The sequence below is a fragment of the Stenotrophomonas sp. ATs4 genome (assembly GCF_051861585.1).
GTDB lineage: Bacteria > Pseudomonadota > Gammaproteobacteria > Xanthomonadales > Xanthomonadaceae > Stenotrophomonas > Stenotrophomonas maltophilia_AS.
Genome location: NZ_JBLYPK010000007.1, coordinates 173,015 through 227,020 on the forward strand (window position 1 = coordinate 173,015; position 54,006 = coordinate 227,020).

Below are 54,006 nucleotides of genomic sequence, written 5' to 3' on the forward strand. Positions count from 1 at the left end.
ACCAGCACCAGGTGCTGCCACAACTGCGCGACGGCATCCATTTCCTACCCAAGCCCTACAACATGAGCGAGCTGCTCGATGCCATCCGCCTGTGTTTCCGCCATGCGGATGTGGGCGTGTTGACCGCGCCGGATGCACAGGCAGCGTGAGGCATTGATCCACGCATGACGTGAATCTACGTCAACACCCCCGCTGGATCCGCGCCGTGCGTGGATGGAACCGGGCATCAACCGCCGGTATACGGCCCTTCGCCCGGCATCACCTCCAGCAGTGCACGAGTGATCACCCGCGGGTAGACCGTCAGATGGTCCTCACCATCGATCACCACGTTGTCCACCTGCAGCTTGCGGCCACTGCGCTGCAGCTGCGCAGTGAAGTCTGCAGTCTGCCGCAGCATGTCGTTGCCGGTTGAATAGCGCGGCCCCGGCTTGACGGTTTCGTAGCTGCCCACCGACAACAGCACGCGGGTCGACTGTGCCGGAATGACGGCACTGTCCTGCAGGCGCGGCAGCAGAAGCTGATCGAACCACAGCGACGGACTGGACAGGATGTAGGTGCGGAACATGTCCGGGCGCGTGGTCAGCACATAGGCGCCGAACAGAGCACCATAGGAATGACCAGCGAACATGCGCCGGGTGGGATCGGTGCGATAACGCGCATCGACCAGCGGCAGCACTTGCGCCGCCAGGAAATCGCGATAGTGCGCGGCACCGCCGTAGGTGACGTCATCGCTGCAATAGCCATCAACCGTGCGCGCGGGGTTGCTGGGCGTGTAATCGCGCGAGCGGCTCTGCTTCGAGGTCAGGCCTTCCTGCGGCGGCAACCCGACCAGGATGAAATCCTCGATGTTGACGCCCTGCTGCCCCACCAGGTTGCGCACGCTGCGCACCAGCGGAAAGCTGTACAGCGCATCGGTCACGTACAGCACCGGATAGTGCTTTCCGGGGTGCGCAGCGTAGCCGGCCGGTAGCGCCACCCAGATCGGGTAATCGCGCCCCACAGGGTCATGTACGCGCAGCGCTTCGGTGTCCGGCAGCACCACGCCCGGCGCGGCGGTTGCTGCGCTTTCCTTCGCGTCACTCTGCGTTGCCGGTGGCGTCACCGACATCGCACATCCCGCCAGGGTCAGACAGGCCGCTACACTCCATCCACGCACACGCTGCATCCGCGCTCTCCCGTTGCGGGCGACGCACCCAGGTGGCGCCGCTACCGCATCCTCACATGTCGTGCCGCGCGGCGCCACGCCGGGTCAAGGCGAGGCCGGGGGTGGTGCCGGGAACAGCGTGCGCAGCGCCTGCAGCGCGGCCGGGTGGTAGATCGTGGCGTGGGTTTCCTCGGGCAGCGGCAGGTACTTCACCAGCGGCGACGGCGAGGTCTGCTGCAGCAGTGCGGCCAGTCGTGCAGTGGATGCGGCCAGTTCCGGCTGCCCGCTGCTGGCCAGGAACACGTGCGGCTGTGCGCGCGTCACCGCCGACAGCTGTTTGGCTGCGCCGGCCAGCATCGTGCCTCGGTTCCACCACAGGCTGGGGTCCAGCGCGATGTAGCTGTTGAACAGTGTCGGCTCCTGCAGCAACGTCTCGACCACGAACAAGCCTGCCAGCGATTCACCGATCAGCGCGCGCTCGTCGGTAGTCGGGTAGCGCAGGCGCACCTGCGGCATCAGTTCATCGCGCAGGAAGCTGCGGTAGGCCGCCGAGCCACCGATGCGCGGCGCGATCTTCTGGTCCTGTGGGTCGTTGCTGGGGCCGGTCATGTCACGACGACGCTCGGTGTTCTCGATGCCGACAAGCAGGAACGGACGCATGCTGCCGTTGCCGCTCAGCACCTGTACCAGTCCCGCCACATGCAGGAAGTCTTCGCCGATGCCGCCATCAGGCATGTACAGCACCGGCAACGGCGCCTTCGGGTCCAGGCCCCACGGCTGCGGGCGGTAGACATTGATGCGGCGGGTCTCGCCCAGTGCCTTCGACTCGATGGTGAAGGTTTCGCCGATGACCAGTGGGGTGGCGGCAGCAGCCTGTGTGGGCGGTGCGGGTTCGGCGGCCATCAGCGGAGTGGCGGAGACAGCGGACAACAACAGCGACAGCACGATCAGACGCATGGGAAAACCCACCCTGAGAAAGCGCTGAGCATAGACCGCCGGAGGCATTGTCGTTCGCGGCGCTTTGCCGATCTACCGGAACTGGAGCACCATGGAGTCGGTGATGGTCATGGAACGGGCACCTTGGCTCACAGGCTGGTCACCGCCACGCTCATATCCCCAAGGAGGAGGTTCCCATGTTGAGTGTATTGATCGCCACCACCCTTGCTGCTGGTTCACCGCAGGCAAGCAGCGCTCCCCCAGCATCCGCAGCGTATGCAGACTGCCTGCTCGCCCACCTCCAACCGGGATTGTCCGACCGCGCGATCCCGCTGCTGCAGCAGGCCTGCGTCGCGAAGTATCCGGAGAGCTACGTCGCATATTCAGAACTGGAACGCCGGATCAGCGCGCAACGCCGGGCCGATTTCGATGCGGCTCAAGCGGAGGCGGCGCGTTCCGCGAATGCGGCAGCGACGGCTGCGCAGGAAGCTGCCGACGCGGCGGCCGCAAAAGCCAAGGGAATGCGGGCGAAGTAGAGGCCCCGAACCAGGGCAACAAAAAAGGCACCGCATTGCGGTGCCTTTCTGAATGACCTGGGTCATTGGATGCAATGGTGGGCCGTGAAGGATTCGAACCTTCGACCAAAAGATTAAAAGTCCTGCGCGACGCGTTCCAGTACGTTCCAGCCTGACCCATTCGTTAAGCTAAGTGTCTGATTTTACATTCCTTAGCGTTTCAACCAGTCCCAGCTGGCACCCTGCATGCCCACTCAATGTAGGCACCAAGTAGGCACCAGATGGCGAAGGGAAATGGACAACTCACGGCTCGCGGCCTCGCCGCACTCGCGCCCGGGGAATGGGCCAACGACGCAGCCACACATGGTGCTGGAGTCCTGCAAGCTCGCAAGCTCGCATCGGGTGCTGTCGGGTTCTACTACCGCTACACCGGTCCCAATCGAAAGCAGGACCGCCTCAGCCTCGGTAGCACCCTGAGCCTCGCAGAAGCACGTGCTGCTGCAGCTGCCTTGGCACGGCGCTACCAGGCCGGCGATCGCGACCTCCGCGCCGCACTGCAGGCGGAAGAGGCGGCCGCTGCGCGAGCACAGGCCCGAGCCGAAGCCGAGGCCAACGCGCTGAGCACTGCGACGCTAGGCGCCCTAATGACTGCCTACGCTGGGAGCCTCAAGGCGGCAGGAAAGATCAGCGCCGGAAATGTGGAAAAGGCGGTGGCCCTGCACGTAGAGAAGGCCTGGCCCGAACTCTGGCGCCGGCCGGCGGCCGAGGTTGAACTGGACGATCTGATCCCGGTGTTGGCGCGCCTGGTGGAAGCGAAGAAGCTGCGGGAGGCTGGAAAGATCCGGTCGTACCTCCGGGCCGCCTACTCTGCCGCCATTCGCGCCAAACAGGACGCTGCCGCGCCATCGGCCCTGCGAGTGCTCAACCTGTCCAGAAACCCCGCCCAAGACCTGTCCACCATGGACAGTGGCACACCCCGCGAGCACGCCCTTTCCATCTCCGAGCTGCGCGCCTATTGGCGCCGGATCTCGGCCATGCCTGACGCTCGCGGTGCCATGCTCCGGTTCCATCTACTGGTCGGCGCCCAGCGCATCTCGCAGATGGCCCGAATGGTGGCCACCGATTTCGACCAGGATCACCAATCCATTCGGATCTTGGATATCAAGGGCCGGCGGAAGCGCCCACGCGTCCATGTAGTGCCGCTGATCGCGCAGAGCGCAGCAGACCTAGCCAAGATGCACGGGGAGAAGCTCGGCGTGCACCTGTTCACTATTAGCGACGGCATCGAAGCAGTCACCTACGACGTGTTCCGTGGCGCGCTGGACCGGGTGGTGGATGAAATGGCTGCCGCCGACGAGCTTGAAGGACCGCGGTTCACTCCTGGCGACCTGCGCCGAACCGTCGAGACGCGCCTGGCTGCAGCCGGCTATTCGGAGGAAGTGCGGGGCCATGTGCAGTCACACGGCCTCAGCGGCGTGCAGAAGCGGCACTACAACAAGTACGAATACGATGCGGAGAAGCGCGGCGCGATCGCGTCGCTGTATGAGCTGCTGACCGGCCAAGGAGCCACCGTCACAGAGCTTCGCCCGAAGGCTGCCGTCTAAAACGGAAGGTCCTCTGGGAGATCCAGCGCTGCCAATCTGTTCGCAGCGCGCTGGTTCCCGCTGGCAGAGGCTCGGAGTCGGGCTGCACTGCGCTGGCGGCGGGCCCGAGCCTTCCAACTACCCGAGCGGTCGGATTCCAGTGCGCTGGCATGCTGCAGCTGAGCGGCGGCGGTCGTTTCGAGGCTGGCTTGCTTTCCGGGCGACTTATCCATGCAGCGAGCATGCCGCACAGGTGTCGCTGTAGCCGCGACGCGGAGCGCCTGAAGGGAGACGGCTTACATCTGCAGCCTTGGCAGTTGAGCTCGTCGCCGGGCCTGCTGAATCTCCCGAACGATGCTCTCTTGGTGCCTGGCGACCCATATCTCGGCGCCGGCTTTCCCCTGCTGCAGGCTACTGCACGTACGAACGGGGCGACGGCCCTCGGGGAAGTCGATGTGCAGGGCCAGAACCGCCTGCAGCGGGCCACGCGGGTTGTCCTGGTGGATGGCCACCACCCACTGTTCGCCGTAGGCAATCACAGTGCGTTCCTTCGCCTTGGGGCTGGGCTTGATCCAGCGGAATCCACGCGGGAGCCCCTCAATAGTTGGCAGCGGCGCAAGATCAGTGCCGCCACCAAGATCCGCGATTGCCTGTGTCTCTGGAACGCCCGGGTACAACTTGGCTGCCGCTCGGCTCTCAGCGTAGCGCCGGCCTTCCTCAGGCGTGCGCATACGCACTTCTTGCGTCTCCCACATCTTGCCCAAGTCCAGCCACACGACGACGCCGCCACCAGGCTCTGCCCGCACTGTGGCCACCTCCCTTGCGTTCCAGATCATCGCCCATCGATCGCCACGGTGGACCCAACCAGCCTGGTAAGGCTCGGGGCTGCTGGCGCCTTGGTATCCGTGTGAAGGAAGCATGTCCGGAGGATACGCCCGGCCGTCTCAGAAGCTGCGATTCTTAACGCATCGGTACCTGAACCGTTCTGCGTCGCGAAGGCAACGCCCGCAGCAGAATCGCCGCGGGCGCGCCTTTCCTCAGACTGCGTACCCCATATGGGCCAGGACCGTCTCCTTCCACTTCAACTGCTGCACGTCAGTTCCGCGCAGCTGCTTCTTGTGTACCTGCAGGAGAACGCCGAAGGCCTGCCCCATGGGCGTCAAGCACCACTGGCCATCGCGCTTGGCCTGGAGACCACAGCCCTCCAACAGCTTGTTGAACTTCTGCGCAGACAGGCCGTGGCGCCGGCCCAGTTCCGTAGGCGTGAAGCAACGAACGCCTTCGATGACTACTGCGACCGGGGCAGCCTTCCGCCAGCTTTCGGGAAACTCCGCATCAGGCAAGTTCGCCGCCTGGAGCAGCTTTCCGGTCGGGAACGTGAAGGGAACACCGCCAACGATCAGGCTTTTGCCGGAGATATGACGGGAAACACCTGGTACAACGCTTTTACACTTTTGCATGGTGATGGACTCGCATTGTGCAGTCCATGAACCACGGCAAGTTGACGTTCGCTAGCAAGACGCTATGATCGCCGACAGCCGTTAGGGAAACCTAACTGCCTTACATTCATCGCTGCAAACGGTGAATGTATGTGCCGTAGTACATGTACTGCGGTTCTTGACGTAGGTGGCCTGAGGATCTCTTGGTCGGGACCTCGGGCCATCTTTTTTTGCCGGATCAGTACCTTGTAAACCGCGCCAAGGCGTGCTGACGTCCGACAGCCCGCAAGATAGTGGGGGTAATGGGGTCCGTCAACGCCAAATGTAGTGAAATTCGGCAATCCCTTGTGCCACAAGGCTTCTGCCATCGGCGCCCGATACCCTTCCAATAGGACGCTTCAGACCTGCTGGAACGGGTTGCGCAGTCAAGCCCGAATCGTGTATTGGCGGTGGCACAAACGCACACCACAAACGGAACGATGACAGCTTCACATGACAGTGGCTCCGCGTCGTTGGAGAGCAACCACTAGAGCAAGTCAGGCAGCGATTCGGTGCTCGTAGAACGGGTGCCGCTTATCGTCAAAGATCCGGTATAGCTCGGCTAGGTCCGCTGGATCCGGATTGAGCCAGGCGTCCACGTGCTCAGGCTTGATGTTGACGATGGTCCGGTCGTGGCCAGCAGCGGCCACCTCGGGCTCCGGGTCGTCGGTGATGGCGGCGAACGACAGCAGATCCGGCTCCCGGCCGGCAGGATCCTTCCAGTGCGACCAGAGGCAGGCCACCAGCATCGGCTCGCCAGTGCGCGGCGTGAACTGCACCACCTGGTTCTTGCCGTCCGGCCCCTCCACGTTCTCGTAGAAGGTATCGACCACCAGTAGGCCATGGGTGTGGCCGAAGGCCGGCGCCCAGAACTTCTCCAGGCTGTCGCGGCGGGCGTTGTAGGTGCCCGGGAAGCGCTGATCGTAGTTGGCCGGCTTCCCGGCGAGCCGGCACTGGTAGCGCATGGGCCTGATCACCAGCTTGCCTCCCTCGGAGACGATCACCGGGGCATACACGCCGGGGAAGATCCGGCTATCCCGGTCCTTGGGGTCGGTACGCTTCAGGTCGGCCAGCTTGGCCAGGGCGCGATCGATCTTGTTGCCGGCGATCCGCACGTCCTCCCGGGCCTTCTTCGTCTCCTTCACCTGCAGCGCGCGCTCGGCGTCGGCCAGGCGCTTCCGATTGGCGAACAGCTCCTGTTCCAATACCGCGGCCTCGGCCCGGTTCCACTGCTCGACCTCGGCCCACACTGCCAGCTCCGCCGGACTCGCGCCCGCCCGGAAGGCGTCATCCATTGCCTTCGGGGTCTTCGGGCGCTTCTTCCCCGGATCGTGGGCGTAGAGCGCCGCAAACTCCTGCAGCGACAGAGTGGCGCCGGTCATTCGGACCAGCTTCTGGTAGGCGGCGGTGATCTGGGCGGAGTAGCACATGGCCGCTATCTGGCCGCAGCATCCGTCTCCGCGATGTGATGGCGAGCTGTGCTGTCAGTGCCCCGTTACGTCAATCACCGCGGTCATGCCCAGCTGGTTGAAAGTCTGGCTCTCCCCGGCCGGTATCAGCGCTGTGCTGCCGGCCGTGTAGAACCGTTGCGGCCCCCACCCGTTGCGGTTGGGTCCGCTGATGCGGTAACCCACCGGGACCTGCGTCTGCACCCACGCACGGCACGTCACGGCCGCGTAGCGCCGCCCTGCTGGCACGTCCACCCACTGCTGAGTTGTGCTCGATCCGTTCGCCGGGGGGAACACCTGGATGATTCGCATGGGCTTACCTGCGGTCGAGAACGACAGGCTGCCGTCATCCCGGAACAGCTCGAAACCGTAGTTGGCCCGCTGATAGACCCCCAAGTCATAGATCCAGAGCGTTCCGGCCACCCTGGTTGGCTGCGACCCGGCGTAGATGCGCACCAGCCAGTTTCCGCCACCTTCATTCACCAGCACAGGCACGATCGGCTTACCATCGTCTTCCGCGATTGCGGCAACGATTGGGGTGCTTGCCTGGAACCTCCGCTCGATCATCCGCGTGAACGCGGGTTGCCCCGCAATCTCGTAGACCACGACGCCGGGCTCGGCAAAGTCGATCCGGTGCCGAAGGTGAAAGTTTGGGTAGTCCGGCGAAATCTGCACGTGCGCACCATCGTCGGTCCACGCCTCCATTCCTGCTGGCATATCAGCTCCATCCTATGAACGCGGTGCAGGGCACCAGTTGGTAAGCCGGCGCGCCGCCGCCAGTCACGTCCGCATACCAGTAGACGCGACCATCCCGGTACACCAGCGACGGCTGCCGACCCACCCATCCCGGAGGCGGCACGATGCAGTAGAAGAAGTCACCGGTTGGTACATAGGGAATCGCCACAGAACCGCCGTGGTTCGAGTCCGTTCCAATGGACGTCACGAACCCGGCAAGTCGCGTGGTGATATCGATATCGATGCTTCCGTCATCGTTGAACGTTTGAAAGCCCGTGGGCACAGATCACCTCACACAATGGATGAGGGGCAGCCATCCACGGCTGCCCCATATCGATTACGGCCAAGTGCCCCAGCGCGCCTTGAACCGCCCCCACTCGTCATACGCGCGCCAGTGCCCGTCGCTGTACTCCGTTCGACGGCCACCGGAAGGCGACGAAACCCGGAGCACGTCGGCGAGAATGTTGAACTCCGAAGTTTTCCCGGTCACACCAAGGGACAGACCCGCCACGTAGCCGTCTGCGCGCACGTTGACGCCCCACTGCGCAGACGACTCCATACCCCCCGCCGTCCACGCGGGCGGCTGTGTTGCGCCGTCCGCCACCTGACTGAGCATGGGACGGAACATCCAGAAGTACGGTGGGTTGGCTGCTGCGTTACCCGACGATCGAACGTCAATCGCCACCCGCGCCGACACCGCACCTGCCGGTGCCTTGCCTATCGCAAAGGATCGGGGCAGAGACGACAGCCCCCCCGTGGACGCATTACCCCCGTTCTCCGGCTGATACAGGGCATACGACGAGGACATGTGCTGTCCTGCCGCGTTGTACCAAGCGATGGTAAGCCGGGAGTCTACGCGGTGCGTCTGCATCCACGCGGAGAAGCAGTAAGTCTTCCCCGCCTCGACGGGCGAAAATATCTCAGACCCGAAGGTGCGCACCTCGCCCACGGCAGTGTTTCCTGCCGCCTTAGATCCGATGCCCGTAACGCCTGGGGGTGCCCAATCGGCCCAGCCGCCCGTGGGATTGCCTAGCTCCGAGAACCACGCGCCTGCGTTGCTCCACCAACCCCAGCCAGTACGCTGCCACATGGGGAACGTGGTGTTAGCCAACAGGTTGCCGGACTCGCCCAGGGTCTTCACGTAGGCATCCATGGTCTGCACCACGGACGCCTCCGCCTTTCCGCCGAGCGACGTCTGGATCCCCGTAATCTGCTGCGCCTGCGCCGACTGCGTCTGCCCTTGCTGCGTCACCTTGGTACTGAGCTGGTTGAAGCCGCTGGCCGACACATCGCCCACCTGCGTCTTCAGGCTCACCAGGTCCTGTGCAGTCGCGTCCAGCTTGGTGCCCTGCTGGGTCACCGTCGTGGTGAGCCCGGCCGTTGCCGCGGCATTGGCGCTAATCGCCACCTCCTGGGTGATGTCGTAAAGCTCGATTCGGTCGATCAACACCGTGGCCTCACTGCCGGCCGCGCCACGGTTCGTCACCCAAATGTGGTGCAGCACATCCGTCCGCTCGTTGCCGACGGTGTGCTCCATCTCGTAACGCGTCCATACGTCGGTCAGGGTCGCAGTCGTCTGGTCGCTGTTGCCTTCGCCTGCCGCCGCGCCGTCACGCACCCTAAGGCGGGCCGTGATGGTCGCGGCTCCGGCAGTAGCGCGCGCCACGATCACCGAGCGGAATTTGCGGTTGACCCCCTTGGCGATGGTGGTCCAGCGGTTGTTGTTGGCGTACACGCCCGGCGAAGACGTGCCGCCGGCCTTGCTGATCACCTGAATCGCTGAACCCTTTTGACCACCACCATCCATCCAGGTCACGTCACCATTCTCTGCACTGGTGCCGTTCTTGATGAAAGGGGCCATGCCGCTGTCGAACGTGGCATTCGTGTTGATGTTTTCTCCACGGTTGGACCACGCGTTGATCGACACGCCCAGGTTGGTGATCTGGTCTGCCTGAGCGTTCGCCTTGCCTTCAGCAGACGTCATGCGGGTGGAAAGCCCGCTGATCGCCTGAACGTTGGCGTTGGTGCCGTTGATCGCCTCCTGACCGCTCGGGCGGTACTCCGTCGCCACCAAGCCGCGCTGGAATTGCACGTTGTCGATCTCGATCCAGAGCGGCCCTGCACCACTGGCCGTCTGCCGACCCACATATACACGAGCACGCTCGGCGACGTCATTGGAGCGCGCAGGCAGAATCAGGCGCTGCCACTGACCCGTGGCGATGACGTAAGGCAGGGTGATCGTACCTAGTCCAGTCGTGCCAGCCTCGTTGAACCACACAACGAAGAGCTGCAGTCGCGAGCCCGCTGTTGCCCGGACCCAGCTGGACAGCACATAGTCGGTCAACTTCTCGACCTTCGTGTACCCCGTGCCAGGACCCGCACGGTTCAGCCCGCACCAGTCATTGTTCCCCAGAGCCGTCCACTCAAGCCGGACGGCCTTACCGCCGCCGGTCAGCGGAGAATCAACCGATGAGAAAGCACCACCCACGTCGCTGCGGATGCGCTCCAAGTTCCAGCCGGTCGGGGCCGCGGTGACGACTGGGGCGTCTTCCATGCTGCTGTTCCACAGCAGGTTATCCCCACCGACGGACTGCATTTGGCCCTCCAGCGTGGTCACGCTCGAGCTGGTCGCTTCGACCTTCCCCTCCGCAACGGTCACCCGTCCGGCCAGGCCGCTGATAGCGGTGGTGTTAGCGGACGTTCCGCTCTCGACCGTGCCAACGCGATTAGTGAGCGAAGTGATCAAGTTGGACTGCGAATCAATCTTGCCTTCCGCACTGGTGACGCGGCTGCTCAGGCCCTGCTGCCCTTGCGCCAATGCAAGTACCTCGGTCACCTCCTCCAGTGCAACGTCATCGACCCACAACGTGCCGGCAGTGTTGTCGGCCAGGATACTCAGCTTCAGTCCGGTGATCGAAGTGTTCTCGGGGATCGAGTAGACGGCGCTCAGGTAAGTCCAAGCCGCTTTGTCAGACGTGAAGAACGTCGCGCCGCCGATCAGCTCCTCGTTCTGATTGGATAGCCGCATTTTGCTGTTGCCAGGGGTGCCGTTGAAGTCAGGACTGCTGCGATACCAACACCCATAGCGATAGACCTTTCCGGGTGTTATCGGCATCGCTGAGCGGCCGTTGGCATAGGCAGCCTTCTGGCGAACAGCGCCGGGGTCAAAGCGAATGCACTGACTTCCTCCGCGGCCCTCCGTCGCCGGCCACGTGGTCCCGGTAGCCCCGGGGTCATGCGTCCAACCCACGTCCTTGCCAGCTTGCCATGTGCCGTTAAGGACCAAGTTGGAGCCTTGTGCGACCATCGCCGGCAGCTGCGACTTCACCTGCAGAAGATCGCTTGCATTCGCTTCGTCGCCGCTGACCCTGGCCTGCTGCTCAGCCGTGACGCTGGCTTCTGTCGCCACCTTTCCCGTGCCAGCTGGCATGCGCACTTCCATGGCGCTGATGCGGCCAACCTGGGCGCCGTCCGCCGCAGCCCGGGCAGTGCGTTCGTCCGCGATGAAGCCCTGAGTAACCTGAGACAGGTCACTGCCGGTGTACTGCCCTCTGATCTGAACCGCCAATGTGTTGCGCTGGGAGGCCTCTGCCGAATCGGCTGCAATTCGTGCTTGAGTTTCCTCCTGCACAAACGCGATGCTCGCTCCGGGGTTGGGCCTGCCGATGGCTACCCAATCCATCAGGTAGTAGTTGGCGGCAGTCTGCGAGGCTCCAAGGTAGATCCGGATGGCGCTTACAACGCCTGGCCACCATGCCACGTCCTGAACATCCAAGGTGGCCACACCGTTGGCATCCCATTTTGGCTCTGGAATGCTCACGCTCTTTTGGGCGTTCCAAGCGGCATCGGATGCAGTTATCCACTGCATGCCGCCTTCCCACACCGGTGTGCCGACGCGCTTCACGCGCAGCTTCACGAAGCGATATGCGCCCCCATCCACGGCCAGTGCAAGCGGTGACTGCACCCAAGGAGACGCGGCCGCGTTGGCTGGCCGCAGCCAACCGTCGACCAAGGTCGGCGTGCCGTTTCCGGTCCACCCCTCCACCGTCTTGTCGAAGTACCAGATCACCGAACTGTCGAACTGAGTGCCGCTGCCAGCAGCCACCTCAGATAAGGCACGCGAAAGCGACTCCACCTCACTCTGCCGAGTGAGCTGTTCCTGAGTGATTGCGGCCTCGCGTGTCAGCTTCTCATTGAGCAAGCCTTCTACACGGGCAGCACTTTCGTCAGCGACTGCTTGAATCGCGGCAGCATCGGCCTGTGCGCGCGCCGTCGCTTCTGCGGCCAGATCGCGGGCAGCCTGCGACAAAGCCTCAGTACGCGCAGCCGCCTCGGCCAGATCGGCATCAATTCGGTCACTGATCTCCTTGGCAAGGTTCCGGCCGTGCTCGTCCAAGCCTTCCTCGACGCCACTGATCACTTCACCGAGGTTTGCCTGCAGGCTCTTGCGTACAACCCGCATGGTGTCGGACAAGGTGCCGCTGGTATTGCGCGACCGGCACGCAAACGTCCACAGACCCGCCTCAGGTACTACTGCCTCGAAAGGCGCAGTGTGGAAGCCTGTTTGGCCCACAGGCATCATCGCCTCCCAGCTCGGCTCCGCTACGTGCCCAGAAACGTAGCGGATCTCAACGCCTGCAAAGTCGGGCGATCGCATCGTGTCTTCCAGCCAGCCCCAGGTGTAGAGCCGCACCCCGCCGCTTCGCTGCTCAACATCGAACAGGTCCACCAGCACCGGTGCCATGCCAGCGGCAGAAGTGATGTAGACGCCCTGCACAGCTGTGCCTGGTAGCCCATCGGGTGAATGGGGCCGTACAACGACCGTGTAGCGCCCTGGGCTCGGAATGCGCCACGTGGCCGTCCGCGTAGTGGTTTGGGCAACGTCCTGCAGCTCTCCGCCCACGCCGGCGGCGCGTACGACTACATTCCCCACCGGGCCACTGATATCGAAGGTGGCCGTCAGCTCGGTGAACACTGTATCGCCCTGCACCACCTGGTGCTCGGTGATTCGTAGATTACTGGCCACCGGTCGAGTTTGCAGCGACGACCCATTCTCCGGCGGCACGTACTTGCCGGTCAGGACGTAGTTCCAGAACTCTGGGCCCTCCGGCACCACACGAATGGCGGCCCCCTTGAGCCCATCCTCTGGCTCAATGCTGGTCACGCGCACCCGGTAGCCAGGCGTCTGCTTGAAGTCATAGATCCACAGCGTGTCGTGTGCCGGGTTCTCTTCGCTGTCGCCAGGCAGCGCTGCGTCATCAGGCCATGCCTCAGCCAACGTCAGAACGTCACTTTCGCCCGTGAAGGCCTTGACCTTGAGCACCCGATACACCCGCTCTCCGGGGATCCGCAGGCCAATGAACGCGCTTGCGCCGGCGCGGTAAGGAACAGGCTCGTCAAGAGTGAGCTGCACGTCCGCGCCGACTCGCTGGGCTGCCACCACCCGGCCGCCAAATCCCCATTGAGTCATGTCGTGCTGGAGCGCGAGCACCGACAAGCGCTGGTAACTCAGGTGCTCGATATCGGTGCTGTAGCCGATGTCCTTGTACTGATACAGCGACTGCGCCAGGTGCCACCGAGCCAGCCGCGCAGCGTGTTGCTCCGAGGTCACACCTTCGCCGCTGACCTGCGCAGGGTTGAGCATCGTCTCAACTCCGGGAGCTGGCACACGCAGGGTCTTGGCCTGCCAGTCCGCCGGGTCGATATAGGTGTATTCGATCCCATCAGCGGAGCTGACCAGGCTGTAATCGACCTGAAACTGCCCCTTCTTGATCGTGGCCATGTTGACCACACCGGACAGCGGTTGATCCTGGGCCGCCCACACCACTCCGAGTCGGCCACCGGCCCAGCTGATCTCACCGAATCCAGCCCGCGCGATGGCCGACAGAACATCGCCGTGGCTGCGCACGTCCCTCACGTGGTTGTCGTAGGTGTAGCCATTGGCTGCACAGTGCAGGGAGAAGGCCTTCCATGCCTCCAGATCGATCTGGGCATCGGTCAATGTCATGCCGCCCAAGAGCCGCCCGGCGCGCCGAATTCCACGGGCGTAGGCCACGCAATGAGCACCGGGGTTGCTCGACTCCTTCACTACCCATTCGGAGCCGTTCCACTCCGGGATCGGATCAGCCGCGGCGACGCCGCGGATCTCGTCGGGAGCACCGTTGAGCTGCCCCGTTGCCTTAATGCGCAGGCCTGAACGAGCCACACCGGTGTAATCGGCGTTGTCCTGCTGGACGCTGGTCAACGTTGTCCACTGGAAGTCGTTCTTCTGGGTGTTCTTACCCGAATAGTTGCCCTCGCCCAGGCTCCTTACGCGGACGTCGTACTGCCCCAATGCCACGTCACGGCTGAGGGTCGCCCGTCGCACGTCGAATCGGTCGGAATGATACTTCTGGCTCGCAAGAGGCATCCAGCTCAGCGTGCCCACCGGGCGGTACTGCGCCTCGATCGTTTCACCGATGGAGTACGCTTTGCCGCTGGTGCCGGTACCGCCGAGGATGTACTCCAGATTGATCTGGATTCGCATCGTGTTGGCGCTGGTGGTTCGCTCCACCCAGCTCTTGTCCTTGGGCAGCTCCGCGCCATCAATGGTGTCGGCATTGCTGTATAGCGGAATGGCCTGGTCGGCCATTTGGCTGTAGCCGGCGTGATAGACCTGCACGCCCTCGTAGCTCGAAAGCGCTGTATCACCGTTGTAGAGCTGCTCGATGCGACCCACATTGATGCCGGCGCAAAGCAACATGCCCAGGTACTGATCGTTGCCTTCAAACCACGAGTAAGGCTTGCTGAGCAGGTCCGGCGTGATACGGACGCGGCCGAACAGCAGTGGCAATGGCTCATACGGCCGCATCTGATTCCGAGCGCTGCTGATCGAGTAGACCGACTCGGCCTGCCGGTTGTCCGGCTTGGACGCCTTCGGCGCCAGCACCTTGTTGATCAGCATGCTGCCGGCCATGAACATGCCCGCGCCAATTGCCGCTGCAGCGCCAGCTGAGACGCCAAAGGTGGTCGCGATCCAACCAGCACCGACACCCATCGTGAAGTAGGCAAGCACGGCCATCGCAACGAATCGCAGGGCCGACCGCCCTACTCCGCCCCTGACCTCAATCACCTGGCCGTGCTTCGGCCGCACGTGGTGCCACAGGTGTCGCTCAACGATCCGGCCACCAATTGCAACGTCCCAGCGCTGGCCATCCAGCTCCGGCACGTTACGCATCAACAGCGAGTACAGGCTTTCGCCGGCACGCAGCTCCCAGGTCACGTTGCGCTGGCCATCCACGAGCAACGGGTGAGGCGTGATGATCAGTCGTCCCGGCTCAACAGGCTGTTCTTGCATCAGGCCCATGCGTAGTAACCCTCGATTCGAAGCCCGAATGCGGGCAAGTCACGAACACGGTGCAGAACGCTGCATCCGCTTTTTTCGTTGCTGTGAAGAACCCAGCCCTCATGAGCCAGGTAAAAAAAAACCCCGGCATGGCCGGGGCGCTTGTGTGGGGTTTCGGTCATTAAGACCAGGTCGCCGTCATGCGGCGAATCCGTTGGCGTGCACATAGGCCTAGAAAGGCTTCCCAGGGCTGCCTGCCCTTCGACCCCTCTTGGCCTTCGCCCCGGCATCCGAACGTCGCGCGCGAACAGCTCGCGCTGAACCAGCGCAACGAGATCCGCGCAATCCATCTCGGCCTCGTCGTAGGGGATTCCTACGAAGCGCTCCGCATCCTGTAGCGCCCCCATCAGAACAGCCCCGGCGCGTTGAACGGCGTGTAGCGCAGGCGACTCGCCTGTTGCCGCATGATCGCGTCATATCCGCACTGCGCGGTGGCCGTTTGCCCATTGACTGACACTTGGGTCATCGGCAACTGATACCGCCGCTCGATCATGTTCGGATCTGCCCTATCGCTCACCATCAGGACAGCAGTCACCAGATCGTCTGGTTGCAGCTTCTCCAGATCCTCGGTGATACCCAGGCCGACGTTGTCCAAGGTCAGGACCGCCCTGGCAGTTTGTCCACTTACATCGTTTGGGAGCTTGAAGCCAAACGGAACACCGACATACTCGACACCGTTACTGGTCCAGTTTCGGGTGTCGTTGACGATCCGAAGCGTCTCGGTGAATGACGGCGCGGAAACTTCAAGGAACAGCAGAATGCCGTCGGGATCGGTGATCCTTTGCCTGCGCTCGGTGAATGAGCTCATCGCATGTACTCCACAACGGTGTCCATCTTGAAGTCTCCCGTGAGCTTCTCGTCTGGCACCAGGTCACCAAGAGCGCCATTCTCGAAGCGCGCTTTGATCGTCTGGCCTGAGTACGGGTGCACCATCTCGAACCAGCCGATGCGCTTGATCACATCGAAGTACCAGCTCTCGAACGTGGTCGCATCCCCGATGCTGGCGAAGTAAAGCGTCATGGATTGCTTTACGAGCACCTGGCTGTTGAGCAAGCGCTGCTTCGGCAGGCCGCGTTCCATTTCAGTTCGCTCGACCGAGGGGTCGAAGGAACGCACCTGCCCATCGAAGGTTACCCGGGCAACTGCCGGAAAAATCTCCATCAGATTGAATCCTTTAGACCAAAACGGTCCCGAATGGCCGAGTAGGTTGTTCCTGACCCGCCAGAGATGCGTCCACCGATGAACTTGTCGACCTGGCCCAACATGACGTCAATGTCGAAGCCGCCATCGCGATTGCGCGATGCGGACGCTGTAGTACCGGCAGGTGCGTTCATCACCCGCACGTTCAGTGCGGCGACGCCGCCTACTCCCGGCGTCGCGCCGGCCACCACCCCGCCCTCTGCGTAGCCGCGAAGGCCCCTGCGCATGCCCTCCACGATGCCAACACCGCCGGCCCTGGCGATATCGGCCTGAGACCAGACCACCTCGCCCTTGTGCACGATGCCAGCCGGTTCGTACTTACCGCCGGCACCGGTGTAGCCGCCATCGGCCTTGCCGCCGCGCAGCAGCTTTTGGAGCAGGTCACTATTGATCGCACCGGTACCGCTTGTGACCGCCGCGTTGCCGGCCGCATTGATGCCGCCGGTCAAAGCGCCGAGAGCACCATTGAGCCATGACCCGCCTATGCCCGCCATTGCCTGACGAATCTGGATTCGCGCCAGATCCGCCAGAATCGAGCGGGTCATGTCCGAAAAGCTGACCTTGCCTGTCTGCGTGAACTTTACCCAGACGTCTTCAAGGCCACTGAACACCGAGCCGACAACACCCCCCATCTGCTGGGCGGCGTTGCTGGCCTGCTGCCTGTAGTTCTCCCAGGCGGCTGCGGCCCCAAGAAGCCAATTGCTCTCGGCGGCCTGCAACTCTGTGTAGCCATCTCGGATGGCCTGAACCCTGTCCAGGGTCTTGGCGAGCAGGACCGCCTTCTCTTCGTCGTAGGTCGAGCTGTCGATTTGATCAGCATTGCGCTGCAGCGTGAGCTGCCGCAGCTTCTCGGCCTGGTCGTCGTACGCATCGTTGATCCGCTGCTGGATCTCGTACTGACGATCCCCCATCCCGACCTGGGCAGCGCGCGTTTCGAGGTGGCGCCGGAGTGCCTCATTACTGGCCTCGAGCGCGTCGGTGTAGGCGTCGATCGCGGCCTTGCGCGTTTTAGCCGACCGCTCTTCTTCGGTCGCCAGCACCTGCAGCCTTGCCGCCCCCTCTGTCCGCACCTTGGCCAACCGGGCTTCCAGCTCGCCCAGCTGGCGCTTTACCGTGATGCCCTCTTTGCCGGCCACGTTCTGCCTCTGGAGGAACGCAATTTGCGCTTCCAGAGAGCGGGCATCCGCATCGGTGCCAGCCTGTATCAGCTCCCGCATGCGGCTGTAGTAGGCCTCGGCAGTAATCTGCCGCGCGGCATACTGCGCGCGCAGCGTCTGTGTGCTGGCGGCGATGGTCGCCTGTTCCTGCACCAGATCGTCCTTATAGCCCTGCAGGCTTGCGCCGCGCGCAGCTGAGCCATTGCCCGCCTTGGGCTTCTCCTTGTACTTCTTCTCGATCGCCTCGACCGCCGCCGCGCGGCGCTGTTCGATCTTCTCGACCTCGGCAGTCAGCCCGACTGCCTGGGCCTTCTTCCGAGCAGTCTCGGCCTCGCCATTGATCCGATCGATCTCCGTACGCTTCTTCTGGATCTTGGATTCTTGCCTTTCGATGATGCCGTCCATCTCCACGACGAAATCCAGCGATGCTGCCTGCGCACCTTTCAGCTCCGCATCCTTCCGCTCCTTCGACAGGTCAGCGGCAATCTCCTTGATCTGCTTGGCTCGCGTCTCAATGCGCTGTCGATACTGGAATACCCATGCAGCGCTCATGCCATCGGCGACGCCCCTATTCATCGTAGTAGCGTCACGCTGATTGGCCAACAACAGCTGCTGCATCTGTGCGGCCAGGGGCCCCGCACCGGTGCTTGCTTGCATGGCCCTCCATGCCTTCGTCGCCTCCACCCACAGTTCCTTGAATCCGCGAATGACCGGGTTCTGGCTTGCCCTCACCCTCGCCAAAGCCATCTCGGTTTCACCAGCCGAAGCACGCGTGATTACGGTTACCGCATCTTGCGTCCGACCCTGCTCCTGCAATGCCTTGACGTGCTCATAGAGGTCGGTGGTCATAAAGTTGACCTGGTCATTGAGCTTCTGCGCGTTCTTGACCGGATCCTCGGCCAGCTTCGCGTAAAGGGCGACGGTCTCTTCCAGCGCCTGCCCGCTGATTTCCTTCATGGCCACGGCCGCATTGGCTACGGCTTGCAGGTTCTGCGCGGCGATCTTTCCATTCGATCCAACAGCCTGCGCCGCCTCCGCGCCGGCGCCGGCAGACACCTGCAGCGCATCGCTGGTCTTCTGCGCCATATTGACCAGCGTCAACGTCGTTGCTGCCGCTTCGTTGCGCGACAGCACCAGCGCCTTGGTATACGCCTGCGCCTGCTTTTCCGCGTCGTACCACGCGAACACCACCAGGCCCACGGCGGCGGCAGCCACGGTGAAAGGGTTCACCATCCCCAGCAGCGCCGACGACACGCCTTTCAGTGCTGGCTCGACGCCACCGAAGCTGTCCTTGATCTGGCCGCCCTGTTGCACCAGCACGGTGAAGAAGGGCATGCCACCCTGCAGGCTGGTGAAAATGTCGGTGAACTGCGCAGGCAACTGGCGCATTGCCTGCGCCGTCTGGCCAGCAGAGACACCAAGATCGGTGATCGGGTTCTTCGCCGGCAGTGGCCGGCCGGCCTCGCTGCGCACTTCGCGCAGCTGCCGAGTAAGCACACCCAGACCCTGCCGAATGTCGGCCAGGTCCGCGCTGATCCGGACACGCAGGTTGGCAGATGGCTCAGCCATGGGTTGGTAACTCCTTCGGAGGTTGAGCCGGCGCGTTGCCGGTCATCAGGTTCTGGAACTGCTGCCAGCCCGCGGCATCGGCTCCAAAGGCCACGCGCACGGCCAAGGCAAGTTCAACCAGGCGCTGTCTGTCATCTCTTGCCGCAGCTGCGGTGAATGCCCGCAGCTGGGCCAGCGTGTAGCCGAGTACTTCGCGCCGGCGGTGCCCGCGCGCGATTAGGAACTGGACAAGGTCGGCGGCACCGAAGGACTGACCGCTTCCCTGATCACCATCACCATCCGCCTCAGCCGTAGGGCAAAAAAATCACGGTTGAGGCCCGCCACCGCCTCGAGCAGCTCCGCCACTTCCTCAAGCGTGCCCCCCGCAACCCACTGCGGCTCCTGGTCGACTGCCACGGCCAGCGCCGTGGCAATCTCTGTGCTGTCCTGCTCGAGCAGGTCCAGGACCAACGCCCCCACGTCGACCGCCGACGATCCCTCGGGAAGGCCGGCGAGCATCGCAATACGCCCGATCGTGGACCGACTGGCGGTGATGAACGGACCGAGTTGCTCCAGCCGCAGTGGCCCCACCACCAACACCTTGCCGCGGAATGGAACCGAGCGGGTAGGCGGGGTGATTGCATCCATGTCCTGCACCGTCACTTCTCCTGTTGCCAGTAGAAGTAGGCCGACTTGTCGCTGCCGGTGGCCTTGGCGGCGTCCTTCAGCAGCTTGCCCGGCACGCTGCCCTGGCCGAACTCGTTACCGATCAGCCCCATGCTTTCGATGACGCCGCCGGACACCTTGTGGCACACCAATCGCACGGCCTTGCCGCTGCGCGCTTCGTTGGCGCCGTAGAACTGAACCTCGTAGAACTTCTGGCTGGTCACCGCGGCCTCAACGTGGCCGAGAGCCGCGTTCTTGTACGAGACCTTGACGTTCGGGCTGCCGTCCGGATCGGCGGCGGCAATCGATGAGCCGGTCGGGATGAACAGCATCCCGCGCTCCAGACGGTAGTCCTTGCCAGCCTCATACGCCGCGGTGCCCGTGACCGGCTTGACCGAGGTGATCTCAGCAGCAATGCGCGTCAAGGGCGCATACGCCCCCACAGATGCGCGCACCAGCTCGTCAGTAACGGTGCCGGCGGCGATATCGGTGGCCTTGCCACGGGTGGCGCGCGCGTAGTTTGCCGGGCTGAAGTCGTGGAAGGTGTAGTTGAGGTTCCACCCGGTGACGCGGTCGACGCTGTTGGCCATACCGCCGCCCGGATTCTGGTTGTCCGCCAGCTCGAGGGTGTTGGTCTGCGCTGCGGTGCTGAACGCGGAAACGTTGCCGATCTCTTCAAACGGCAGGCCACTGTTCCACTCTCGGATGAGGACGATGCCGCTGCCCAGGTAGCTGTAATCTTCGGCCATGATGGCTCTCCAGTTGGGTTGCCGCTTAGCGGCGGGTCATTTCTTGGGGATGTTGGTCTGGTAGGTGATTAGGACTCCCACCCAGCCCGCGCCGGCCTTCTCCGGCATCAGGGGCTCCATGCCGACATAGACCGGCACTTGGATGCCATCGGGGTAGTTGTGAGCCGTCTCGCGACTCTCCAGAGCGGCCTCGACGTCGCTGACAAGGTCATCGAGGCCGGCCTGGTACTGCTCGGTGTCCGACGGCACCCTGGCAATCACGCTCACGGTGGTCAGGCGATGGGTGCTGATCTTCGCGGGGTCCGTTGCGCGCTGTTGCTTCTCGATGACGGCGGTCAGCACGGCTGCCGTGTCGGTGTCGCCAGGTGTCGGCTCCAGCGTCCAACCAGTGCCGGCGTCGGTGAGATACCCGTTCACCTTGCAGATCTGCTGCAGGGTGACGCCCATTGCTTCCAGCAGTTGCCGGCGTGGGCTAGGCATTGGCCACCTCCCACTGCTCCGTCGATGCGTCGCCACGCAGCTTCTGCACCAGCTTCAGACGTCGCCCGCTTCCATCGATCAGTACGATCGCGCCGTTGCGAGGTTTAACCTCGCTCAGCTGCAGGGTTACTCGGTCGAACGCGGCAGACACCGGACCGGCATCGACGTCGCCGAACTGTTGCACGCTCTCGTCCAGCAACACTGTGCAGGGCGATTGGGTGCCATCCGCAGCAATGAAGTGAGCAGCATCGGCGACGCCCGCGGCGCCAAATGCCTTGAACGTCAGCGCATCGAAGCGCTGCATGAAGTCCTTCTGATTCAAGGCAGTGGCCTCGCAGTTTCCATCGCCTTCTCCAACTCGCGCTTCAGGTAGAACGGCATCAGCCGCTTCCACGTGTCCTCGGCCATGCCGAAAATGTCGTAGCGCTGTTGGTAGGCGGCGGAATCGGTGAAAAGGAAGATCGAGCGCACGGCAGAACCCCAACCGGTGCTGATCCGCTCGTAGATACCTGGCCTGAGCCGACCACGACGCTTGGTGATGACGAAGTACTCGCCACCGGTGGGCGCGCGCGTCCGGCGCCGCTTGGCGCTGGTCTCGGTCTGGTTCTGATACTTGTCCCGCTGGGCTCCCAGCTGCGACAGGATCTTGGTTACTTGGCCGGCCGGCACGTTGCCGTACTGGTTCGGCCGGGCGCCGCGGCCCATCACCGCAAACTGGCTCGGCGATAGCAGGCCCTTGCTTTGCAGCAGCCGCTCGAAGCCCTTGCGCCGGCGTTGGCCGCCTTCAACCTCCGCCAGCAGGTACTTCGCCGGCGGGGTGCCCTTGAAGGCCTCGTCCCTGATGTAGATCTCGGCGTAGGGCTTGTCCTTGGTGGCCTTGCGATAGAGCGCCGCGTTGGTCGTCAACGGGGTTGGGCGATCGAACACCCGCCCTGCCTGCACCTTCCACTGCTCCCGGATCTCGTAGGCAACCTTGTTGGCCGCCTGCGAGGCAGCGAAAGGGAGTTGGGTGCGCTCGAGGTCGCTCAGCTGCCGGCCAAGCATGTCTTCGGGGTCCACCCCGATCTTGATCTGGGCCATGTGACCTCCGGCCCGGCCCGCCGTGGCGGGCCGGGCGCTCGGCTTACTTCGCGCCGGCCTTCAGGCGGATAACCGCATCCGGACGGGTGTTGATGTTCAGCGGGTTGGACTGGCTCTCCAGCTGGATGCCCTTGTTCATCCGCATCGGTGCGGTCTTGGTGTAGTACGGCAGGCCGATGCCGCGCACCGTTTCCAGGTAGTCCGCCGGCGCGAAGCGGGTCAGGAACATGTCCGGCACGCCCAGCGGGAAGGCGATGGCCTCACCGTCCGCAAGCGCGAGCTTTCCACCGGTGCTGCCCTGCAGTTCTTCGAAGGTGATATCGCCGAAGACGAAGCCCTTGCGGACGTCATCGCGCAGTGCGGCGCCGTCCTGCCAGCGCTCGTAGGCCTTCTCCACGTCCGGATGGCCGGTCAGGGCATCGAAGAAGCCTGCGCTGCAGAAGACGTGGACCCCGGTGTACGGCACGCCGCCCAGCTTGTCCTCGATCGCACGCTTGATCGCCATGCACTTGGCGCGAACCTTGGTCGCGTCCTTGTTGAACTCCATGCCGATCACGGACTGATCAACACCGAACTCCTCGTAGAAGTCCAGGATGACCGAACCGTCCGCATCCAGTAGCTTGCCCTGCAGGGCGCCCATGCGGTGGAACTCGATCGTGTAGTCGAGGTCGCGCTTGTGGACCACCTGCAGTTTGTTGACCACTGCGGCCACGTTGCTGCCTTCCGGATCGGCCGGATCCCACACGCCAAGCAGCTGGTCAGCCATGACGGTCGAGTTCTGCGGCAGATGGGTGGTTTCCAGCAGCTTAACCTTGCCACGCTCCAGGCCCTTCGGCTGACCCGGTGCGCCACGCGGCACGTTCGGGACCAGCACCAGCTTGGTTCCATCGATGCCGATTCGGACGATCGTTGTGCCGACCAAGCCCTCTTCTTGGAAGAGCCGCATGTCGGCAATGCGCGTGGAGATACGCGGCAGGTTGTTGATGTATGCGTTCAGGGCGTCGAGGCTCAGCACGCCCAGCGCCAGGAGGGTCTGCAGATCCATGTGATTTCTCTCTTAGATGGGGGATACGAAAAAGCCCCGCCGAGGCGGGGCCAGAAGGTGGAAGGCGCCGGCCTTAGCCGGCGACGGCGGCCGAGACGGTGATGGTGTCGGTGGTGGTGTCACCCAGATCCTGAGCTGCAGCCTTCAGGGTGTAGTCGCCTGCGGCACTCAGCTCGGCCGCATCCCAGGTAACGACGCCGCCAACGGCCGCCTTGGCGCCGCCGCCGGTGAGGTTGCCGGTACCGGATGCCTTGGTCAGCGTCACGCTCACCGTGCTACCGGTCACCAGTGCGCCAAATACATCCTTGATGTGCAGCACCACGGCAGCAAGCGGCTCACCGACGGAACCGGTGACCGGCACCGAGACGAAGGCGAGGTGATGGGCGGTATTGGATGCGCGCGGCGTCTGCGTCCAGCGCGTGACGATGCCGGACTCGGCCAGGCTCTGCGCAGCGAGCAGCTTCTGGTCGTCAGTGACGGCAGGTGCCCAAACCAGCTTTTCGCCGAAGACCTCAGCGTCGCGGGCTACGGCAGCGCCCTTCACCGCCAGCCCACCGGCATCGCTACCAGTGTCGACGGGGCCATAGAGCACCTTCACCGCCGAAGCGCCATTGGTGGCCACAGTGTTGTCGGCCTTCAGCAGGGTGCCGGCGGCCAGCATGCCCTGCCCCGCCGGAATGCGGATCAGCTCGCGACTGCGCTCGCCATTCGCTTCGGACAGCAGGAATTCGCCGGTACGGGTGCCGGCCAGGGAAATCTCCATCTCAGTTACCTCGCTTCTTGTAGATGTTGGTGGGGTTCAGCTGCGCCTTCTGTTCGGCGGCGCGTGTTTCGGCCTGAGAGGCCGGGTGCGCGGTGATGACCTGTGAGTTACGGCCTTCCTCCGCCTTCATCGACAGCAACTGCGTACGCACCGCGTCGAGGTCGGTGTTCTTCTCGATGAAACTGGCCGCCAGCGACTCGTCGCCCCGGAGCGTTGCGGCGCATGCGTCGCGGACGTCAGTGGCATAGGCCAGGGCCTTGTCTGTGCTCTCGTCGGCCTGAACACCACGACGAATGAGCGCCATACCGAGCAAGGCCGGAAGTTCGCTTCCGGCTACCGCGGCGGCGAGCGTGGCTGCGGTAGCAGGCTCCGGCACCACCGGTGCAACCGGCTCCGCTGGTGCCTCCAGCACCGGGGCTTTGCTGACAGCTTCCGGGGCATCCTCGACAGGATCGTCTCCAGCATTCTGCGGCGCTGGAGCGCCGCCAGCGCCGATGTGAGCAATCAGGTCGTGCCAGGTACCAAGCCGTGTCGCGAAGCCAACATCGACGGCGCCCTGGCCGCGATAGCAGGCCGCCTCGGTGGCGCGCACCATCTCCGCGTCCATACCAAGGTTTCGCGCCACGGTGTCCACGAAGATGGTCCGCATGTCCTCCAGATCGGCCATGGCTGCGCCGAGCGCTTCCTCGGCGAGAGGGAAGTTGGGGTCGAAGTCGACCTTGCGGGCACCTGCGAACAGCGGCGTCACCTTCAGACCGATCTGGGCGTTGTTGCCGCTCCAGTCGTAGTGGTAACGAACCACACCCACCGAGCCGACCCCGCCTGTGCGGCTGATCCAGATCTCGTCGCAGGCCGATGCGAGCGCGAACCCAGCCGAATACGCGTGGTCATCCACCAGCGCATACACCGGCTTTCGGCCCCGCGCCTCGAAGATGTGGTCGACCAGGTCGAAGCAGCCAGAGGCCATTCCACCGGGCGTATCGAGGCGCAGGATGATGGACGAAACAGCGTCGTCCTCCAGTAGATCGTCGAAAGCGGCGCGCACGGCAGCGTAGCTCACCGGTCCCGGCCCACTGGCGCCAGGCATTGGCCGATTGACCATGGCTCCGGAGAGATTGATCACGCCGATCACCGGGGCGGCCATGCTTACCGTCTGGCCAGCGCCGTCGGCGCCGCCAGCGGTCTCGAGTCGCTCGGCCTTCAGGACGCTGTCCGCGCTGGTGATTTTGCCCTCGAGGTAGCCACCCACCAAGGCTTCGCCTATGAGCGGCTGGACCATGAGCGGCTGGTTGAGCACCGCCGCGGCGAGCGATGCCACCACAGGTGCGTTGCTGCCACGATTGAAGATTCGGGCGAGAAGGCCAGGCTTACTCGTCATCGTCGTTCCCTTCATTGTTGTTGGCGCTGTCTGCGCCGGTTTCGTCGCCCTGCCTCGCGCCAGAGGCGTTCGTGCGGCGGGGATCGCTGTCGTAGACCAGCCCGGCTGCATCGGCGCGGGCGTTGTCAGCCGCCTGTTCCTGGTCCACCTGCTCCGGGTCCTCACCGGCACCGAGTACGACCTTGCTTCGCGACTTGAGACCGGCACGAACTGCCTTGATCTCAGATGTCACGTCCTGCACCGGGTGGCTCCAGGGCCAGCCTTCGGGAACCCACAGAGTCTCGGTCACGTCATCCCGAATTGCCGCATAGCGCGGCACCTTGAGAAGCCCGGCCAGCACTGCCTGGTCAAAGAAGGCGTCTCGCACCCGCTGGCAGAACATGGGAATCATGTAGAGCCACTGGTCCTGCTCGATGACGCGGCGGAACTCGTTGAGGATCAGGCGCAGCGCGCGGTCGGAGACGTTGCGCAGGTCGCCTGTCAGCACCTCGTAGGGAACGTCCTGGCTGGCGCAGATAGCCAGCAGGTGGCCACGCAGGAACTCGGCATAATCCGCCCCGGCACTTGGGGGCGCGGCAAAGGTGACCTTGCGGCCCGGCGGCAGCTCCTGCAGCGTGCCGGGCTCCAGCCCACCGGTGGCGGTGCCATCATCGTCCTCGCCGGTAATCAAATCGCTGACAGCTTCGCCCTCTTCTCCCTCTGAATTGGCATCAGTGGTGATGAAGCCCGCGAACAGATTGGCCAGCGCCTGCCGCTCGAGCACCGCGTCATCAAGGCGGTCCAGGTTGAACATGCGCAGCAGCGCCGGAGCCGATGTCGGCACACCGCGCATGGCGCCCGCCCGGTTGGGCCGGTAAAGGTGCAGCACCTGCTCAGCAGGGACACGCACCAGCTCATTGCCATTCACCGCAAGGTGTTGGTCTCCGGGGTGTTCCCGGTACATCCAGTAGGCGACCCGTCGGCCGATACGATCGACCTCGATACCTTGGCGGATCACATTCCCGTTGCTGGCCACACCGTTGTAGTGCTGCGGGCACTGCTCCGACTCAATCAGCTGGATCTGCAGCGGCACCGGCAACCCATCCTCGGGCAGGCGGTATCGGATGCGGGCAAATACTTCACCCGCCTCCTTCCATTCACGCCACGACAGCGCCTGCAGCCCACTCCAGTCCAGCACGCCGTCAGCGTCGGCATACTTGCCCCAACGCAGCCACAGTTTGGTGACGCGCTTCCTGTGGTCCTTGGTCCCCCAGATCGGCTTGGCCTGGATTCCGGTGGCGATGCCGTTCGACACGCTCTTGTTGAGCGCGCTGACCATCCACGGGTCATTCCGGGCCAGGTGCCTGGCCCTGGCCAGCAACGTCGGCAAGCCCTGCAAGGCGGCATTGGGCCCGAGCGAGGTCGGACGGAACGTGCGCAGGCGCCGGCCGTTGCCGGCTGCCCGGTAGCTTCCTTCAGCGATATCAGACATTGCCGGTCCCTGACTGGTAGAGGCGGACAACACGACTCCGGCGCCTGCCACTGTTCGGTCCGTCGCCCAGCTCTTCGCGCATCTGCTTCAGCGTGCGCCGCATTGCGTCCAGGCTCTGGTAGGTAATCGTGCGGTCGGCGTAGCGAACGCTCAGCACTCCTGCCGCGATCGCTGCCTCCAGCGCCACGGCCTGTTCTTTGGTGAATGCCATATCAGCGTCCCAGGTACTTACTTCGGATGACGCGGCGGGTGCGCGTGCGCGGCATTGGCGCCGGCGCAACGTCGTCTGCCCTCACGTCGGGGTTGTCGTCCCATGGCGCGGCCCATGCCGGCGGCGCGGTCCAGTTGATGGCTGGAACCTTCAGCCACAGCGCCATGCCCTCGGCATAGCCGCACAGATCGAACGCCTCGTTACGTCGCTTGGCCAGGTTCTCCCAGCCCTTTGCCGTCCTCGATTCGGCCGTCAGCTCGGCGTAGAACGCCTCTGGCAACCAGTCTGGGAAGTGGTAGTAGCCCGGGCCTGGCTCGGCCCGCTTCACGTTGGCGTCTACGGTGTCCTTCAGGCGATCGACGTTGAGCAGCAGCTGAGGGACATCACCCTTCGACCCTGATTTGCGGTCGCGACGCTTGCTGCTGTCGGGGAAGGTCTCGCGGAACAGACCGCCCTCGCGGCGCGCATCGCCTTTGATCAGCCTGACCCTCGCGTGCAGCTTCCGGGCCTTGAGCGAGCGCCAGAACTCCAGCGCGCGCACCGAGGTACCCGATTTGCCACCCCAGTCGATGCCCACCGCGTGGACCGGCATACTGCGGCCGGTGCCATCGTCCAGCGGGTATCGGCGGCTGATGACCTTCTCGACCAGCCTCTCCCAGTCTTCCAGGTACTTCGGCGGGTCCAGCGGCAGGAAGCCACCCGATCCGTCTTCGCGCTTGGACGTACGCAGGGTGAAGGAATCCACCACCCACCGCTCCAGCTTCCCGGATTCGCCAATGCCGAAGCCCAGCACCAGCACGACGAACCTGTTGGCCTGAACGTCGACCTCCCCCAGCAGGAAACGCACACCCGCAGGCACTGCGCCAGCGGGCCAAACTTCGGCGCGCTCCTGCATCTCGCTCGGATCACTGGCCGACCGTGCTGCCATCGGCACGTAGTTAATCGCGCCGTCCACGTTGTGTGTGGTCTTCAGGGGCCTCTCTTCACCGGTGGTGGCGAAGGTGCGCAGCGCCTGTAGATAGCGTTCTATCAACGATTCCCACGACTGGTAGGCCGCCGCAACACCACCCAGCCAGTAACTGGCAATGCGTGCCTCCGGCCGTTCACCGGTGACCGTTCCGTCGGCGTGCACGACCTGGCCCTCCGCAGCCCATACGCCGCTGCGGTTCATCCCATCCTTCCACCGGTGCTGCAGCCCTACACCGCAGTGCGGGCAGTGCAACAGCGAGTAGTGGCGCGCCATCTTCTGCACGTCGTCCAGCACGACCCGCTCAAGCAGTTCCTCCATCGGCGGCAATGCGAATCCGTCATAGCCTGGCGCTGCCTGAAACCGCTCTCCGCATTCCGGGCACGGCCAGTACCAGCGCCGCCGATCACCGCGTGCATACAGCGCAGCGATGCCGGCAGCTGGTGGGCCTTGGTGCGGATGCAGTGGCTTCCACGCGCCGTCGGCATAGTCTGTTGCCGGGCTAGACTCGGCCACCACCATGCCGGCCGACATGTAGGTCTGCGTGCGCTTCAGGCCCAGGCCGAAGCATTCATCGATCGTCAGGTCGCCGGTGTAGTTGTCCACGTCCGTCATCAGAACGTCGTGGATGTCCTTGCCCGACAGCACCGACACCGACGGCCAGCCCATGCGCAGCGACATTCCCGACCGGAAGAACTTCAGCAGGATGTTGTCGTCGTGGGCACGCGGGCTCAGCCGGGAGCGTAGTTCCGGGCTGGCGGCAATGCTGCGGGCGATACGGGTCTTGCTGTAGTCCTCGGCCGCATCCTTGGACATCTGCACAACCATGGCGTCGGCCGGGTTGCAGGTGATCAGGTACGCAAGTCGTGCATCGATCAGCGAGATGGTCTTGCCCGACCTCGCCGGCCCTACGAACACCACCGCCTCGTAATGGCGGCTACCGGTCGTATCCAGCGGCTCCACCATGTAGGGCGTGGTGTCCGGATCCCAGGAACCGGCGGCGCCGGCGGCATTGGCCACCTGCAGCACCCGTGCGCCCTCGCTCACCCTGATGCGGCGCGGCGGCCGGATCATCTCGGCAACGCCTTGGCGGACGCTACGCGCTGTCGCGTACGTCGTCATCGGTGATGCCCTCGTACATGGATTGGCGGACGCGATCGCACTCGTCCTGGACCTTGACCACCTGCTCGGGCGTGAGCCCTGCCTTGCGCTCGAGCACATCAGGAAGCGTGTCGAAGAACTGCACGACCTTCTTCACCAGCTGGGCGTAGTCGGCCTCTACCTCTGCGGCCGGCACCAGCTGCCCAATGGTCGACTCAACCTTCAGGCGCTCGTTCTCTGACTGGTAGTAGGCGCGGCGCTCCATCGGAGGCAGGTCGCGCGGATCCACCACGCCCTCCGCGCCGAACGCCGTGGCGCCCGGATTCACCAACGCCGGAGCAGCATCGGCCAGGCGATAAACGTCGTGCCCGGCGCGCTTGGTCAGCGGCGGGACGCCAGCCTCCTTCAGGCGCTTGCTGGCCGTCCGGCGGTCTATCCCGAACTCATCCGCCAGCCTGGCCACGGACCAGCCTTTGGTGAATTCGTGGATATCAGCCATGTTCTACCCGATGCACAGCCTATTCAGGCATGAAATTGCGGTTTCTCCCGGCAAAAACCGGCCAAATACGCCTCCTGTGGTGGAGCACCCTAGAGGCCGAAATACTGTCTTTTACCGGGGTCCGAATTCCCCCCGGTGGCTGTGGATAAGCCCGGGGGCCCCCGCCCGCCGTGAAACGCAAACGTGAAACACCCTCAGCCGCCGCTCGTGCCGTCCGCTGCCGGCTTGCCCTGCACCTGTTCGATCGCGTCGAACTGCGCCTCGTACTGCAGCAGGCATCGCTTGCGGCCATTGCTCACGTCGAACACTGCCGATGGCGGCGCCTCGCGCACCCATTTGCAGCGCTTGCGTAGTTGGGTATCGATCGGGACGTAGGTGGCCACCGGAACCGTGATGACGGCTGCCGGCGGCGGGTTCGGCTTGATAGGTGCAGCCTGGCACGCGGCCAGCAAAGCAGCGGTGGCAACCACGATGACGCGCATGTCAGTACCCCTTCAGTGCTGGGCAGGCGGAATCAAGCAGCTCCAGCGCTGCCTTGCAGGTGTCGGGGCGCTGTTCGTAGCGCCCGCGCCAGGTGGAAGCCTCCTTCTCAGACGCCTCGATCCTTCCAGCCAGGTTCTGTAGCGCCGCAGCGCTCTCCGCCTTGAGGGCTTCCAGCTTCTCGGCTTCTGCCCGCAGTGCGACGGCGACCTCAGCCAAGCGCTGATCGCGGGTGTCCACGTCGGCCTGCAGTCGGGCCGCATCGGCTTTCCAGTCGGACCGGACCTTGATCACCTGGGCGCTCAGGTCACGGATCTTCTGTTCCTTCTCCCAGGCAGTCAGCCCGGACACCATGCAGCCGAAGGCCAACACGGCACACACCAGCTTCACCTTGCTGCCTGGCTTGCTCAGCCACTGCAGTGCGTCCGCAGCGGCGCCAACAATTAGCGTCCACGCCGCGTAAAGGAATCGAATCAGTCCACTCATGGCTTATCGCCTCCGATGGCGCCGGTGGCTTTCTCCACCATGCGCACGTAGCCGGGCAGCAGCCGGCGAATCAGTACTCCGGAGATACCTGCCATCGGCAGCTGCGGGGCACCGGATAGCTGGGGCCAGATCCATGCCGCAATGGCCACCACCCAGGCAGCAAGAACTGCGTACGCCGCGACGGCTACGGCCAGTGCGGCCCAGCGGGCTGCCGTCTGCAGCAACCGGTGCCGGCGTAGCCTGCTGGCATCCGCCGCCACTCGCCCAGCGTCCTTGTCCGGAAGGATCAACACGCCGATCAGCGCGCCAGCCAGTGCAAGCAGCAGTACGGATTGAGGAACTCCGAGAATGATCCTCTCGGCCTCGCGCAGCGCATCGGCGGTTGCGGGGGCCACCACCGCGGCGGTGAATGTCGCGACGATGGTCTTGAAGGTGCTCACCGGCTCGGTCACGGCGCCACCGCCCCGCCGGCCTTTCGATAAACCGCCAGAAGGTCTGCAAGCCCGTGCTCCGGTTGGCCGTAACCAGCACCCGGCAGGCTGGCCCAAATGTTCCGGACGCGCCCGATGGCTTCTTCGATCTTCCCTGCCTGGATCAGCGACAGTGCGCGACGCTCGCGGATCAACTGGATTGCCCAGCGGTCCTGCGACAGCGGCGCAAAATCCGGCAGCTTCAGCAGCGCGCGGTAGTGGCCGTAATCCTTGAGCATGAACTGGTAACGCCCCGACGCGTTCGAGGTCAGCCCCTTGCTATTGATCGCCTTCGACTTCCGGCCTTTCGAGAACGGGTGCACCGAGTAGTCAGCGAAGGTCTCCGGCTTCCGGTCTGCCCCGGTGACGATCACGTCATAGCCCTGATCCTTCGTTGCCTGGCTGGTGCTGGTGCCCTCAGACCAGGCGAGCATGTCCAGAAAGGCAAGTACGTTGGTGCCGCCAGCCTCATTCGCGCTGATCTTGGCCATCTTGAAATCCCTGCATAGGTGCCCGCCCTGCTGCCGGCTGGGCACAAGGGTTGATCCGGTCGGAGGACGGGCGTTAACTCTGCCGGGAGACTGCCCGGCTACGTTGTGTAAATCAGTTCCGTGCGCGCGGCGCCGGCACCACCACCGACCGTGTAGCGGATTGGCACACTGACCCGGTCGAACTGGTCGAACAACTCCCGCATCTTCGGGTGATCGTTGATCGTCAGGATTGCTCTGCCCTTCAGCCCAGCCATGACAGTCGCCAGCTGCTCGTACTGCTCGATGGGGAAGGCGTCGCCGTAGCCGGTTGTCTCCCAATACGGGGGGTCCAGCAGGAACAGCGTCTCGGTACGGTCGTACTTCTGGATGCACCGCTGCCACGGCAGCTGCTCGATGACCACGCCATGTAGACGCAGGTGCGCATCACTTAGATCCTGCTCTAGGCGCAGCAGGTTGATTCGCTTGGCGCCAGTTGGGCCTACCCCAAGCGTCTGGCCATCCACCTTCCCACCGAAGCTCAGCTTCTGCAGGTAGTAGAACCGTGCCGCGCGCTGAATGTCAGTCAGCGTATCGACGTGCTGGAGCTGGGCCCAGCGGTACATCTCCCGGCTGGTGAGCGACCACCGGAAGTGGCGAACGAACTCGTCCAGGTGGTTGGCCACCACACGATAGAGCCGCACCAGCTCGCCGTGCGTATCGTTCAGGACCTCGACCTTCGCAGGCGATCGTTCGAACAGCATCGCGGCACTGCCAGCGAATGCCTCGACATAGCAAGTGTGGGGCCGCTCTGCCATCAACGGCAGCAAGTGCTTCGCCAGGCGCGTCTTACCGCCCGGCCAAGGGAATAGGGTTTTCGTCTTCATGTCTCAGCTTGTGCGACATTCGTTAAGCAAACTGCACGCGCTCTCCGGAGAGCGGCAGGGCTTAAGCCAATGGCACGCGGCTAAAACGCGTGTACTACGGCGACGCCTCGATGCTTGCAGGCATCGAGGCGTCGCCCTGTTTGTTGGAGGGTGGGCCGGTGCTCATGCCCGGCGGCCCGACCGTTTAGGGCCTTGTTCCCTTTGAACAGCGGGAGGCTTCCAGGAATACGGACCAGCTTTCGCATGCGCGCTGCGCGCGCCTTCCACCCATAGCGGTATCGGCTCCCGAGGCAGGACCCTCACCGGAAACCCGGTCCAGTGAAGCCGACACCGCTATGAATGGAGCGGGCCATGGGAATCGAACCCATGTAATCAGCTTGGAAGGCTGATGCCTAAACCATTCGGCCAGGCCCGCGAACCAGCTCCAGAAACGACGAACCGCAGGTGACTGGACCTCCCGAGTCCAGGCCTGCGGCCGCTGTTCCGTGAGCTGCTTACTACCTCGCCCACGGTACGTACTGTGCACAACTTCTGGTTCCCGATGCAACTGCGGTAATGTTCCTTACCGCAGTCGGTCGAATGCGGTAAGTTTCGCGGTGACTGCGGTAATGTACCTTAGCGTTCGGCCTCGGGCTCTGTTCCGCTGCCAGCATCGCCAACGCCCGCTGCAGCGGTGCTGCCTTTTCCAGAAGGTTGATCAGGTACAGCGGTGGTACCTGCCGAAACTCTGGTCCTTCGCGAATGCTCCTTCTCTCTTAGCACCTCAAGCGATTGCACGACGTTCATGACAACGTCAAGCGTCTTCTGAACAGCTAGCCCGCTCGCCTCCAATCCCCGTGCTGCTCTAAGGAGACTTGACGCAGTAACCAGCGCATCGGCCTGCTTTACGTCGATGGCGCCGACACCAAAAAGACGGGCAATCGTGTCCTCCGAAGACGTGTACGCCACCCCGAATTCATCTGCCAGGCGCCGCAGGCTTCGCGTGAAAAGAATCGCGGCACCGCCTAGGCGAGCATCCGCGTATGTCAGATCCGTGCTGGAGAAACCGAAGGGCTGCATGTTGAGAAGCGCCGCCGCAGATTTCCCAATACTTACTCCGATTGGGGTCTGAGCCGTCCTCTTGGGTAGCGAATGAACGATATCGAGGGCAGCTTCGGCGGCCGGCCATTCGGACATTGGATCGCCCTGCCGTTGTGCAACTTCGGCGTCACTATCTGCGGCACCAGCACTTCCGTTTGCGGTACTTGTCCCCTGTACTGCCGGTTCGCTAGGATCGGGCTTAGGCAAGCCGGAACCTTCAACTCTCCGCGCTGCATTCTCAACGTCTTGCAGCTCCAGCTTCCCAAGACCCGCGACCTCTACCGACTTAACGATTGATCGCAACCAGGGAAGGATAGCCAAAACAATGAGCACGACCGAAATTGCATCGAGCTTAAAAATATCCGGATAGCGCATCCGGAGTACGACAACACCTATAGCCACAACGCTCATTGTTATTGCTGGCCACTGCAGCTCTCGCAACCAAAGCCAGAATCGATTCTTCGTATCCTCGGCCATTAAGCGCCCCCCCTGTTGTTTCTTAAGATTCTCCCACAGAAAGGGGTGAGACTCGATCGCTCTGGAATCAAGAGAATAGCCGCCTGCCGAACTCCTGCCGCGCGCTTTCCAGAGCGCTACCCAGAACCCCCGTAGCCAGTGTGTGCGCCCGAAGATAGGCAGCTTTTCGCATTTTGGCGGCCATTGCCGCAGCTTGGGCGGGTGCCTTCCTCTCTGGCCATACCAGGTCATTGATTGCGTCGTGCAGCACGAGTCTCATACGCCAGCGGTCGGCTGGATCATCAATGCGCAGTGGCGCAGCGCCGCCCATTGCGCGGCAGCTCCGAAACACCCTCCTAGCCACGCTGCGGCCCAGAGCGACAAGTGCCTCGCCTTCGGCACGCTGGACAACAGCCATTGCCGTCTGCTTGGCCACCGGATCCCGCATCATCCCCACAGCTCCGGCCACGTCGGCCGCAGTCATGATCGTTGCCGTGCTACGCCCCTGCGTGGGAATCCGGAAGCTACCTCCGACCATCATGCGTGCGATCAGCTCCAATGGGTCGCGCTCCTCTCCCATCTTGACGCGTCTCACGGGCGCTAGTGGGGCGACCCGTACCTCTGCCGGCGGTTCGAGCCGCGCCAGTGAAGCAGGCCGGCGGCGCCAGTCTTCAGCGGCAAGACGTTCCGCGTCAGTTCCGACGAACAACCCGCCGTAAGCTCCGCATGCACAGACCACCTGCGCGCTATAGACCCCGCCACGGGACTGCCGCACACGATTGCGGACCGACTCGCCGCCACAGTTGCCGCAGGCGGTAATCCCACTGGTCAATTCCAGCGCCATGTTCAAGCCACCTCACCGTCTTGCACGAATGCAGACCGGCCATCGCGCCATACGTCCCATACGCTGCCATCCACGCGGCAGCGAATCGGGCCGGCCTTCTCGGCCAAGTACAGGTAGTGGGCGGCCTCGTCCAGGCTCGCGAAGTCTCGGATCATCGGGAGTGCTCCATGTTCGTAACGTTGTTGGGTTGTAGGGCTGTGCCCTGTCGCTGAAGGAACTGCAGGGCCAGCGCGCGCAACTGGTTCTCGCCGACGTCCAAGCGCTCCACCAGGTGCTCACCGGGGCTGCGAACGCCCTCGATCTGCTCCCGCTTCACCCCGAGGACGTCGGATACAACTGGATCGCTCCCGCTATCGGATAGCAGGAAGTACGCCATCACCGGCTCAGTCTGGCCGTCGCGGTGCACGCGACCGATGCACTGTTCGTGCACGCCGGGTGACCAGTCCAGCTCGCCGAATACCACGGTGCTGCAGCCGTACTGCAACCCGTCGATGCCCGCGCCAGATCGCAGGCTGATCAACATCACCTGGCTGTCGCCTGCGATGAATGCCTCCTTCGCCGCCTGCTTCTGGCTCGGTGACTCGCTGCCGGTGTACATGGCCGGGTTGTATGCAGCCAGCTTCTCCTGCCAGATGCTGTAGACCTCTCGATGCCACCCGAACAGCAGCACCTTCTGGCCGCTCTCCAGCAGCAGCCTGACGAACTCGGCCACGTAGGGCGCCTTGGCCACGCCGGTCGCCTGTCGCAGCAGCCGGTCGAACTCACCGGCCGCCTGCATTTTCTCGCCGCGATACTGCTCGTTCGAGCGCAAGATGATCCGCGCCAGTGCAGCAGCGTCACCGGTGATGGCATCCAGCGCTCTGGCGTCGGCCTCCACTTCGTGCGGGATCTTCGACAGCGCCGGTAGCTCACGCCCCACTTCCTTGCGCGTGCGGCGCAACATGATCCCCTGGCGCCGCAGGTACTGGCCGAACTGCTCCGCGTCCTGCAGCTTGGCCTTCTCCCCGGGCGCGGAGATGCACCATTCCCGCAGGAACTCGTCATAGGTGCCCAGGCAACCCGGCAGCAGCGGGTCGACCACGTGGAAGAACTCGCACCCGTAGTTGTAGATCGGGGTGGCGGTCAGGCCCATGCGCAGCCGAGCGCGGCTCGCCAAGTGCCGGCAGGCGCGGTGAATGCTGCTGTCCGGGCTGCGCAACTGCTGGCATTCTTCGAACACCACATACTGTGCAATCTCGGCCAGTGTCTCGGCCCATCCGCGGAGTTTGTGGTAGCTGACCAGAATCACGTCCGGCAGGGTCTCCCACAGATCGGTGACGCGCTGCCGTGGCTGCCGAACGAGTGGATACGTCGATCCCTTGCGAATGTGGTGCACGCGCAGCTGCGGGGCGAATTCTGCCAGCTTCTCGGGCCAGTGGTTCGGCAGCGCCGCGGGATACACCACCACCGCCGGCAGGTTGCCTGGCGCGGCCATGGGGCAGATGCCGGTGACCGTCTTGCCGAGGCCCAGATCATCCGCCAGCAGCAGCCCGCCACGGATGGAGAGCTGCGCTCCCGCCACGCGCTGATACTCGCGCGGCGGCTTGGCGAGGGTGAATTCCGGGATCTGCACGCGGCCGGCCAGCAGTTCGGCCAGGCTGCGCTCCATGTCCACATGCTCGTCGGCCAGCCGCTGCAGCGCGCGCTGGGTGTCTGCATCCATCGACAGCGGATAGCGCTGCGTGAACCACTGCAGCTCCCGGCTGTTCTCGGGCGTGGCCGACAGGTCGATGTGTTCAGCGGCGTGCTGGCGCACGCGGGGAAACACGCGTTTCATGCGCGCGCGCACCTGCGGCTCGCAGATCACCCGCCAGGTGCTGCCGGCGGCGCTGTACAGCAGGGTTCCGTATGTCGTCTGCATCACAGTGCCTGCCTCTTCAAGCGGATGATGTTGAAGGGCTTGCCCTGCCAGGCCGGCCGGACCACGAGCGGGCGTTCGCCCCAGCGCTCGGTGGTGACCAGCAGCACCCCGCGCACCTGCGGCAGGTTGATGTAGCGACCGACCTGCCGCAGGGCATCGGCGAGCGAGCCGGCCACCTTCACCTCGATCACCAGGCCATCCAACCAGAAGTCAGCGCGGTTGCTGGCATCGAGCCGGTACTCGCGTACGTGCGCATGGCCAGCCTTGTCCAAGACTGTGGCCAGAACTTCGTGCAGCTGGACCTCCGACCCGTAACGATACCCGAACCCGGCCAGCAGCCGGCCAATGCCCTTCAGCTGCAGCTGCTCTTCCATGGCGGTGCCCGGCTTCACCGGTGCCACATCAGCACGCTTGCCGATTACTCGGGTCATTGCTTCTTGCTCTCCCAGGTGTCGTGCCAGCGCGCGTCGGCTTCCCTATTTGCCAAATCGAGCCGAACCAGACGGCGAACTTCTTCCGCCTCCTTGTGAGCGACGCCAACTATCAGGACGCCAGAAACCACATCCAGCATGGCAAGGACAAAGCGCCCAGGAGCGGCCCAATCGGCCGGGTTGAAACTGGCTGCAGCGAATGCACAAACCAGATACATCACGGCAGTTGCCACCACGAATGCGGCGAAAGCCAGCAGGTAGTACCGCATCAGATCACCTCCGCAGCCAGCTGCAGCCCAGTCGCGGCGTCGGCCTGCGCCCAGGTCATCTGGCTCCGGTCGATGCTCTCGGCCAGCCGCGACAGCCCCTTGGCGGTCACCAGCACCTGTTCATGCACGCGATCCGGCTCACCCTCCCGCCGCCTCACGCTGGCCTTGTGCGCCAGCACGCCCTGCTGCAGGCGGTTCTGGTAGGCCAGCCAGTTCTTGCTGCCGGCGCGGCGGTAGATCCAGCCGTGCTCGGACAGCCAGGCGAACAGCTGGCGGGGCTGCACCTGCAGCATCTTGGCCGCGGTGCTGATGTTGAAGGCGCCATCGGCCTGGGTCAGCCGCAGCAGCGCGCGGATCTGCGGCTCCTGGTACTGCACGCGAGCCTCAAGGATCTCAGCCTTCTCGCTGTAGGACAGCAGCAGCGCGCGCAGCGTCGCCGGATCTGTCAGCGCCTGCATGGGGTCAGGCGGAGGAGTGCCGGCCGCCAGCGCGTCGTAGGCCCGGATCACCTGCAGGCTGAAGCTCGGGCTGATCCACATGGCGTAGGCGTATACCAGCTCGCGCACCACGTAGCTGCCGCCGTAGCGGCCGGCCACCGAGTGCACGGGGTAAATCCGGGAATCCCCGGAATTGACCAGCTCGGCCACCAGCTCCTCGGTCTGCTTCAGGCGCTGCCAGTCGCCGGGCTGGTGCCGCTTGGCGCCGCCGGCCGCCTGGTGCAGGTCGTTCAGGCAGAATCTGCCCACATCGTCGCGGCGCACCGTGGCGCCGCCAATCATCATCGCGTTCAAGAGAACACCTCCGTTTTCCAGCCGCCGGCGGCGCGCTGGACTGCCAGGAATCGGAACGGGTACATCGCAGCGGCCACCTTCACCTTCACGCGGGCGTCTTCCTCCCAGAAGCCCTTCACCTCGTGGGCCTCCAGATCACCTGCGGCCGTCATCACGAAGAAGTCGATGGTGAGATGGGTCTTCTCGGCCAACTTCAGCTTCACGGACTCGAACCGGAACCACGCGATCTCGCCGGCGGCCAGCTGCAGCGCCAGGTGCGCCGCGTAGGCCTCTTCGGTCTTGTTCATCTCGCCGGGCACATGCCGGGGCCGGCCACGCGCGACCTTCCCGGCTGCGTTGCCACTGTTGGAGGCCTGAGCCGCTGCGGGTGGCCGGTAGGCGCGCGGTTCGGCCGGCGCCGGGGCAGCAGCTGCGCTGACCTGGAACAGTCGGCGCATGCCCTCCGGCATGTCCTGCGTGGTGGCGTAGCGCAGCGAGCGGCTGGACGTCTTCTTCGGTGGCATCAGGCTGAAGCCTCCGCAGCGCCCCAAACGCGCATCGCGCGCTGGCGGAATGCTTCGAACTCGTGCCGGGCGCGCAGCTGCGCGGCCTGGTGCTCCCGGTCCATCTGCTCAAGCATGCAGTCGAATTCAACGTTGAGCAGGCCCATCAGCTGCTCCATGGTCAGGCCGCCTCGAGTGCGGCCGGTGGGCGCCGGGGCCATCTGCGGCATTGCCAGCTGCTGCTGTCCGGATGGCGGCAGCGGCATGCTGTCCACCCGGCCTGCGTCGGTAACAGCCCATGTGGCCTCGGGCCGGCCATGGCGGGCGCTGTCGCGGTTCTCGCAGCGTCGCACCAAACCGTCGCGGTCCAGCTCACGCAGCAGGCCGGCAGCGGCGGCGGTAGTCAGCAGCATCGCCTCGCGCGGCGCGCCGACCTCGAGCGCGGCGTTGCCCATCAGCTCCAGCGCCTCAGCTGCGGTGCTGTCGCCGTGGATGCCCAGGCAGAACAGGATCAGCTGCCGCTGGTAGGCGCGGATATCAGCCGGCTCCATGCGCGCCTCCAAAGCCCAGCTCGGCAGCGGCCAGCGCCATGGCACTGCGCGCGGCATCGCGATCGCGTACGACCTGCGGCTCGGGCCGGGGCGCTGGCAATGCAGCCATCGGCTCGGGTACGGCACCGCCGTCCATGACGTGCTTCACCGCCCGCTCGTAGGCGTTGGCCAGCATGCGCTGTTGCAGCGCACCGCTCTCGGCAGTGCGGTAGGCATGCAGGTCCAGCTTCGACCGAACCAGCACGGTGAACCCGCTGTGGGCCTGGCCGGGTCGCATCTGGCCGTCGACTTCGGCAAGCGTCGGAACGCCAAGGCACATGGCACGGAACTGGCCGGGGTTCGGCGGCCACTGCAGCGCGCTGCGCAAACAGTTGGCCAGCCCCTCGGCCACCTGCCGCGGGGTGATGCCGGACATCACCTGGAACCACAGTTCACCGGCGGTGGTCAGGCTGCCAGCGTTGTTCACCGGCGCTGCTCCGTTCTCCCGCACCCACTTTCCCGGGAACATGCCGGCCATGCGCTCCCACACGGTCCACAGGGCGCTCACGGCGCGCTGGTCCGGGTCAGTGCTGGACGCATTGGAATTCGCCGTCGATGACATCGCCGCCTGGTCCGCCAAAGCTGCCAGTTGTCGTGCGCTGTTCGTGGAGTTGCCGCTGCTCTGCGACGTGTCCGGCAGAACCGAGTTGAGGGTTTGCATTGGGGCCTCCGGGATTGGTGGTGTTCGTCGGCGCTGCGCCGGCGGCGTGTCGGTTGCGGGCGGTCCTGATCGCCCACGCGAACGGGTTCGTAATCGGTGGCGATCGCGCCAGCCCTTCAGCGACCGTGTGCCCCAGCGTCTCCGGGGTCACGCCCTCGGCCAGCGCCGCCAGAAGGTCGGGATGGCTGGGGTTGGTCGAATGGCAACCGGCCTTCCGCATCAGCAGGCATGCACGCCCCGCATCGGTCACACCGCTCAGAGATCCTTGAGCGTGCTGTGATGTTTCTGGAGTAGAAGAAGTGGGGCCTGGGGTCTGGTTACCCGTGTTCACACCTGTGTTCACACCCCCTGTCACGCGTGACTGACCGTGACCCGTCACGCGTGACAACTGGTCCAATGTCACGCCTTCGTCGCCTGTGACGTGCGTGACGTGCAACGCCTTCAGTTCCGCCATGGTGGCCATGCCGCTCGGAACGACACCTACGTTGCGGAGGTCTTCGAAGAGCATCGTGCGCCGCGCGCGCGTGCGTGCCTGCCGCTCCGCTTCGCTGTTCTTCCTCTCCTCACGGCGGCCCTGCCCTTCTGCGATGCGCCCCTGGGCGATGGCAATCTGCTCGTCGCAACGTTTGCTATGCCGCAGCCCGTCCTCGGCCACAGGGAAGTAGCGCTCGGCGACCTTCTTGACGGCTGCCTTGTCGGCCGAACTGATGGCACCTGCAATGACATACAGCTCCGCCAGGCTCTCGGGCAGTGCCTCCTCTTCCGAGTAGTAGGCCAGCATCAGCTTGAAGTAGACGCCGTGGTCCGTAAGGCACAGCCGTGTGGTGTCCTTGAGGTAGTCGCCGGGGAACATCTCGAAGTAGATCACGCCCCTACCCCCGCACCGCGCAGCAGCGGTGCCATAGGCAGCGGCTCAGGTTGATAGCCAGGGCATGGATTGCGGGGCATTTCGGGCAGGCACAAGGCATCTGCCAGCGTGCGACGCCAACGGAACGCCGTGGCGCGGCTGACATTGAAGCGCTCTTGCACCTGCAGCACCGTGGGGAAGAACGGGCAGCAGGTGCTCGCCCAGAGGACGAAGTCCATGATGATCTTCGTCTGGCACTGACCGTCCAGGGCCGCCTTGCGGCGGTGATCTGGCGCGCGCGGGGGCGTCTCGCTGAAACCTGTGGTGCGCTGGGGACCACAAACGGTTCCAAGGCTCGCGATGGGGCTCATACGGCGCCACCGGCGGCACTGTGTCGCAAGGCGTCCTGCAGCGCGCGGTACATCGATCCGCGCAACACCTGAGCTTTCGGCACGCGCCGTCGAGCCGCAGCAGGGTCGTGCAAGTCGAGCAGAGCATTGGACCAGCGGTAGGCCGTAGCACGCGAAAGGCTGAAGCGCTTCCGCAGTGCATCCACCTGCAGTGGCCAGGGTTGTTCTTTCGCCCACAGCACCACGTCGACCATCGGCAGTAGCGGAATCACCGAATCAGGGATGCGGCGGCCGGCGGCTTCGAACTCTCCGACCACCGTAATGGCCCAGCTCACCATCGCGGACGTGCTCATGCTGCGCCCCCTGCGACCGCACGCGGAGCCAGGTCATGCAGATGCCCAGTGACGTATCGCTTGGCGGTGATCAACTCCGCTTCCAGTTGGCCGATCTCGTCCAGGGCGCGGCGCAGCTCCGGAATGTCCTTCGGGCAAATCAGGCCGTCGGCCAGGATGTTGGTCAGCGCTTCGAGGGTATGGCCGAATTCCACCGACAGGCGGGCCACAGCCAAGACACCGGCATGGGGCTCCATCATCGGGATCCGGGCGCCGAGGAAGCCGTAACGCCTCGCCAGCTCGCGTGCGCAGGCATCGCGCCACTGCGGCGGCAGCGCGCGGACCCACGATTCCTCGAGGTCGACCGGCATCTTGACCGTGCCGTTGCGGATACGCGCGATGATCTGGCCGTTGGCCTTCAGCGCCTTCTCGGTGCTATCGGCGTCTACACCCACATGAAACTGCAGGATGCGCTCACCCGGCGCCACATCAGCCATGTACTGATCGGCGATTGCCTGGGCCAGACTGGAGTCGGTATGCGCGCTGTTTCGGATGGCGTCCGTGGTGTGGCGGAACACCACCGCGGAGCGTGGTTCATGGAACTGAGGATCTGGCTTCATTTACGCACCTCGGGAGGCGATGCAAAGTGGTCGCCATGGACAGGACGACCGGAATTCAAAGGCTTGGAGCCGCCCTCCTTGCGCTACGCTGGATGTGCGAACAACACAGCCCGCAAGGAGGGCGACATGGCAAAGAAGAAACCTACGGCTCAGTTGAGCCAGAAGAACGAGATCCGATATCAGTCCCACCACTGGCGGGGGCGCTTGGACTACGTGCTCGAGGTCTTTGGGGACACGCTGAAGAGCCGCGAGGGCTGGCAGAACGACCTGGAAGGACTCGATGCGGTCGCCTACTACCTGATGCAGAAGCACCATTGGACACCGGCGCAGATCCGGGCAATGTCTCTGGAAGACCAGCGATTTGCCTTGAGCGAAGAAATGCATGGCTGGAAGCTGCCAGAAGACGCACTCGCGCCAGGGGACAGGTAGCCCTCTCCGCTTCTAGCGCGAGTTGCTCGCTGCGCAGCATCTCCAACTTGCTGCGCAGCACTTCCATGGTCCCCATCGATCGGTTTTTCGGATGGCCCATGGCCTAAGCCCCCTCAACCGGCACGATGCGGTGGACGTCGGGGTCGTTCTCGGGTTGCCGCTGGAGCGCCTGGAAGTGCTCTGGCATCAGCACGAAGCGCAACTTCAGTGCCCAGAGGTCATCGATCTGGCCATCCGGCCACTGATAGACCGCCGACGGCGTGATGCCGAGAGCACGTGCAAGCGCGGCGGCATTGCCGTCGTAGGCGGCAATGGCTTCTTCCTTGGTGATCCGAGGCATATTCATTGCCCTATATAAGCACGCTTTCATACCGCATGCAAGCACGCTTACTTAACGGACTAATAAGCTCGCTAACATGACCACTGCCCTCGCTAACCGCCTGAAGCGCGCTCGCACTGAGTGCGGCATCAACGAACCTGCAGATGCCGCGCGTCGTGCCGGCATCACTGCCTCCGCCCTCTACCAACTCGAGGACGGCAAGACGAAGTCGCTGAGCGGCGAAACGGCGGTGAAGCTGGCCCGTGTCTACAAGCCTTTCCGGGTCGAGTGGCTGATCACTGGCGAGTTGCCCGAGCGCTGGGATGAGTCTCAGGGATCGGCGATATCAACCAGTGAGACACCCGCTGGTTATGTTCGCCTTCGAGTAATGGAAGGCGAAGCTTCAGGGGGCTTTGGCGCAATGAATCAGGATTACCCGGACGTGGTCCGGGAGCTCGACATCGCAGAGTGGCAGGTTCGCCAGCAGTTGGGCTTCGTGCCCGAAGGTGATCGCGTGCGCTTGGTGACCGTGCGCGGGGATTCAATGTATCCCGACATCAAGAATGGCGACGTCGTATTCGTGGACGTTGCCAAGGACTACTTCGACGGCGATGGCCTGTACCTGATCAACCTGCACGGACTGACCTACGTGAAGCGCCTGCAGCTCCTGCGGGATGGCCTGCATGTCATCAGCACCAACCGAAAGTACCTCAGCGAGGTAGTCCCGCCCCACGAGGCCGATCAGCTCCACGTGGGCGGCAAGATTCTCGGCTTGGCGCTGTTGCGCAGCGCGCAGGAAGTCTGAGGTTAGAAGGACTTTGCGCGCTGAAGCTTGCGCGCCTCTTCCCGTTTCCTCTCTTCATCGGTGCTCACGATGATCAACCCCGTGTTCACAGCACCGACGATGCCATTGAAGCGGATGTACACGCCTGGCAATTCCCACACCGCTCGTGGGCTGGAGAAGTTGGCCCCCACACCGGATACAACTTGAACCGTATCTTGAAGGCTTGGCTTACCGAGCTTCTGTTTCAACTGCTCGAAAATCTCCTGAGCGTGAGCGAAGCCGTCGGTGGAAATGGTCAGTCCTTCGACTTTTCCGTCAACCACCGTTGCCGTTACTGAGCCTGTGCCAATAGGGCGTTTGCTATCCAATGGCAACAGTATCAACGACTCGTTGTTTCTAGTATCGGTGGGGCTGCCGGCTCTCATACCGTTGGCAGCCCAGCAGGCTGACTTGCGCCCGCTAAGGTCGTAGACGGAACCAGCGTAGGGCAGTCGCTCACGAGGGCACTCCGGCACGAGCGGTGCCCCAATCCCAATGCCCATGAACTCAAACGTCTCGGCGTCCGCCTCCCGTGACTGAGACTGTGTGGGACGCTTGCTCAGCTCGATCGACTGAGGCTTGACCATCAATTTCGGTGGCTGCTCGGCGTATGCGTTGCAGACAACACAGCCCGCAACAAGAGCCAACGCTTTACCCAGGTCCATGTCATCTCCCTGCTCCGTGAAGGGATAGCGTAGAAGCACGCTGAATAAGCGTGCTTGCATTCTCCGTATTAGCGTGCTTCTATAGATGCACAGCCGGCTTCTGCCGAACATGGAGAGAAACGCAATGCCCCTGACCCTCAGCACCAAGCGCACCGCCCGCGTTGGCTTGGCCGCGATCGCCTGCTTCGCCCTCCTGGCCGTGGTCGCCTGGGCCTCGCCCTCGGAAGCCCCGGCTTCTGAAGCCAATGCCGACAACCCAGATGACCTGGTCATCACCAGCCCTCGAATCTGCGCCGCGCTGGCGGTGTACGAGCTGGCCAACGCTGACGATTGGGGCCTTCGCGCCACCATCGCCAACGCCACTCTCAACGCGTTCAACGACGCACAGCGCGTGCCGGACTGCGCCAGCGGCGTGGGCGCTGCCCTCACTGCAGGATTCCAGCCCGCGCGCTGGCAGCTGGCCCTCGATGCCGTAGATGCAGTGCAGTCCGGCTCCTACCAGGTATCCCTCGAGGCATGCGTCCGGGCCAATGCGGTTGTCCCCCTGTCGACCGCAGACGGCAACGAGCCGAGCACTTCCCCCGTGCTAGTCCGGGCGCAATGCGTGATGAGCGATCTGGCGTTTGTCGAGGTGGCGCCGTGATCACCGAAATCCACATCGAGCCGCGAGCTGCGATGATCGGATCCCAGCGTCTCCCGATGAGCCCGACCGAAGCAAAGGTCCTTCAGCTGATCCTGGCTGCCGGCGACACACCCATCAGCCGCCTGCAGATCGAGCAACAGATCTACGGCGAATCGGGCCGCAAGTCGAACACCATCGAGGTAGCCATCTGCCGGGTGCGCAGCAAGATTGCGCCCCACGGATATCGGGTACTGGCTACTCGCGGCCGCGGCTACACGATTGCAAAGGGCGGTGCTGCATGAGCGCCCATCCAGTCCCAGGCTTCGCCATCATCGAAGTGCCAGGCTACGGCATGCGCCTGCGCGCCATGAAGGACGAGGGTGGCTGGCACATCTCTGGCTGGCGACGAACTCAAGGCAAGAAGGCCATGGTGATGTTCGCGGCAACGGATGCCGCGCCGACCTTCACCGAGGACGACGGCGACCCCTGTGTTGTTGCAGGCCGCACCTACATTTCACTGCCGGCCGCGAGCCAGAAGAAGCTGCAGGCGTTCATCGCTTCCATCGAAGGCACCAATCGCCAGGTGGTGCGCGCATGAGGGCTCCAGCCATCAAGCTACCAGCGCCGGAACTGACTCCAGACCAGCGTGCGGCGCTGGAGCGCGCAAAGCGTCCCCGCCGCCATCCCTACCGCATCTACTGCGCGCACCAAGCCAGCGCTCAGCGGCAGCGGGAGGCAGAAGAGCAGCGCCAACGCGTCGCCCCGAGCCTGCACAGGCTGGTGCGCTGATGGCAGGCCTACATCACATTGGCGGCGGGCTGGATGCGGTGATCGTCTCGACAGCCGCCGCAACGCCCCAGCAGCGTCTGACCCGCTATGCAGCCGCAGCTGCAGCACATCCCTGCCGCTGGCATGACCTACGCGTCCAGTTCGGCCAGGTCATGCAGCGCTCACTGAAGAACGGTATCCGGATCGGCTTCGCCGCGTGGCAGCGGCAGATGCCGGCTCTCTGGCCACGTGTCCGCCTCCGCTGATGATCTGCCGCCGGCTTCCATGGACCACCGCAACCAGCTCGACATCTTCGACCACGACCCGGCGCGTCTGGCCAAGGCCAACCGCGCCGCCGCCGAGCACGCGCTGACTGACCCGTTCTTCTCCGCAAAGGTCCGACAGGACCGCCACGACTTCTACATCGCCGAAGCCGAACGCCTTGAGCGCTTGGCAGCCATGGCCGCAACGCCGGCCACCACCGCAGCCTGAGACCTCCCGATGAAACAACCTCAGCACAGCACCAACCTCGCACCTGCATGCGTACCGGTTCCGGACAGCGCAATCGAAGCGTTCCGCGCCGCTTATGCCACCCATGGCACCCAGAAGGGCTACGCCGATGCCATCCGCGCCGGCCTGGCCGCTGCAGCGCCGCTGATCAGCCAGGACGCGATGCTCTCGCTTGAGCAAGACGCGCAGGGATACCTGGTGCACCAGCTGGACATTGCCCTGAATGGCGAAGCCGCTGCAGCGCGCGCACCACTGCTGGCTGATCTTCTGAGTCAGTGCCAGGCCGAAGCCCGGCGCCGGAACGGCCCGGTGCTGGCGACGATTCCTGGCTCTACCGCAGCTCACCTGCGCAAGGTGTACATGGACCTCGCCGACAGCGCGCGCTCCCTCAGCGAGTCGGCCGTGGCAATGAGCGACAAGACGGTCCGCGAACTGGTGGCGATGGGAATCACTGAGGTCCACCTGCTGCCGGACACAACGCCGGAGGCCACCCCATGACCGCCTACGAGTTGCAACGCAATGCGAATGTTCTGGTGCTGCAGGAGATGCGCAGCCGGTTCACTGATGCCGGCAGCCCATCGCGTACCGCCGCACTGGACGCGGCTATTTCCGCCCTCTCCGCCCATCCCTCCCCGGGTGGTCAGGATGCGCTGTCGGCGATGCTCCCCGACGATGCCCGCCTTGTCGGCGTCATCGCGGACAACATCGAGCGAGGCAAACTCGATCATCCGGGCTTCTACCGAAACACCCAGCTCGCAGAAGCCCTGCGCCGTGTGCTCGATGCCGCCCAATCCTGCCAACGCTTCCCGTGTAGTCAGTGGGACGACAACGATCTGCTGGCTGCTCTGATAGGCGTTGAGAACTACTTGTACTACGGAGACTCCAACCCGATCCATACCGCGACCGTGCGCGCGGCAATCAATGCCCTCGCCGCCCGCCAGCCGGTGGGGGAGCCGGTGGGGGAGCCGGTGGCCGAAGTTTCCCGAGAGACGTTCAGCGGCGACGGCACAAGCGACATCATCAAGCCGAACTTGCCCATCGGGACCAAGCTCTACGCCGCCCCGACCGCGCAGGCCGTGGACCTGGGACAATCCTTCCAGGCCGGTGTGTCCGAGTGGATGGACAAGTGCTTCCTGCCTTCGCTCTACAGCAACATGACCGAGCGCGGCGATCGCCTGCTGGAAGAAGTGCTGGAGCTGCTGCAGGCCCACGGCTACGACAGCGCGCGCGTGCCCACCCTGGTCAACTACGTGTTCGGCCGCCCGGTCGGTGAGCCAGCGCAGGAAGTCGGCGGCGTCATGGTCACGCTGGCCGCCTACTGCAGCGTGGCCGGCCTAAGCATGCAGGCCGATGGCCAGGCCGAACTGGACCGCATCAACCAGGCGGATGTGATAGCGCGGATCAGGGCGAAGCAGGAAGCCAAGAACGCCCTGCACTTCGACACGCCGCTGCCAGGCAATGCCGCCGCGCCCGCGCAGCTTGTGGGCCCAGGGCAGATGCCGCACGGTATCCGCCTGGTCGAGATCCCACGTCGCAATGGGCTCGATCCGATCAACGTATTCGTGCAGGACTACGAGCTGGGGCGTGGCCGCATCGTGGTGACCTGCTACGGGCAGGCATGGTGCGGGTTCTGGGGCGCTATGGGCGACCGCACGGTGATGCAGTTCGTTGCCGCGTGCGATGCCGACTACGTGGCCGGCAACATGCTCAGTGGCCGGCATGAGCACGTGAAGAAGCATGAGCGCACATACGTGGAGCGCATCGCCACTGAGGTGATCGCCGAGTTCCGCGCCCTGATCGACGGCAAGGCGGTGGGCAATGGCTAAGCCAGTCATCCGCACGTCCACATCCGCCCTGGTGCAGGTCACCGTGGAGGTCCACGCCGGTTCGTGGGGCGAGGGCTGCAATCTCGACCAGGTGTATCGGCAAGCAGCCGAAAGCGCGCTCGGCGAGCTGCGATCCGCACTGAACAAGCGCGGCATTCGCATCGTGGGCGTCGCGTCCATCAAGGCGATCACCACAGACACGGCGGTGCGCAATGGCTGACGGCTCCCGCGCTTTCAACTTCCCCATGCCGCAGCGCTCCCGACTGCGCGCCGGCGAGATCGTTGTGGATCTGTTCGCCGGCGGTGGAGGCGCATCGGAAGGGCTCAAGCAGGCCCTTGGCGTCGATCCCGCCCTGGCCTACAACCACGACGAGCTGGCGATCGGCATGCACGCCGCCAACCACCCGCTTACCCAGCACCACCGCGAGGATATCTGGCACGCCGACCCGCGCGTGGACGTGGCCGGCCGCCCCATCGGCTGGTTCCATGCCTCCCCGGACTGCACCCATTTCAGCCAGGCCAAGGGCGGCCAGCCGCGGAGCCGGAAGACCCGCGCACTGTCGTGGGTGGTGTTGAAGTGGGTTGGCCAGCTGCTGCGTGCTGATCGCCTGCACGGCACCAACATGGCGCCGCGCATCATCTCCATGGAAAACGTCTGGCAGATCCTCACCTGGGGTCCGCTGGTGGCGAAGCGCTGCAAGGCCACTGGCCTGGTTGTCACACTGGACCTGGTGCAGGCCCTCCACGCAGAAACGGGGCAGCCCCTGTTCCGCAGAGGCAAGCCGGTGATGGTCAACCGAGTTGCGGATAAGGGCGAGCGAGTGCCCGTGGAGCGCCAGGCGCTGGTTCCGGACAAGCGTTACAGCGGCCGCACCTGGCAGCAGTTCGTAGCTGCGCTGCGAGCGCTCGGCTACGTGGTTGAGTGGCGCAAACTGGTGGCCAGCGACTACGGTGCCGGCACCAGCCGCGAACGCCTGTTCCTGCTCGCGCGCCGCGACGGCGAGGCCATCGTGTGGCCGGAGGCCAGCCACGGCCCCGCGCCCGGCCTGACCCCGCGCGTCACTGCCGCCGACTGCCTGGACTTCTCCATCCCCTGCCCGTCCATCTTCACCCGCGGCAAAGCGCTGGCCGATGCCACCATGCGCCGCATCGCCAAGGGCGTCATGCGCCACGTCATCAACTCGGCTGATCCATTCATCGTGCCGGTGACGCACCAGGGAGGCGACCGCGTTCACGACGTGCGCGACCCCATGCGTACCATCACCGCCGCCAATCGCGGTGAGCTGATGCTGGCAGAACCTGAGCTGGCGCCATTCATCGCCGAGCATGCGAACAGCAGCCACGCGCTTGGCTCCATGCGCGCCGACGAGCCGTTGCGCACTGTCTGCGCCGGGGTGAAGGGTGGCCACTTCTCCGTTGTCTCGCCAATCTTGGCCGGAGTCGGCGGCCGCGCAGGTCAATCTGAGCCGCGCCCCGGCGACCAGCCGCTCTACACGATGACGGCCAAGGCGGATACCGCGCTGGTGGCGCCGCACCTGGTCAAATTCCGGGGCGACAGCGTCGGTACGCCGGCCACCGAGCCGGTGCCGACAATAACCGCTGGTGCTGGTGCCGTCCGCCCGGCAGGCGCCGCCCATGCCCTTGGCGTCTCAACCGCTTTCATGGTGCAGGCCGCGCACGGTGAAGGTCGGCCGGATGGGCCAAAGCGCTGGGGCACCGGCAGCAAGGACGCGCGAGATCCGGTTGGGACGGTGACTGCCAGCGGTTGCGGCGGGCATGCAATCGCTACGGCCTTCCTCGAACAGGCAAATGGTGGCTTTTACCAGGGCGCCGGCAACGATACGCGCGACCCGGTCAGCACCCTCACCGCCAGCAGCAGCCAGCAACGCCTGGTAAGCCTCGAGATGGCAGCGCGACGGTGCGCGGGGTGCGGGACCTGCGCTCCAGCACCTGGGTGCGGAGATCTCTGCCGCTCGTGCTTCGACAGCAGCGAACCGGAGATCTATCGCCTGTCGCCCGAACAGGAGGCCGGCGCTCTGCGAGTCGCCGCCTTCCTGGTGAAGTACTACGGCAGCGGCATCGCTGTCGATCTGCACGACCCCGTGGACACGGTGACCACCAAGGATCGCCTGGCACTGGTGACCGTCCACATCCAGGGCACTCCCTACGTGATCGTGGATATCGGCCTGCGCATGCTCAAACCGCACGAGCTGTACCGCGCGCAGGGCTTCCCGCCGGACTACATCATCGATCGGACAGCCAACGGCACCCCGCTCACCACCAGCGCCGCTGTGCGCATGGTCGGCAACAGCGTCAGTCCCCCGCCACTGCGCGCCCTGGCCGAAGCCAACCTTGATCCCGTCGCCGTGCCGCTGGGGGCTGCGGCCTGATGGATACGGCTTTCTATCCCCACCACCACAGGAACCGGTCGCGTGCCGGCCTGGCCCGCGCGCAACTGTACGCGCACGTGGTCGAAGGCAGGCGCCTTACCAGCAAGCAGATCGCCGACGAGCTCGGGATCTCGATCGGTGCCGCCGCCAGCCGGGCCAAGCGCGGCCCTCACCCTCTCACATGGGAATCGCTGCGCCTCGCGCGTGTTCCCACCAACAGCAAGGACATGCAGGCATGAGCAATGACATCAAGAGTGAACTGCCACAGACCACGATACGGCTGCTCGTGAACAAGTACGGCCTGATCAGCGGCCTCCGCTTCAACGAACACTCCCCCGACCTGGTGTTCGGGCAGCCCGAAGTGGTCCGAATCAAGGCCAATGGCGGAGTTGTGATTGCCGAAGGGGCAGAGCTTGAGGATGCAGCGCGCGCATTCTGGGATGTCGTCGCCGAATGGCGTGGTGACGGTTCTCGCCCGACCCTTGCGGACGCGCAGCCCGGTGGGAGGCTGAGGCTGGGAGATCAGGCCGAGCGTGCGCGGTTTGAGGCGTGGCACTGCGAGAAGTTCAAGACGAGCTGGCAGACTGGCGCGCCGACGCGCGACATGCACAACGGCGTCTACGCGGATAACTACGGCCCAGACGAAGAACAGGTGCGCTGGGAAGCATGGCAAGCCGCCCTCTCCGCCCAGCCCTCACCGGGTGGTCAGGGGGATGCGATCACCCCGGCCATGGTCGATGCCGCAGCGGCTGCACTTGCCAAGTGGGCAGGCCATGACGACGGCAGCCGGTGGGTACATGAGGCGCGCGATGCGCTGGCAGCCGCCCTCGCCGCCCGCCAGCCGGTGGAGATTGACTCCGAATCGGCACTGCGGAAAGCACGCCTTGCGCTCGCGGAGCAATGCGAGTGGGGCAGCGAAAAGCGGGCCTGCCTGTCGGGTGAACTGGACAGCAGTCCCGCCATGAAGGCGCTGATTTCAGTGTGCGCCACCCCGCCCGCGCAGGCCGTGGACCTGGGCACGGGCGTCGCGGCGATTGCCGACGAGCGTCAGCGTCAGCTACAGGCTGAGGGCTTCACCCGCGAGAAGGACCAGCAGTATCGGCGTGGCGAGCTGGCCAAGGCTGCAACCGCATACGTCCAGCTGGCTGCCATGGATCTGGAAACCGGCACCCGCGATCACATCGCGTGGCATGGTCCGCCCGCTGTGTGGCCCTGGGCTCGGGAATGGTGGAAGCCTGTTGATGCTCGCCGCGACCTGGTGCGTGCTGGCGCGCTGATCGCTGCGCAGATCGACCTGATCGACAGCCTGGCGGTGCAGTCATGAAGGCCGCACTGCGCGATGCGTCGTTCTACGCATGCCCAAGTGGTCACGGGCACAACCCGCGCCCACCCAAGTGGCACGCCATCGTGGACCGCCCCGGCAACAAGTGGGGGGCAGACCGTGGTCCCGCTTGCGGTATCCCGTTCCACACTGAGGAGACCGAGGTTGCTGCCGAGACGATCACTGGCCGCCAGCGTTGCGGCAAACCGGCCTGCAAGGCTGCATTTGCTGCGTTCGGCAGCCAGGCGGTGGGCAAATGAGCCGCGTCACCTGGGGCGTGTGCAACAGGGAGCGGACCGTCACGGTGTTCTGCAACGTGTGCCGCACGGTGTTCAACCTGCACGCACCGATGGTCGAGGCTCTGGAGCTGAAGATGGCAGCCGAGACCAGCCATGTGTGCCCCAGCACGACGATGCCTGTGGCTGCTGATCTGTTCGGATTCTCGTTGGAGCAGGCCCATGGCTGACCAGCTGCTCACCGCTGAACAGGCTATGCGCGACCTGCGTGCACAGGGTGGCTTGCGATGAGCCCTGGCCGCAACGCTGCCAGCATCCGCGCCGCACTGCGCGGCCCCGCGCCCGCGCACGTCTCAGCACGCGACATGATCCGCCGCCACTGCCGGGAACACGGGAAGCAGCTCGCCTGTCTGGCCCCGGCGTGGGGCTGCAAGGTCTTCAGCGTGTGGCGTGCATTCGGTCGAGCTACCCGGCCACTGCAACCGCACCAGGTCGAAGGCGCGATCAGCGCGCTGCAGCTGGACGATTTTGATGCGAACGAGTTGCGCCTGCGCGCAGCACGCGAGGCCGGATGGAACATCGATCCCAAGATGCTGCTCGAGGTCGGTGCATGAGCGGCGACGCCTCGCCAATCGCGACAGCACCGCCGGCCACCGCGAGTGGCGCCGTGCGGGAAATGCGGGCTGCCGCACGTGCAGGCGATCCGGTGCCGGCCTCTCAGGTAAACGCGTGGGCAACCACGCTTATGACCCTGTTCGGCGAACAGCGAGCCGTACGGCTCGAGCAGTGGGGAGGCTCTTATTGGTACCAGATCGATGAGAGGCAGTGGTACCGGGCCCTTGCAGCGCGCGAGCAGGTGCGAGCGCTTTACACCCAACCCCTGCTGCATGAGGCCCGTAGCGCCGGTGAAAGGCGCGACCACACGTGGTCGGCAGATCGATCGCACTGTGTCGTCTGCAACGACCCCTTCGATTGGGCAGACCCGTACTGCAACCCACCCAAGCCCCCCGAGCCTATACCGCGGATCCGTCAGGCACTGAACCCGCAGTGGTTTGTACCGGTGCTCGACCAGCTCGAGGTGCTGGTGAGGAGGCTCGGACCCGCACAGCGCAAGGACTGGTACATCCGCATCAACACGTTGCGCCGAGCAATAGAGCAAGAGACGAAGGGACCCTGATATGGAAGACGCTACCAACAACACGGCCAGCCGGAGCCCGGGCGCAGCCGCGTTCGCTGCAACCCGTCTAGCTGCAGCTCTGGAAATGGCCTGTACGAGCTGCGCCACTGACGAAGCAGGCAGGCAGACGCTCACGTTTGCGTTCGCGGACGACATTCAGCACCGCATCGCGCGGAAGGCCTGGCAGGGCTATGCCGTTGCTTTGATCGATCGCCCTGCAGCGCCGACCGCAGATCCTGCAGTGAACTGGACGGTTCTCGCGGCCAAGCTGGAACTGATGGCAGATGCCTCATTCGACCTAAAGAACGAGCAGCTCCCTGCACAACTTCGGGACTGCCTGATGATGGCCGCGGCCGCGCTCAGTGCCTCGGTTCAACAGCCGTCCCATCTCGTTCCCGGAGACACCCGGAAGTGACACTACGCACATGACAGACCGCAGCATGGCAAACCAGAGGTACCCATGAACACCACCGCACACAACGACAGCATCACCCAAGCCGACGACGTGCTGATCCCGCTCACGAAGGTGCGGAAGGCATGCGGCTTCTCTAAGACCAGCATCTACCGAATGATGAATCGGGGAACGTTCCCGAAGCCGGCCAAGAGGGCCGGCCGCAGCGTCCGCTGGCGGAACTCGGAAGTGCAGCAGTGGGTGCGCAACGAATGGCCTGCCCAGGCACCGGCGTAGGCACCATTTGGAATGTAGGCACCAAGTAGGCACCAAACGCAAAAGGCACCGGATGCCGGTGCCTTTGGAATGACGTAAGTCATTGAGTGCAATGGTGGGCCGTGAAGGATTCGAACCTTCGACCAAAAGATTAAAAGTCTTCTGCTCTACCGACTGAGCTAACGGCCCATTGCACTGCCCCAGCCTTTCGGCGGGGTGGGCATTCTACCCTACTTTGGCAGGTCGCGTGAAACCCTGGTGTGCCGAGGTTG

Annotated in this window: 64 protein-coding genes and 2 tRNA genes (1 of these 66 running past the window's edge); 21 read left to right on the top strand and 45 right to left on the bottom strand. The window is 64.3% G+C overall.

All coding sequences use genetic code 11. From position 1 onward, the window contains the following. Positions 1 to 149, top strand: the 3' end of a protein-coding gene (locus ABR323_RS14105; RefSeq protein WP_439449753.1) for a response regulator. It extends 274 nt beyond the left edge of the window; only the last 149 of its 423 coding nucleotides appear in the window; the start codon falls outside the window, past its left edge; it ends in the stop codon at positions 147 to 149. Between the two features lie 77 nt (positions 150 to 226). Here the strand turns inward: ABR323_RS14105 and ABR323_RS14110 are convergent, their stop codons facing one another. Together ABR323_RS14110 and ABR323_RS14115 are read right to left on the bottom strand one after the other, a co-directional pair. Beyond that, positions 227 to 1,165: an alpha/beta hydrolase gene (locus tag ABR323_RS14110; RefSeq protein ID WP_439449754.1), complete on the bottom strand. Its 939-nt coding sequence runs from the start codon at positions 1,163 to 1,165 to the stop codon at positions 227 to 229. Positions 1,166 to 1,249: 84 nt separating this feature from the next. Continuing rightward, entirely contained in the window at positions 1,250 to 2,101 is an 852-nt protein-coding gene (locus tag ABR323_RS14115; protein ID WP_439449755.1) for an alpha/beta hydrolase, read from the bottom strand. Between the two features lie 176 nt (positions 2,102 to 2,277). Here ABR323_RS14115 and ABR323_RS14120 point away from each other — a divergent pair, with 176 nt between their 5' ends. Together ABR323_RS14120 and ABR323_RS14125 are read left to right on the top strand one after the other, a co-directional pair. Beyond that, a complete protein-coding gene (locus ABR323_RS14120) occupies positions 2,278 to 2,616 on the top strand; it encodes a hypothetical protein (protein ID WP_439449756.1) in 339 nt (112 codons plus the stop codon). Positions 2,617 to 2,876: 260 nt separating this feature from the next. Beyond that, positions 2,877 to 4,199 carry a tyrosine-type recombinase/integrase gene (locus ABR323_RS14125; protein WP_439449757.1) on the top strand — a complete coding sequence of 441 codons (1,323 nt, stop codon included), beginning with the start codon at positions 2,877 to 2,879 and terminating at the stop codon, positions 4,197 to 4,199. A gap of 275 nt (positions 4,200 to 4,474) precedes the next feature. Here the strand turns inward: ABR323_RS14125 and ABR323_RS14130 are convergent, their stop codons facing one another. The 40 genes from ABR323_RS14130 to ABR323_RS14325 all read right to left on the bottom strand — a co-directional run bounded on the left by ABR323_RS14130 (position 4,475) and on the right by ABR323_RS14325 (position 41,981). Beyond that, entirely contained in the window at positions 4,475 to 5,014 is a 540-nt protein-coding gene (locus ABR323_RS14130; RefSeq protein ID WP_439449758.1) for a hypothetical protein, read from the bottom strand. A 201-nt stretch (positions 5,015 to 5,215) separates the two neighbouring features. Then, positions 5,216 to 5,638 (bottom strand): hypothetical protein, encoded by a 423-nt coding sequence (locus tag ABR323_RS14135; RefSeq protein WP_439449759.1) that lies wholly within the window; start codon positions 5,636 to 5,638, stop codon positions 5,216 to 5,218. A 515-nt stretch (positions 5,639 to 6,153) separates the two neighbouring features. After that, entirely contained in the window at positions 6,154 to 7,086 is a 933-nt protein-coding gene (locus ABR323_RS14140; protein WP_439449760.1) for an SOS response-associated peptidase family protein, read from the bottom strand. Between the two features lie 54 nt (positions 7,087 to 7,140). Beyond that, a complete protein-coding gene (locus tag ABR323_RS14145; RefSeq protein ID WP_439449761.1) occupies positions 7,141 to 7,779 on the bottom strand; it encodes a hypothetical protein in 639 nt (212 codons plus the stop codon). Positions 7,780 to 8,176: 397 nt separating this feature from the next. Then, entirely contained in the window at positions 8,177 to 15,184 is a 7,008-nt protein-coding gene (locus ABR323_RS14150) for a host specificity factor TipJ family phage tail protein (protein ID WP_439449762.1), read from the bottom strand. Continuing rightward, complete coding sequence (locus ABR323_RS14155; protein WP_439449763.1) at positions 15,175 to 15,570, bottom strand: peptidoglycan endopeptidase; 396 nt, start codon at positions 15,568 to 15,570, stop codon at positions 15,175 to 15,177. The genes ABR323_RS14150 and ABR323_RS14155 overlap by 10 nt, the downstream gene beginning before the upstream one ends. Then, positions 15,570 to 16,031, bottom strand: coding sequence for a DUF1833 family protein (locus tag ABR323_RS14160; protein ID WP_439449764.1), 462 nt, complete (start codon positions 16,029 to 16,031; stop codon positions 15,570 to 15,572). Before ABR323_RS14160 ends, ABR323_RS14155 begins: the two co-directional genes overlap by 1 nt. Then, complete coding sequence (locus ABR323_RS14165) at positions 16,028 to 16,384, bottom strand: hypothetical protein (RefSeq protein ID WP_439449765.1); 357 nt, start codon at positions 16,382 to 16,384, stop codon at positions 16,028 to 16,030. The genes ABR323_RS14160 and ABR323_RS14165 overlap by 4 nt, the downstream gene beginning before the upstream one ends. Continuing rightward, positions 16,384 to 19,149, bottom strand: coding sequence for a phage tail tape measure protein (locus ABR323_RS14170; protein WP_439449766.1), 2,766 nt, complete (start codon positions 19,147 to 19,149; stop codon positions 16,384 to 16,386). The genes ABR323_RS14165 and ABR323_RS14170 overlap by 1 nt, the downstream gene beginning before the upstream one ends. 216 nt (positions 19,150 to 19,365) lie before the next feature. Continuing rightward, entirely contained in the window at positions 19,366 to 19,776 is a 411-nt protein-coding gene (locus tag ABR323_RS14175; protein WP_439449767.1) for a hypothetical protein, read from the bottom strand. Between the two features lie 11 nt (positions 19,777 to 19,787). Beyond that, complete coding sequence (locus ABR323_RS14180; RefSeq protein ID WP_439449768.1) at positions 19,788 to 20,543, bottom strand: hypothetical protein; 756 nt, start codon at positions 20,541 to 20,543, stop codon at positions 19,788 to 19,790. A gap of 36 nt (positions 20,544 to 20,579) precedes the next feature. Next, complete coding sequence (locus ABR323_RS14185) at positions 20,580 to 20,990, bottom strand: hypothetical protein (protein ID WP_439449769.1); 411 nt, start codon at positions 20,988 to 20,990, stop codon at positions 20,580 to 20,582. Positions 20,991 to 21,015: 25 nt separating this feature from the next. Next, entirely contained in the window at positions 21,016 to 21,327 is a 312-nt protein-coding gene (locus ABR323_RS14190; RefSeq protein WP_439449770.1) for a head-tail joining protein, read from the bottom strand. Between the two features lie 14 nt (positions 21,328 to 21,341). Beyond that, a complete protein-coding gene (locus ABR323_RS14195) occupies positions 21,342 to 22,103 on the bottom strand; it encodes a hypothetical protein (protein WP_439449771.1) in 762 nt (253 codons plus the stop codon). Positions 22,104 to 22,146: 43 nt separating this feature from the next. Continuing rightward, a complete protein-coding gene (locus ABR323_RS14200; protein WP_439449772.1) occupies positions 22,147 to 23,148 on the bottom strand; it encodes a major capsid protein in 1,002 nt (333 codons plus the stop codon). A gap of 73 nt (positions 23,149 to 23,221) precedes the next feature. After that, a complete protein-coding gene (locus tag ABR323_RS14205; protein WP_439449773.1) occupies positions 23,222 to 23,911 on the bottom strand; it encodes a head decoration protein in 690 nt (229 codons plus the stop codon). A gap of 1 nt (position 23,912) precedes the next feature. Continuing rightward, positions 23,913 to 25,289 (bottom strand): S49 family peptidase, encoded by a 1,377-nt coding sequence (locus ABR323_RS14210; RefSeq protein WP_439449774.1) that lies wholly within the window; start codon positions 25,287 to 25,289, stop codon positions 23,913 to 23,915. Beyond that, the gene (locus ABR323_RS14215; RefSeq protein WP_439449775.1) at positions 25,279 to 26,760 is read right to left on the bottom strand and encodes a phage portal protein; all 1,482 of its coding nucleotides are present in this window, start codon (positions 26,758 to 26,760) and stop codon (positions 25,279 to 25,281) included. Before ABR323_RS14215 ends, ABR323_RS14210 begins: the two co-directional genes overlap by 11 nt. After that, the gene (locus ABR323_RS14220) at positions 26,753 to 26,971 is read right to left on the bottom strand and encodes a phage head-tail joining protein (protein WP_439449776.1); all 219 of its coding nucleotides are present in this window, start codon (positions 26,969 to 26,971) and stop codon (positions 26,753 to 26,755) included. Before ABR323_RS14220 ends, ABR323_RS14215 begins: the two co-directional genes overlap by 8 nt. Position 26,972: 1 nt before the next feature. Next, positions 26,973 to 29,012 (bottom strand): terminase gpA endonuclease subunit, encoded by a 2,040-nt coding sequence (locus tag ABR323_RS14225; protein ID WP_439449777.1) that lies wholly within the window; start codon positions 29,010 to 29,012, stop codon positions 26,973 to 26,975. 22 nt (positions 29,013 to 29,034) lie between these two features. Next, entirely contained in the window at positions 29,035 to 29,538 is a 504-nt protein-coding gene (locus ABR323_RS14230) for a DUF1441 family protein (protein WP_439449778.1), read from the bottom strand. A 194-nt stretch (positions 29,539 to 29,732) separates the two neighbouring features. Beyond that, a complete protein-coding gene (locus tag ABR323_RS14235) occupies positions 29,733 to 30,020 on the bottom strand; it encodes a hypothetical protein (RefSeq protein ID WP_439449779.1) in 288 nt (95 codons plus the stop codon). A gap of 1 nt (position 30,021) precedes the next feature. After that, positions 30,022 to 30,504 carry a hypothetical protein gene (locus ABR323_RS14240; RefSeq protein ID WP_439449780.1) on the bottom strand — a complete coding sequence of 161 codons (483 nt, stop codon included), beginning with the start codon at positions 30,502 to 30,504 and terminating at the stop codon, positions 30,022 to 30,024. Further along, the gene (locus ABR323_RS14245; protein WP_439449781.1) at positions 30,501 to 30,944 is read right to left on the bottom strand and encodes a hypothetical protein; all 444 of its coding nucleotides are present in this window, start codon (positions 30,942 to 30,944) and stop codon (positions 30,501 to 30,503) included. The genes ABR323_RS14240 and ABR323_RS14245 overlap by 4 nt, the downstream gene beginning before the upstream one ends. An 8-nt stretch (positions 30,945 to 30,952) precedes the next feature. Next, the gene (locus ABR323_RS14250; protein WP_439449782.1) at positions 30,953 to 31,465 is read right to left on the bottom strand and encodes a glycoside hydrolase family 24 protein; all 513 of its coding nucleotides are present in this window, start codon (positions 31,463 to 31,465) and stop codon (positions 30,953 to 30,955) included. A gap of 98 nt (positions 31,466 to 31,563) precedes the next feature. Beyond that, positions 31,564 to 32,328 carry a DNA adenine methylase gene (locus tag ABR323_RS14255; RefSeq protein WP_262222275.1) on the bottom strand — a complete coding sequence of 255 codons (765 nt, stop codon included), beginning with the start codon at positions 32,326 to 32,328 and terminating at the stop codon, positions 31,564 to 31,566. A 340-nt stretch (positions 32,329 to 32,668) separates the two neighbouring features. Then, a tRNA-Gly gene (locus tag ABR323_RS14260) sits at positions 32,669 to 32,743 on the bottom strand. Positions 32,744 to 32,943: 200 nt separating this feature from the next. Beyond that, positions 32,944 to 33,819, bottom strand: coding sequence for a hypothetical protein (locus ABR323_RS14265; RefSeq protein ID WP_439449783.1), 876 nt, complete (start codon positions 33,817 to 33,819; stop codon positions 32,944 to 32,946). Between the two features lie 891 nt (positions 33,820 to 34,710). Further along, positions 34,711 to 34,863: a hypothetical protein gene (locus ABR323_RS14270; RefSeq protein WP_439449784.1), complete on the bottom strand. Its 153-nt coding sequence runs from the start codon at positions 34,861 to 34,863 to the stop codon at positions 34,711 to 34,713. Then, a complete protein-coding gene (locus ABR323_RS14275) occupies positions 34,860 to 36,608 on the bottom strand; it encodes a DEAD/DEAH box helicase (RefSeq protein ID WP_439449785.1) in 1,749 nt (582 codons plus the stop codon). The genes ABR323_RS14270 and ABR323_RS14275 overlap by 4 nt, the downstream gene beginning before the upstream one ends. After that, complete coding sequence (locus tag ABR323_RS14280; RefSeq protein WP_439449786.1) at positions 36,608 to 37,039, bottom strand: hypothetical protein; 432 nt, start codon at positions 37,037 to 37,039, stop codon at positions 36,608 to 36,610. The genes ABR323_RS14275 and ABR323_RS14280 overlap by 1 nt, the downstream gene beginning before the upstream one ends. Next, positions 37,036 to 37,308, bottom strand: coding sequence for a hypothetical protein (locus tag ABR323_RS14285; RefSeq protein ID WP_439449787.1), 273 nt, complete (start codon positions 37,306 to 37,308; stop codon positions 37,036 to 37,038). The genes ABR323_RS14280 and ABR323_RS14285 overlap by 4 nt, the downstream gene beginning before the upstream one ends. Next, a complete protein-coding gene (locus ABR323_RS14290; RefSeq protein WP_439449872.1) occupies positions 37,308 to 38,090 on the bottom strand; it encodes a phage antirepressor KilAC domain-containing protein in 783 nt (260 codons plus the stop codon). Before ABR323_RS14290 ends, ABR323_RS14285 begins: the two co-directional genes overlap by 1 nt. Positions 38,091 to 38,095: 5 nt before the next feature. Beyond that, a complete protein-coding gene (locus ABR323_RS14295; protein ID WP_439449788.1) occupies positions 38,096 to 38,602 on the bottom strand; it encodes a hypothetical protein in 507 nt (168 codons plus the stop codon). After that, on the bottom strand, positions 38,602 to 39,132 hold the full coding sequence (locus ABR323_RS14300; RefSeq protein ID WP_439449789.1) for a hypothetical protein: 531 nt from the start codon (positions 39,130 to 39,132) through the stop codon (positions 38,602 to 38,604). The genes ABR323_RS14295 and ABR323_RS14300 overlap by 1 nt, the downstream gene beginning before the upstream one ends. Then, complete coding sequence (locus ABR323_RS14305; RefSeq protein ID WP_439449790.1) at positions 39,119 to 39,679, bottom strand: hypothetical protein; 561 nt, start codon at positions 39,677 to 39,679, stop codon at positions 39,119 to 39,121. Before ABR323_RS14305 ends, ABR323_RS14300 begins: the two co-directional genes overlap by 14 nt. Positions 39,680 to 39,695: 16 nt before the next feature. Beyond that, positions 39,696 to 40,700 (bottom strand): YdaU family protein, encoded by a 1,005-nt coding sequence (locus tag ABR323_RS14310; RefSeq protein WP_439449791.1) that lies wholly within the window; start codon positions 40,698 to 40,700, stop codon positions 39,696 to 39,698. Continuing rightward, complete coding sequence (locus tag ABR323_RS14315) at positions 40,697 to 41,050, bottom strand: hypothetical protein (protein ID WP_439449792.1); 354 nt, start codon at positions 41,048 to 41,050, stop codon at positions 40,697 to 40,699. The genes ABR323_RS14310 and ABR323_RS14315 overlap by 4 nt, the downstream gene beginning before the upstream one ends. Then, a complete protein-coding gene (locus ABR323_RS14320; RefSeq protein WP_439449793.1) occupies positions 41,047 to 41,382 on the bottom strand; it encodes a hypothetical protein in 336 nt (111 codons plus the stop codon). Before ABR323_RS14320 ends, ABR323_RS14315 begins: the two co-directional genes overlap by 4 nt. Continuing rightward, the gene (locus ABR323_RS14325) at positions 41,379 to 41,981 is read right to left on the bottom strand and encodes a hypothetical protein (protein ID WP_439449794.1); all 603 of its coding nucleotides are present in this window, start codon (positions 41,979 to 41,981) and stop codon (positions 41,379 to 41,381) included. The genes ABR323_RS14320 and ABR323_RS14325 overlap by 4 nt, the downstream gene beginning before the upstream one ends. 126 nt (positions 41,982 to 42,107) lie before the next feature. On the opposite strand from ABR323_RS14325, the gene ABR323_RS14330 reads away from it, so the two are divergent. Continuing rightward, entirely contained in the window at positions 42,108 to 42,410 is a 303-nt protein-coding gene (locus tag ABR323_RS14330; protein WP_439449795.1) for a hypothetical protein, read from the top strand. Between the two features lie 103 nt (positions 42,411 to 42,513). On the opposite strand, the gene ABR323_RS14335 is transcribed toward ABR323_RS14330, so the two are convergent. Beyond that, positions 42,514 to 42,750, bottom strand: coding sequence for a Cro/CI family transcriptional regulator (locus ABR323_RS14335; protein WP_439449796.1), 237 nt, complete (start codon positions 42,748 to 42,750; stop codon positions 42,514 to 42,516). A gap of 76 nt (positions 42,751 to 42,826) precedes the next feature. On the opposite strand from ABR323_RS14335, the gene ABR323_RS14340 reads away from it, so the two are divergent. Beyond that, entirely contained in the window at positions 42,827 to 43,534 is a 708-nt protein-coding gene (locus ABR323_RS14340) for an XRE family transcriptional regulator (RefSeq protein ID WP_439449797.1), read from the top strand. 2 nt (positions 43,535 to 43,536) lie between these two features. Here the strand turns inward: ABR323_RS14340 and ABR323_RS14345 are convergent, their stop codons facing one another. Then, positions 43,537 to 44,217 (bottom strand): hypothetical protein, encoded by a 681-nt coding sequence (locus ABR323_RS14345; protein ID WP_439449798.1) that lies wholly within the window; start codon positions 44,215 to 44,217, stop codon positions 43,537 to 43,539. A gap of 124 nt (positions 44,218 to 44,341) precedes the next feature. Between ABR323_RS14345 and ABR323_RS14350 the strand changes: the two genes are divergently transcribed. From ABR323_RS14350 to ABR323_RS14425, 16 genes are all read left to right on the top strand, one after another. Next, positions 44,342 to 44,860 carry a hypothetical protein gene (locus ABR323_RS14350; RefSeq protein WP_439449799.1) on the top strand — a complete coding sequence of 173 codons (519 nt, stop codon included), beginning with the start codon at positions 44,342 to 44,344 and terminating at the stop codon, positions 44,858 to 44,860. Then, positions 44,857 to 45,141, top strand: a complete 285-nt coding sequence (locus tag ABR323_RS14355; RefSeq protein WP_439449800.1) for a winged helix-turn-helix domain-containing protein — start codon at positions 44,857 to 44,859, stop codon at positions 45,139 to 45,141. The genes ABR323_RS14350 and ABR323_RS14355 overlap by 4 nt, the downstream gene beginning before the upstream one ends. Before the next feature lie 50 nt (positions 45,142 to 45,191). Further along, positions 45,192 to 45,437, top strand: a complete 246-nt coding sequence (locus ABR323_RS14360) for a hypothetical protein (protein ID WP_439449801.1) — start codon at positions 45,192 to 45,194, stop codon at positions 45,435 to 45,437. A 419-nt stretch (positions 45,438 to 45,856) separates the two neighbouring features. Then, on the top strand, positions 45,857 to 46,099 hold the full coding sequence (locus ABR323_RS14365; protein ID WP_439449802.1) for a hypothetical protein: 243 nt from the start codon (positions 45,857 to 45,859) through the stop codon (positions 46,097 to 46,099). 9 nt (positions 46,100 to 46,108) lie between these two features. Then, positions 46,109 to 46,615, top strand: a complete 507-nt coding sequence (locus tag ABR323_RS14370) for a hypothetical protein (protein ID WP_439449803.1) — start codon at positions 46,109 to 46,111, stop codon at positions 46,613 to 46,615. Further along, the gene (locus ABR323_RS14375) at positions 46,612 to 47,943 is read left to right on the top strand and encodes a hypothetical protein (protein WP_439449804.1); all 1,332 of its coding nucleotides are present in this window, start codon (positions 46,612 to 46,614) and stop codon (positions 47,941 to 47,943) included. Before ABR323_RS14370 ends, ABR323_RS14375 begins: the two co-directional genes overlap by 4 nt. Next, complete coding sequence (locus ABR323_RS14380) at positions 47,936 to 48,163, top strand: hypothetical protein (protein WP_407619489.1); 228 nt, start codon at positions 47,936 to 47,938, stop codon at positions 48,161 to 48,163. The genes ABR323_RS14375 and ABR323_RS14380 overlap by 8 nt, the downstream gene beginning before the upstream one ends. Beyond that, the gene (locus ABR323_RS14385) at positions 48,156 to 50,333 is read left to right on the top strand and encodes a DNA cytosine methyltransferase (RefSeq protein WP_439449805.1); all 2,178 of its coding nucleotides are present in this window, start codon (positions 48,156 to 48,158) and stop codon (positions 50,331 to 50,333) included. Before ABR323_RS14380 ends, ABR323_RS14385 begins: the two co-directional genes overlap by 8 nt. Then, a complete protein-coding gene (locus tag ABR323_RS14390) occupies positions 50,333 to 50,572 on the top strand; it encodes a hypothetical protein (protein ID WP_439449806.1) in 240 nt (79 codons plus the stop codon). The genes ABR323_RS14385 and ABR323_RS14390 overlap by 1 nt, the downstream gene beginning before the upstream one ends. Beyond that, complete coding sequence (locus ABR323_RS14395) at positions 50,569 to 51,657, top strand: hypothetical protein (RefSeq protein ID WP_439449807.1); 1,089 nt, start codon at positions 50,569 to 50,571, stop codon at positions 51,655 to 51,657. Before ABR323_RS14390 ends, ABR323_RS14395 begins: the two co-directional genes overlap by 4 nt. After that, complete coding sequence (locus ABR323_RS14400; protein WP_439449808.1) at positions 51,654 to 51,914, top strand: hypothetical protein; 261 nt, start codon at positions 51,654 to 51,656, stop codon at positions 51,912 to 51,914. Before ABR323_RS14395 ends, ABR323_RS14400 begins: the two co-directional genes overlap by 4 nt. After that, positions 51,911 to 52,120 (top strand): hypothetical protein, encoded by a 210-nt coding sequence (locus tag ABR323_RS14405; protein WP_439449809.1) that lies wholly within the window; start codon positions 51,911 to 51,913, stop codon positions 52,118 to 52,120. The genes ABR323_RS14400 and ABR323_RS14405 overlap by 4 nt, the downstream gene beginning before the upstream one ends. 57 nt (positions 52,121 to 52,177) lie before the next feature. Further along, positions 52,178 to 52,504 (top strand): hypothetical protein, encoded by a 327-nt coding sequence (locus tag ABR323_RS14410; protein WP_439449810.1) that lies wholly within the window; start codon positions 52,178 to 52,180, stop codon positions 52,502 to 52,504. Continuing rightward, on the top strand, positions 52,501 to 53,067 hold the full coding sequence (locus tag ABR323_RS14415; protein WP_439449811.1) for a hypothetical protein: 567 nt from the start codon (positions 52,501 to 52,503) through the stop codon (positions 53,065 to 53,067). Before ABR323_RS14410 ends, ABR323_RS14415 begins: the two co-directional genes overlap by 4 nt. Position 53,068: 1 nt before the next feature. Then, positions 53,069 to 53,482, top strand: coding sequence for a hypothetical protein (locus ABR323_RS14420; RefSeq protein ID WP_439449812.1), 414 nt, complete (start codon positions 53,069 to 53,071; stop codon positions 53,480 to 53,482). A gap of 45 nt (positions 53,483 to 53,527) precedes the next feature. After that, positions 53,528 to 53,755 carry a helix-turn-helix transcriptional regulator gene (locus ABR323_RS14425; protein WP_439449813.1) on the top strand — a complete coding sequence of 76 codons (228 nt, stop codon included), beginning with the start codon at positions 53,528 to 53,530 and terminating at the stop codon, positions 53,753 to 53,755. 92 nt (positions 53,756 to 53,847) lie between these two features. Here ABR323_RS14425 and ABR323_RS14430 read toward each other — a convergent pair. Beyond that, positions 53,848 to 53,923 (bottom strand) — tRNA-Lys (locus ABR323_RS14430). Between the last annotated feature and the right edge of the window lie 83 nt (positions 53,924 to 54,006).

Bases quoted from the DNA above. Each gene is read 5' to 3' on its own strand.
- ABR323_RS14315 (WP_439449792.1), bottom strand. From the start codon at position 41,050: ATGAGCCCCATCGCGAGCCTTGGAACCGTTTGTGGTCCCCAGCGCACC.
- ABR323_RS14420 (WP_439449812.1), top strand. From the start codon at position 53,069: ATGGAAGACGCTACCAACAACACGGCCAGCCGGAGCCCGGGCGCAGCC.
- ABR323_RS14330 (WP_439449795.1), top strand. From the start codon at position 42,108: ATGGCAAAGAAGAAACCTACGGCTCAGTTGAGCCAGAAGAACGAGATC.
- ABR323_RS14370 (WP_439449803.1), top strand. From the start codon at position 46,109: ATGAAACAACCTCAGCACAGCACCAACCTCGCACCTGCATGCGTACCG.
- ABR323_RS14250 (WP_439449782.1), bottom strand. From the start codon at position 31,465: ATGGCCAAGATCAGCGCGAATGAGGCTGGCGGCACCAACGTACTTGCC.
- ABR323_RS14280 (WP_439449786.1), bottom strand. From the start codon at position 37,039: ATGACCCGAGTAATCGGCAAGCGTGCTGATGTGGCACCGGTGAAGCCG.
- ABR323_RS14255 (WP_262222275.1), bottom strand. From the start codon at position 32,328: ATGAAGACGAAAACCCTATTCCCTTGGCCGGGCGGTAAGACGCGCCTG.
- ABR323_RS14195 (WP_439449771.1), bottom strand. From the start codon at position 22,103: ATGGCCCAGATCAAGATCGGGGTGGACCCCGAAGACATGCTTGGCCGG.
- ABR323_RS14180 (WP_439449768.1), bottom strand. From the start codon at position 20,543: ATGGCCGAAGATTACAGCTACCTGGGCAGCGGCATCGTCCTCATCCGA.
- ABR323_RS14135 (WP_439449759.1), bottom strand. From the start codon at position 5,638: ATGCAAAAGTGTAAAAGCGTTGTACCAGGTGTTTCCCGTCATATCTCC.
- ABR323_RS14240 (WP_439449780.1), bottom strand. From the start codon at position 30,504: ATGAGTGGACTGATTCGATTCCTTTACGCGGCGTGGACGCTAATTGTT.
- ABR323_RS14155 (WP_439449763.1), bottom strand. From the start codon at position 15,570: ATGGGGGCGCTACAGGATGCGGAGCGCTTCGTAGGAATCCCCTACGAC.
- ABR323_RS14205 (WP_439449773.1), bottom strand. From the start codon at position 23,911: ATGGAGATTTCCCTGGCCGGCACCCGTACCGGCGAATTCCTGCTGTCC.
- ABR323_RS14150 (WP_439449762.1), bottom strand. From the start codon at position 15,184: ATGGGCCTGATGCAAGAACAGCCTGTTGAGCCGGGACGACTGATCATC.
- ABR323_RS14410 (WP_439449810.1), top strand. From the start codon at position 52,178: ATGAGCCCTGGCCGCAACGCTGCCAGCATCCGCGCCGCACTGCGCGGC.
- ABR323_RS14175 (WP_439449767.1), bottom strand. From the start codon at position 19,776: ATGGATGCAATCACCCCGCCTACCCGCTCGGTTCCATTCCGCGGCAAG.
- ABR323_RS14230 (WP_439449778.1), bottom strand. From the start codon at position 29,538: ATGGCTGATATCCACGAATTCACCAAAGGCTGGTCCGTGGCCAGGCTG.
- ABR323_RS14220 (WP_439449776.1), bottom strand. From the start codon at position 26,971: ATGGCATTCACCAAAGAACAGGCCGTGGCGCTGGAGGCAGCGATCGCG.
- ABR323_RS14300 (WP_439449789.1), bottom strand. From the start codon at position 39,132: ATGGAGCCGGCTGATATCCGCGCCTACCAGCGGCAGCTGATCCTGTTC.
- ABR323_RS14225 (WP_439449777.1), bottom strand. From the start codon at position 29,012: ATGATCCGGCCGCCGCGCCGCATCAGGGTGAGCGAGGGCGCACGGGTG.
- ABR323_RS14115 (WP_439449755.1), bottom strand. From the start codon at position 2,101: ATGCGTCTGATCGTGCTGTCGCTGTTGTTGTCCGCTGTCTCCGCCACT.
- ABR323_RS14170 (WP_439449766.1), bottom strand. From the start codon at position 19,149: ATGGCTGAGCCATCTGCCAACCTGCGTGTCCGGATCAGCGCGGACCTG.
- ABR323_RS14285 (WP_439449787.1), bottom strand. From the start codon at position 37,308: ATGCGGTACTACCTGCTGGCTTTCGCCGCATTCGTGGTGGCAACTGCC.
- ABR323_RS14425 (WP_439449813.1), top strand. From the start codon at position 53,528: ATGAACACCACCGCACACAACGACAGCATCACCCAAGCCGACGACGTG.
- ABR323_RS14275 (WP_439449785.1), bottom strand. From the start codon at position 36,608: ATGCAGACGACATACGGAACCCTGCTGTACAGCGCCGCCGGCAGCACC.
- ABR323_RS14125 (WP_439449757.1), top strand. From the start codon at position 2,877: ATGGCGAAGGGAAATGGACAACTCACGGCTCGCGGCCTCGCCGCACTC.
- ABR323_RS14405 (WP_439449809.1), top strand. From the start codon at position 51,911: ATGAGCCGCGTCACCTGGGGCGTGTGCAACAGGGAGCGGACCGTCACG.
- ABR323_RS14345 (WP_439449798.1), bottom strand. From the start codon at position 44,217: ATGGACCTGGGTAAAGCGTTGGCTCTTGTTGCGGGCTGTGTTGTCTGC.
- ABR323_RS14325 (WP_439449794.1), bottom strand. From the start codon at position 41,981: ATGAAGCCAGATCCTCAGTTCCATGAACCACGCTCCGCGGTGGTGTTC.
- ABR323_RS14120 (WP_439449756.1), top strand. From the start codon at position 2,278: ATGTTGAGTGTATTGATCGCCACCACCCTTGCTGCTGGTTCACCGCAG.
- ABR323_RS14160 (WP_439449764.1), bottom strand. From the start codon at position 16,031: ATGAGCTCATTCACCGAGCGCAGGCAAAGGATCACCGATCCCGACGGC.
- ABR323_RS14190 (WP_439449770.1), bottom strand. From the start codon at position 21,327: ATGCAGCGCTTCGATGCGCTGACGTTCAAGGCATTTGGCGCCGCGGGC.
- ABR323_RS14140 (WP_439449760.1), bottom strand. From the start codon at position 7,086: ATGTGCTACTCCGCCCAGATCACCGCCGCCTACCAGAAGCTGGTCCGA.
- ABR323_RS14165 (WP_439449765.1), bottom strand. From the start codon at position 16,384: ATGGAGATTTTTCCGGCAGTTGCCCGGGTAACCTTCGATGGGCAGGTG.
- ABR323_RS14335 (WP_439449796.1), bottom strand. From the start codon at position 42,750: ATGCCTCGGATCACCAAGGAAGAAGCCATTGCCGCCTACGACGGCAAT.
- ABR323_RS14415 (WP_439449811.1), top strand. From the start codon at position 52,501: ATGAGCGGCGACGCCTCGCCAATCGCGACAGCACCGCCGGCCACCGCG.
- ABR323_RS14130 (WP_439449758.1), bottom strand. From the start codon at position 5,014: ATGATCTGGAACGCAAGGGAGGTGGCCACAGTGCGGGCAGAGCCTGGT.
- ABR323_RS14265 (WP_439449783.1), bottom strand. From the start codon at position 33,819: ATGAGCGTTGTGGCTATAGGTGTTGTCGTACTCCGGATGCGCTATCCG.
- ABR323_RS14290 (WP_439449872.1), bottom strand. From the start codon at position 38,090: ATGATGATTGGCGGCGCCACGGTGCGCCGCGACGATGTGGGCAGATTC.
- ABR323_RS14215 (WP_439449775.1), bottom strand. From the start codon at position 26,760: ATGTCTGATATCGCTGAAGGAAGCTACCGGGCAGCCGGCAACGGCCGG.
- ABR323_RS14400 (WP_439449808.1), top strand. From the start codon at position 51,654: ATGAAGGCCGCACTGCGCGATGCGTCGTTCTACGCATGCCCAAGTGGT.
- ABR323_RS14110 (WP_439449754.1), bottom strand. From the start codon at position 1,165: ATGCAGCGTGTGCGTGGATGGAGTGTAGCGGCCTGTCTGACCCTGGCG.
- ABR323_RS14235 (WP_439449779.1), bottom strand. From the start codon at position 30,020: ATGCGCGTCATCGTGGTTGCCACCGCTGCTTTGCTGGCCGCGTGCCAG.
- ABR323_RS14380 (WP_407619489.1), top strand. From the start codon at position 47,936: ATGGCTAAGCCAGTCATCCGCACGTCCACATCCGCCCTGGTGCAGGTC.
- ABR323_RS14350 (WP_439449799.1), top strand. From the start codon at position 44,342: ATGCCCCTGACCCTCAGCACCAAGCGCACCGCCCGCGTTGGCTTGGCC.
- ABR323_RS14210 (WP_439449774.1), bottom strand. From the start codon at position 25,289: ATGACGAGTAAGCCTGGCCTTCTCGCCCGAATCTTCAATCGTGGCAGC.
- ABR323_RS14185 (WP_439449769.1), bottom strand. From the start codon at position 20,990: ATGGGCGTCACCCTGCAGCAGATCTGCAAGGTGAACGGGTATCTCACC.
- ABR323_RS14200 (WP_439449772.1), bottom strand. From the start codon at position 23,148: ATGGATCTGCAGACCCTCCTGGCGCTGGGCGTGCTGAGCCTCGACGCC.
- ABR323_RS14360 (WP_439449801.1), top strand. From the start codon at position 45,192: ATGCGCCTGCGCGCCATGAAGGACGAGGGTGGCTGGCACATCTCTGGC.
- ABR323_RS14320 (WP_439449793.1), bottom strand. From the start codon at position 41,382: ATGAGCACGTCCGCGATGGTGAGCTGGGCCATTACGGTGGTCGGAGAG.
- ABR323_RS14295 (WP_439449788.1), bottom strand. From the start codon at position 38,602: ATGCCACCGAAGAAGACGTCCAGCCGCTCGCTGCGCTACGCCACCACG.
- ABR323_RS14395 (WP_439449807.1), top strand. From the start codon at position 50,569: ATGAGCAATGACATCAAGAGTGAACTGCCACAGACCACGATACGGCTG.
- ABR323_RS14375 (WP_439449804.1), top strand. From the start codon at position 46,612: ATGACCGCCTACGAGTTGCAACGCAATGCGAATGTTCTGGTGCTGCAG.
- ABR323_RS14340 (WP_439449797.1), top strand. From the start codon at position 42,827: ATGACCACTGCCCTCGCTAACCGCCTGAAGCGCGCTCGCACTGAGTGC.
- ABR323_RS14390 (WP_439449806.1), top strand. From the start codon at position 50,333: ATGGATACGGCTTTCTATCCCCACCACCACAGGAACCGGTCGCGTGCC.
- ABR323_RS14385 (WP_439449805.1), top strand. From the start codon at position 48,156: ATGGCTGACGGCTCCCGCGCTTTCAACTTCCCCATGCCGCAGCGCTCC.
- ABR323_RS14270 (WP_439449784.1), bottom strand. From the start codon at position 34,863: ATGATCCGAGACTTCGCGAGCCTGGACGAGGCCGCCCACTACCTGTAC.